The organism is Marinomonas lutimaris, from assembly GCF_019426345.1.
Lineage (GTDB): Bacteria > Pseudomonadota > Gammaproteobacteria > Pseudomonadales > Marinomonadaceae > Marinomonas > Marinomonas lutimaris.
The window spans coordinates 1-57,671 of the sequence record NZ_JAHLLW010000012.1; the positions used below are offsets into that span (position 1 = coordinate 1).

Consider the following 57,671-nt stretch of genomic DNA (forward strand, 5'->3'; position numbering starts at 1 on the left):
TCAGCTGCAAAATTGAGTAAATTATTAGACCTTCCTCGAGGTGCTGTCATTCCGGTAGTAATTGCCCTTGGATACCGCGCTGATGAAGCAAGAATTGAAGAGCAATCCCGTCGACCTTTAGAAAGTGTCATTAAGGAACACTAAATAATTTCCTAAGTAAGTGTTGAGTAATATTTAAGAAATTAATGTAGGTAATCGTAATTTGAGAATCAGGTAATACTCCTGAAATTCATGAATCAATCGCATATTCAACGCTACCCACACACATAGGAAAAATAATGACCATCAATAAACTACGGGGGCTCAAGAAAGTATTATCGAAGAAATCAATACTACTCACTGCCATAACAACAAGCAGTATACTGATTGTTGCACAATATTTTTCGTCCTCAGCCTATGCCATTGAGAATGAGATAAAACCAGCAGCGGCATTAACCGTCACGACTGCAACGGTGAGTTCTTTAGAATGGAGTGACAGCATTGAAGCGTCTGGGGGTATTGTTGCGTGGCAAGAAGCGATTATCGGAGCACAATTAACTGGCTTACGATTGATTGACGTACTGGTTGATACAGGCGACCAGGTGAAAAAAGGGCAAATAATTGCTCGCTTTGAAAGTGCAAGCCTACTAAATGAAAGGGCTTTATTAAAAGCGAATCTTGATGAAGCATCAGCTCTAGTTTTACAAGCTTCTGTTGATTATAAAAGAGCGCTAGCACTCAGCCAAACTGGTGGTATAAGCAGACAAAACCTACTACAAGCCGAAACACAAAAACAAACCACAGCAGCTGCAGCATTAGCCGTCAAAGCTCAACTCGCGTCGAATACGTTGCAATTAAGTTACATCAATGTAGTCGCGCCTGATAACGGAGTAATTAGCTCTAGATCAGCAACTCTAGGTGCTATCGGCTCAGTTGGAGAAGAACTGTTTCGTCTCATTCGAGACAATCGAATTGAATGGCATGGTCAACTTACTGCAATGCAAGCAACTCAGCTAGCTGTAGGTCAAAAAGTGACACTTGATCTTGCCAATAATAGTACGGCAACTGCGTATGTACGCCAGATCTCACCCACGATGAACCCAGAGACCCGAATGATCACTGCATACGCGGCGATTGAGCCAAACAGCAAAGCACGTGCTGGTATGTTTGCCACTGGTAATATCCAACTCAATAAAACACCTGCGCTTGTTGTACCTGCAGCCAGCGTGGTTATCCGTGATGGCCGCAGCTATGTCTTTGAGCTAGTTGCAGCAACCCAACAAGTGATACAACGCCCTGTCGAAGTAGCACGCCGCCAAGGAGATTATGTCGAGGTCATAGGAAAAATACAGGCTAATACTACCGTCATAAATCAAGGAGCTGGCTTTCTTAGCGAAGGCGATATTGTAAAAGTAGTAAGTGAAAACACATCAAGCATTGACTCAGCAATATCGCAAAAGCAGGAGATACTATGAGCAAGTTGACTGAAAATTTCGCCACTTGGTCTATTCGAAACCCTATCCCTACGATTTTATTGTTTATCTTACTATCTGTTGCGGGTATTAAAAGCTTTAGAGAGTTGTCTATCGCAGAATTCCCAGACATCCAATTACCCACTGTCGTAGTTGCATTATCCCTACCAGGAGCAGCGCCTGCTCAGCTTGAAACAGAAGTTGCGAGAAAAGCTGAAGATGCTTTAGCGACCTTGTCTGGACTTCGCCATATACAAACCGCGATCACCGACGGTGTTGTTAACATACGCGTAGAGTTTATCTTAGAGAAATCCCTTTCTGATGCATTAATAGAATCTCGAAATGCATTGGATGGTATTCGTTCTGACTTACCAGATGACTTACTTGAACCGTCTGTAAGTGCTGAAACGGTAGGTGCAGACACACTGCTGACCTACGCAATAAATGCACCGCGTATGAGTGAGGAAGAACTCTCTTGGTATATCGACAATACAATAAGCAAACATGTTCTAACTGTTCCTGGCCTTGGCCGTTTTGAGCGAGTTGGTGGTGTACAGCGTGAAATACGTATTGCGCTAGATCCAACTAGGCTTACTGGACTTGGTGTAACAGCAAGCGATGTATCTCAAGCGCTTCGCAATGCTCAAATGGAGTCTTCTGGCGGTAGAATGCAGCTGGGAAACACTGAGCAATCTGTTCGAACTATCACAACAGTCAAAACAGCTGCAGAATTAAAAGCCTTCCCTATTGTGTTGTCAGATGGCCGCTACCTTCGACTAGACCAAGTGGCCAACGTTCAGGACACCACCGCAGAAAGAACTCAAATAGCCTTGTTAGATGGTCAGGCTGTTGTAGGTTTCCAAGTCTATCGTGCAAACGGATTCGATGAAACTCAGATCGCAGCAGGCATAAAAAAGGAGCTTAAAGATCTTAAAAGCAAAGATAATATTAATTTTACGCTAGTCTACGACAAAGTGTCTCAGACTGAAGAGCAGTACAAAGGCTCAATAAATATGCTCTTTGAAGGGGCTTTTTTAGCCATATTAATTGTCTGGTGGTTCTTACGTGATTGGCGCGCAACACTGATTGCGGCAACGGCTTTACCGCTGTCAATTTTGCCTACTTTTGCAGCCATGCATTTTCTAGATTATTCATTAAACACTTTAACCCTACTCGCTCTTGCCGTCATTGTCGGCATTCTTGTGGACGATGCCATTGTCGAAATAGAAAATATCGAACGCCATGCAAGCATGGGGAAAAATATTAAAAGAGCCGCAGGTGATGCAGTAACAGAAATAGCCCTAGCCGTTATGGCAACAACAATGACACTCGTTATGGTATTTGCTCCAACGGCCATGATGAGTGGCGTAACAGGATTATTTTTCAAGCAATTTGGCTGGACCGCTGTTGTTGCAGTACTGTCATCATTATTAGTTGCCCGTCTACTAACACCCATGATGGCCGCTTATATGCTGAAACCCAAAATGCAAAAAGTAGAAGAAAAACAAGGAAAGTTACTTACATTCTACCTATCTCTAGTGAACTGGACATTAGCACATCGCTTCACAACACTAATCGCTACCTTTGCTATATTTGCAGCATCAGTATCCTTAGTGCCACTATTAAATACGGGGCTAATGCCAGCCTCTAATACTAATTATACGAGCGTATCAATTGAACTTCCTCCTGGTAGCGCTTTTAAAACTACCTTGGCGAAAGCGGAAGAGGCCCGCAAAGCACTCGCTAATGTAGCTGGGATCGACCATGTGTTTACAACGGTAGGCGTAGCTGGTGGAGAAGGTGCTAGTGCTGCAAGCGGTGATGTACGTAAAAGCAAATTAACTTTGATTTTAAAAGAAAGAGATCAAAGAGCAACACAAGGCGATATAGAAAAAGCCTTACGCAGTGCCTTGATTAATGTACCTGGTGCAAGGTTTTCAGTTGGTGGCGGTCTAGGGCAAGAACTGTCTTTTATTCTTGCCAGTGACGATAGCGCAGCTCTAAAAGCAAGTGCAAATAACGTCTTAAAAGAGTTTCGTGCCATCAGTGGTATCTCAAACATTCAATCTACCGCTAGCTTAGAGCGCCCTGAGGTTATTGTTCGTCCTAATTTACAACGTGCTGCGGAGCTTGGCATATCAACATCTGCAATTGGTGACACTATCCGAATTGCCACCAGCGGAGACTATAACTCACAACTTGCGAAGTTGAATTTAGACTCTAGACAAATCTATATCCGTGTTCAGTTAGCTGATAACCATCGACTTGATATGGAAACACTTAACAATTTGCATGTACCGGGACGCAACGGACAACTAATACCTCTATCTAGCGTGGCTTCTCTTTCCTTAAAAAGCGGCCCCTCACAAATAGATCGCTATGATCGTGAACGCTTTATCACTATTAATGCAAAACTAAATGGGAGCGCACTGGGGGATATTGTCAATACTGTCTATGAGCTCCCATCAATCAAAGGACTCCCAGACAACGTACATTTAACCGAAGCTGGTGATGCTGAGTTAATGAACGAACTAGGATCCGGTTTCAGCACGGCCATCATCACGGGATTACTATGTGTTTTGTGCGTATTGATTTTGTTATTTAAAGATTTTCTACAGCCGATTACGATATTGTCAGCAATTCCTTTGTCTTTAGGAGGCGCCTTTGTTGCCTTATTGTTAGCAGACAGTGAATTGGATATTCCATCGATGATTGGCTTAATTATGCTCATGGGGATTGTCACTAAAAACTCTATTCTTCTTGTGGAATACGCCGTGATGTCGATGAAAAAACAAGGGTTAAGTATGCATGACGCACTTGTAGATGCCTGCCATAAAAGAGCTCGTCCTATCATTATGACTACGGTAGCAATGATTGCTGGAATGCTCCCTATCGCAATTGGCTACGGCGCAGACGCGAGTTTTCGACAACCTATGGCAATTGCAGTCATTGGAGGACTCATTACTTCGACCTGCTTGAGCTTATTGGTAGTCCCTGTGGTGTTTACTTATATGCATAACATAGAGCTTCGGTTCACCGCATTATTTAAACACCGATCCAACACAAATAAAGAAATATCTAACAGTGGTGGCATTTAAAACATCAAACCATCGCAATTTACAAGTGGGGACACAAAAAATTTGCCTGTAAGTGTGCAGTAATATTTCGCGCCCTATAGTAAAAACACATTTTATAGAATTTGGAGAATATAGTGATAAAGACCCTTAAAAATACACAATCGAGCAAATTTGAGAACACTCGACTGAGTCAGATATCCCCCATAAAAAAACATACTATCGCATCAATAATTTTTGCTTTCGTTCCAATAAGTAATGCAATGGCCGATGGTACAACGTCATTTGCCTTGGGTATTGGAGCTGGCTTTAGTGACCCTGAATACATTGGCGTCGATAATGAATTCGAAGTATTACCTCTTGTGTTTTTTGATAACTCTTGGGTTTCACTCGTCGGCACCACGTTGGACGTTAAAGTAGCCAATATAAATAACACCACCTTTAGCATACGCGGAAAATATGCCTTAGGTGATGGTTATGATGACTCAGATTCTTATATTTTTGATGGCATGGACACCAGAGACTCAAGCCTCTGGATTGGCCCTGCAATGACGTGGAGTAACCCTATGTTTGATTTAAAACTTGACGCTCTAGTAGATGCAATGGACAACAGCGAAGGCCAGCAAGCGTCCATTTCAATATCGAAGGGCTTTAAAATTAGTGAACGCCTGCAAGTCGAGCCAAGTATTGGCACGACATGGTATAGTGATAAGTATGTAAATTATTATTATGGCGTAAAATCCTCTGAAGTAAATGCAAATAGATCACAATATAATGGTAAATCTACAACCGTATTAGATGCTGGCGTTCGTTTCAATTACGCTATAGATAATCAACAGTCATTAGCATTAGATGTTAGTGTTAAACAATTCGGTGATGAAATTAAAGATAGTCCCTTGGTCGATAAAAAGACAACTGCGGCGGCTTATCTAGGCTACATATATCGTTTTAAATAACACCTTCCTTGTCACAAATAAATCCCTAGAAATTACCTTATGAAGCTATTTTCCTAAGGTAATTTTTCTATTCCAATTTACTTATATATCTTATATGAATCGAATTATTTTAGTTGAAGATAATGATCGCCTAGCCAATATGGTGTCTATTGCCTTACAAAAATCTGGTATTGAGCTAGATGCATTTACTAATTTAGCCACTGCTAAACTCGCACTGGATATACAAGAATATAGCTTACTCATACTAGATCGAGGATTACCAGACGGTGATGGATTAAAGCTGCTAAAGATATTACGTAAAAATAATATCACTATCCCCTGTTTAGTGCTCACCGCCAGAAATGCTGTGCACGATCGTATAGAGGGCTTGGAAACGGGAGCAGATGACTATCTAGTGAAACCCTTTGCTATGGACGAATTAGTAGCCAGAGTTAGAGCGCTTCTTCGTAGACCAACCACTATTAAATCTTTAACTCCTGCTTTCGGAGATCTAACACTGGACATCAATAATGCTCAACTTAAATGCGGTAATCAGATCGCTCCCCTTGCTCCAGCAGAAGTTCAAATTCTATACATATTGATACAAGCTGAAGGTGAAACGGTCACTAGAAGTAAACTAGAACAAGGCGCATGGGGGTTAACTCAAGCGGTTACACCGAATGCTCTAGATGTCGCATTACATAGAATCCGTCGAAAATTATTTACTGTAGGATCGCAAATAGTTATCTCAAATATTCGAGGCCGAGGTTATGTCATATCTAAAAAAAATCATCAAAAATAGCCTTAAAGCTCGGCTAATTATCGCCTTTTTCACCGCGCTAATATTACTAATAAGTGGCATTTACACTTATTTATTTTTACTAAACCCTAACATTTTAATTGATCACATTTTAAATAAACAAGTGAGTTTTTTAATAGAAGATATCAAAACGGACCCTCAAGGAGTACCTTATGTTTTTCAAAGTAATAGTGAGGAAGGAAACTGGATATACAGTATCTTAAATAAAGATATTTTTTACCAAATCATTAATGAAAAAGGCGAAGTAGTATCATCTTCAAGTAAATCGTATGAAGCTTTTTCCCCAAACAATGAATCTTATAACAAAGATACAACCTATTTTAACTTCAATCATGAAAATTCATTATTTTATGCGCTAAATCATAAGCTCCCTCTTCCTTTTACCAACTACAATTTACAAGTCGCTACGAGTCTTAGACTATTAGATGTATTTCAAATAACGAACATATCCCCAATTTCAAAGACCGTTCTACTAGTCTCTTTATTATCGTTACTTATAGTTAGTATCGCTGTGATTATCACTATACATTTTATGTTACGTCCACTAAGAGATGCCTCTGCAGTCGCTTATAAAATCACACCTCAAAACCTTCAAGGCCGATTATCCATCGCCGGAATGCCAGACGAGCTAGTACCACTTATTAGCGCCTTTAATGAGGCACTTGAAAGGTTAGAGCAAGGCTTTAAGGTTCAACAGGAGTTTTTGGCGACAGCTGCACACGAACTAAAAACCCCTTTAACGCTTATTAGAGGGGAAGTTGAAATGCTAGAGAAAACAGACTCTAAAAATCTTATATTAGAAGATGTAGATCATATTTCACGCCAAATTAACCAACTACTTCACCTCGCCGAAGTACGTGAATCACATAATTATTCCTTCCAGGAAATAGCTCTCGTTAATGTGGTTAATGATGCAGCCAACTATTTATCTCGCATTGCTAAAGTACATGAGGTGTCGATTAAAATCATTAACAATACTAAAAGGGTTCATCTCAACGCAGATCCAAGTACACTTTTTATACTCCTCAAAAATCTAATTGAGAATGCTATTTATCACTCACCTATAGGTGCGACTATCGATGTCACTATCACAGACAATACGCTAATCGTCAGAGATCATGGTCAAGGTATCGATGAAGAACACATGACGTTACTATTCAATCGATTTTGGCGTGCCCCTAAGCAAAAAATCAATGGAGCGGGCTTAGGATTAGCCATCTGCATGGAAATTGCTTTGATTCACGGATGGGGAATTACTGCACATAACACATCACCAGGAGCTTCATTTGTATTAGATATTTCATCCAAAGAGCAACGGTAGACTCAACGAAACAATCCGGATATATTTTGAGCTAACTTTACGTAATGTTTAGTGATGCCCCCGTATACTGTATAATCGCGTTCCATCTTTTATTAATCTAGACACGCGAATGACTCTAAAGTCTTATCTTGCCTTAATTACGCTCTCTACCATCACTATTATTGTGTTAGCTGTCGGCGTGGTGTTGGGTTATTCCCTACAAAAAACCTATTTAGATAGCATTAGCCAACGAGGCCTAGAACTAGGCCGAGTAATCGCCAACAATGAAAAAGTGATTCAAGCCGTAGAATTAAGCAACCTAGGCAAGCCTAATGACATTCAAGCTTACATAGAAATGCTTCGCGCCCAAACAGACGCCTCTTACATTGTTGTTGTTAATAAAGATTCAATTCGTTTGAGTCATCCGGAACCAGAAAGAGTCGGTAAACGCTTTGTAGGTGATGATATTTACCAAGCACTAAACCAAGGCAAAGATTACACAAAAGTTGCCGTTGGTACACTAGGTCAAGCGATTCGAAACTCCGTCACCATACGAAAAGATGGTCAAATCATTGGGGCTATTAGCATTGGTTATTTATCCCAACCCACTAGCGAGTTAATTTTTAAACATTTACAAGAAGCAGGACTGCTGGTCGGTTTTGTTTATCTTCTTGGTATTATCATTGCTGGCTTTTTAATTCTAAAACTCAAACGAACTTTTTTAAGCTTAGAACCAGAAGAGATTGTTCAAAAATTCAAAGAGCATGAATTAATTTTGGACAGTATTCGCGATGGCATTGTGGCAATCGATCATGAACAAAACATCACGGCAATCAACAGCATGGCAATTGAGTGGCTAACCATGAATGTGCTGAATGCCCCTCAGGTTGTTAGTAAACCATTGAGCGAACAATCACAAAGTCTTTCTCACTTCGCACTAGAAGCAAAAGGAAAAATCACACAAAACCGTTTTAATTTAGGAAAATTAGAGTTCATTGCGACTTTATACCCAATAAAAATCCAAAAAGGCGATATTGGCTATGTCATTGTATTTTTTCCAGATCACGGTGAAAAATCCTTAGAACAAGAACTCACGTCTACCAAAAACTATGCAGACCTACTTCGTGCAAAAACCCATGAGTATGCCAATCACTTAAACGTGTTATCCGGCATGTTGCAGGCCGAACGCTATGATGATGCAATCGAATTTCTTCAGCAGGAAAGCGACGGCGATCAAGTCGCACTAAGACGCATCATAAAAACTATTGAGAACAGCGCTGTTGCAGGGCTAATTTTCGCCAAACACAATAAAGCTAAAGACCTAAAAGTCGACATGCTGATCGAAAGCGACTGCCAGCTTGGCCGATATCCATCCAAAACTAACGAAGCATTAGTCACATTAGTAGGAAATCTAATCGACAACGCTTTATTGGCCGCTTGGTCTAACAGACTACTTACACCACCTTTTGTTAAGCTGTATATTAGTGACCGAAATGCCCACATCATGATCCAAATTGAAGACAGTGGCGCTGGGGTTGATGAAAAGCTGGAAAGTCGAATATTAGACTTTGGCGTCAGCAGCAAACACAATACGGAACAACACGGCATCGGGCTTTATTTGGTCAAAAAAATTGTCGATCAATATCACGGCAGTCTTGATTGGGAACGCAGTGAGTTTAACACCACTGTTTTTAGTATTTATTTAGAAAAACGAGCGCTAACAAGATGAATCGCATTCCGGTCATGATAGTGGAAGATGATCTACGTGCTAGCTATGTATTAGAAAGTACCATCAACCAACACACAGATTTCTATGTTGTCGCAGCTTGCGAAAGCCTTATAGAAGCGGAGTTAAAAGCAGAAGCTTTCGATCCGGAGCTTATTATGGTGGATATTTCCCTACCCGATGGTAACGGAATTGATCTAGTAAAATTATTAAAAAGCAAAGGCATGAAAGCGGCCTTTATTATGACCACAGCTGAGCGAGAAACGGCGACTATTGAAAAAGCCATTCAGCTTGGTGTGATGGATTACCTTGTAAAGCCCATTCGAATGTCTCGTGTCTTACAAGCACTTGATGATTATTTGGACTTTAAAAAACGCCTTACTAAAAATGATAAAATTGATCAGCAAGATATAGATGCCCTATTTAGAAAAAGTGCAGCGTTAGACGGAAGCCGTAAAACACCAAAAGGTATTGATGAAAACACCCTAGACAAACTCACTCAGTATCTTGACACCATGGATGAGAGTCCGTTCACTGCAGAAGACATAGGCGAAGCTATCAACCTTAGCCGAATTACTGCCAGACGTTATCTTGAGTACTTAGAAGCCCAAGGCCAAGTCAGCATGACGCTAGACTACAAGACGGGTGGCAGACCAAAACAACGCTATAGCAAAACGGTTTAATGAGACATGATTCAACTAATGCATTTTGTTAGGCGACTTTTTCAGAGTAATGCGACACCCAAAAAAGTGATTGTTATTGGAATAGATTATCTATGCTTTTCTTTATCGAAATCTCTACTAGACAACAACAAACATGCACAGCAACCTATCGAAATTACGGCGTTCATTGATGATGAACCATGGAATAACCGAACTCAGGTTCTTGGGGCAACCGTATTTTCACCAAGTGAAATATCCGCCCTCGTTCGAAAGCACGATGTCGCATTAATAATACAAATTAAGGGAGAATCTATCAGCATCGCTGACAATATTTGGGAATATATTTTTAAGACAAAGGCTAAATTAGTAACACTAGACCAAGGCCAAGATATAACAGCCATGCAAAAAATCATTTATCAGGCGTGTACGGCTGAGTAGTTTTTAAATCTTTAAACTAAAAAATCCATTCTTTAGTTTAAATATTCAATTGGCTTATAAATCCAAACTTACTCTTTTACTTTAACGGCTTAGTAAGCTTGAGCAGAAGCAACTCGCTCATTAGACATATTCATTGCCGTTTTAAGAGACTGAGTAGACGACATGGCCATCACATTCAATTGATCTGTGTAAGCATCTTTTGGCAGTTTAATATCGCTACGCTGAGCCATCACAGTTTTAAACTTTTCAACGTCTATCGAATCAGGGCCATTTTTAATCGAGTTCAATTCATCTTCCGTTAAACTCGCCATACCGCCGCCTGGTAAATAAATTGCACCGGTAATAAAGTCCACACCAAACGCCACAACACCTGGAACAAAAAAGAACAACAAACCAATAGCATCTAATGCAGCAACACCCACGTCGATTTGGCCATTTGTTTGACCACGACGCTCAGGATAAAGCAAAGTACCACATGCCGTCACTTGAGTAATAAGCAACGCGGCTGCAATACCTCGCGCCAGATGAGTAAAGCCTAGATTTTTCTTCAAACCCGTCATACTTATTCCTTATCAGTGATTATTACGTACTCCACTCTATATCGAAACCCTTACATAGCACAAACCAAGCCACCTTTATTTCACAATGCTTTCGTACTAAACAGACGTAATTTGTTCATCGAGTTTGTCGATGATATAAGCACCAATAGGAAATGCACTGGTAGCTGCAGGTGAAGGCGCATTACAAACATGTAAGGTTCGAGCGCTTTGAGCAAACAGAAAATCATGCACCAAACTGCCGTCGCTCATTACGGCTTGAGCTCTTATTCCAGCAGGATAGGACTGTAAATCATCCAGAGAAATAAGATCACAATACTTTCGAACTTGGGCTAAATAGCCAGGCTTATACCAAGAGTTTTTTGTCTCTACCAACCCTGTTTGCCAATGATTCATTAGCAATTTCCAAAAACCTGGAAAACACACCATGTCGAAAATATCACGCAAATCAATATTGATTCGACCGTACCCTTCTCGCTTCCATCCTTGTACCGCATTAGGACCAACCGTCACTGAACCATCAATCATCCTAGTCAGATGTACTCCTAAAAAAGGCAAGCCTGGATCCGGAATAGGATAAATAAGATGATTCACAATCTGATTATGTTTCGCTGGCAATTGATAGTATTCGCCCCGAAAAGGAATAATCTGAAAATCAGTCGGAATATTGAGCATTCTAGTCAAACGGTCAGCCATAAGACCACCACAACTAACAAGGTAGGAAGTATGAACCACATCGTTATTTAACGTGATTGCAACCCGCTCATAGCTTTCTTCAAGATTCTGTACTTCGGCACTTAAACGTAACTCTCCACCTTTTTGCACAAAAAGCTCAGCCAGCTTTTGACAAATCTTACGATAGTTCACAATCCCAGTAGATGGGACAAACAGTGCCGCAACGCCTTTAACATTCGGTTCACGCTCTTTTAATTGAGCCTGATCTAACTTATGCACTTCCAAACCATTGTCCTGACAACGTAGGTACAAGGCTTCCATACGCTCTTCTTCAAGCGCATTCGTCGCAACCAACAACTTACCGCATTCGTCGAACTCAATATCATGCTGGAGACAAAAAGCCTTAGTCGCTTTTGCTCCACGCTGGCAAAAATCCGCCTTAAGACTACCTGGCGCGTAATACACACCAGCATGTATAACACCAGAATTGTGCCCTGTTTGATGCACCCCTACTTCGGATTCTTTTTCGACCAATAAAATGCGATATTTAGGATAACGCTGAAGCAACTGCCACGCAGTAGATAGACCAACAATACCTGCACCAATGACAGTAATGTCATAAATTGATTTTTTTAATTCATTACTCATCACCCAATCCTTTTTATTTTTTTAAAAAACACCTGTCTAAACTCAGGCCAGAAACAAGCTATAGAAACAACCTTAACTTAAATGAAATTTCTTTAAAAAGCCTGATTTATCTCTTTCATACCAATCAATACATTGCCGACAAACACACATCTTGTCTTTTTGCTCTGAAGAAAGCAGTGCTAACATTTCCTTAGGAATGATGATATTAAAACACCAACAAGGTTCAATATTGGCAACACCGCATGCATTATCACTCAAACAAAAGGGACACATCATAATTGACACCTATGTAGGCAAAAAAAAATCCCCGCCGAAGCAGGGATTTTATAATCAGCAACACTTTAGAATACTAGCTTACCAGCCAGTGATTTCTTTAAGTGCAGTACCGATGTCCGCTAGAGAGCGAACAGTTTTAACACCAGCATCTTGTAGAGCTGCGAATTTCTCGTCAGCTGTACCTTTACCGCCAGAAATGATTGCGCCAGCGTGACCCATACGCTTACCAGCAGGTGCAGTTACACCAGCAATGTAAGAAACAACAGGTTTAGTTACGTTTGCTTTGATGTAAGCAGCCGCTTCTTCTTCAGCAGTACCACCAATTTCACCGATCATAACAATCGCTTCAGTTTGTGGATCGTTTTGGAACATTTCCAATACGTCGATGAAGTTAGTACCAGGAATTGGGTCACCACCAATACCTACACAAGTAGATTGACCGAAACCAGCATCAGTAGTTTGCTTAACAGCTTCATAAGTCAAAGTACCAGAACGAGATACGATACCTACTTTACCAGGCATGTGGATGTGACCAGGCATGATACCAATCTTACACTCACCTGGTGTGATAACACCTGGGCAGTTAGGTCCGATTAGACGTACGCCTAGCTCGTCACATTTAACTTTACAGTCAAGCATGTCAAGAGTCGGAACACCTTCAGTGATACAAACGATTAGTTTGATACCAGCATTCGCCGCTTCAAGGATAGAGTCTTTGCAGAAAGGAGCTGGAACGTAGATAACAGAAGCTTCTGCACCTGTTTGTTCAACGGCTTCTTTAACAGTGTTGAAAACTGGTAGACCTAGGTGAGTTTGACCACCCTTACCAGGAGTAACACCACCAACCATTTTCGTTCCGTATGCAATCGCTTGCTCAGAGTGGAACGTACCTTGTCCGCCAGTGAAACCCTGACAGATTACTTTAGTATCTTTATTAATTAAAACAGACATTATTATTTGCCCTCCGCAGCTTTAACAACTTGTTCAGCCGCGTCTTTTAGACTTGTTGCAGCGATGATGTCTAGACCTGAATTTGCAAGAACTTCACGGCCTTTCTCTGCGTTAGTACCTTCAAGACGAACAACAACAGGCACGTTAACACCTACTTGCTCTACCGCACCGATAATACCTTCAGCGATCATATCGCAACGTACGATACCACCAAAGATGTTAACCAATACCGCTTTAACATTGCTGTCAGAAAGGATGATTTTGAATGCTTCAGCAACACGTTCTTTAGTTGCACCGCCACCAACGTCTAGGAAGTTAGCAGGTTTGCCGCCGTGTAGGTTAACGATATCCATAGTACCCATTGCTAGGCCGGCACCGTTTACCATGCAGCCAACGTTTCCGTCTAGAGCTACATAGTTAAGTTCCCATTTAGCTGCATGCGCTTCACGCTCATCTTCTTGAGATGGATCGTGGAACTCTTGCATTTTCTTCTGACGGTAAACAGCGTTGCTGTCGATGCCGATTTTGCCATCTAGACAATGAAGGTTACCTTCATCAGTGATTACTAGAGGGTTGATTTCAAGAAGTGCGAAATCGTAATCGTGGAACATTTGAGACAAACCAAGGAATACTTTAGTGAATTGCTTGATTTGAGTTGGGTTAAGACCCAATTTAAATGCCAATTCACGAGCTTGGTAAGGTTGTGCACCTACTAGAGGGTCGATAATCGCTTTGTGGATAAGTTCTGGAGTTTCTTCAGCAACTTTCTCAATTTCAACACCGCCTTCAGTTGACGCCATGAAAACAACGCGACGAGTAGAACGGTCAACAACTGCACCTAGGTACAATTCGTTAGCAATGTCAGTGCAAGATTCAACTAGAATTTTAGCAACAGGCTGACCATTTGCATCTGTTTGGTAAGTAACTAGGTTTTTACCCAACCAGTTTTGTGTAAACGCTGCAACTTCTTCATAAGAATCAACAAGCTTTACACCGCCTGCTTTACCGCGACCACCAGCGTGAACCTGAGCTTTAACAACCCACTTGTCACCACCAATTTTCTTCGCTGCTTCAACTGCCGCTTCTGGCGTGTCTACTGCGTACCCTGTAGATACTGGCAGGCCGTATTCAGCAAAAAGCTGTTTAGCCTGATATTCATGTAAGTTCATTTGATTCTTCCGCTCATCTGAATGATTGACATAAGCTCTGCCCGCTAAGACAGAAATTGCCGGCTCGAAGCCGGCAAATCTAATTTATTAACGCTTTTTACGGTTTGCGATATGGATCGCGTGGTTATCTACCGCTAGCGCTGCTTCATGAACTGCTTCACTTACTGTTGGGTGAGCAAAGACAGTCAAAGCAATATCTTCTGCTGTAGAACCGAATTCCATTGCAATAACCGCTTGTGCAATCAAATCAGCCGCATGGCCACCAATGATATGGCAACCTAAAATACGATCAGTTTCTTCACAAGCAATCATCTTAACGAAACCATCAGTGTCATTAGCCGCCATAGCACGACCAGACGCTGCAAATGGGAATTTGCCCACTTTAAACTTAACACCTTCTGCTTTTAGCTCTTGCTCATTTTTACCAACCCAAGCTAGCTCTGGGTGAGTATAAATAACAGATGGAATGCAGTCGTAATTCATTTGTGCTTTATGGCCAGCGATAATATCCGCAACCATTACACCTTCTTCTGACGCCTTATGAGCCAACATTGGACCACGAACGATATCACCAATAGCGAAAACGCCTGGTACAGAAGTGCGACACTGCTCGTCAACAAAGACAAAACCACGCTCATCTAGTTTCACACCAGAGTCTTCAGAGAAACAACCTTGAGTGAATGGCTTACGACCAACAGCTACGATTAGCTTATCAAACGTTTGCTTCTGCTCTTCACCTTTCGCATCAAGGTAAGTCACTTCAACTTCTTCGCCATTGATTTGGCTGCCAGTAACGCGGGCTCCAAGACGAATATCAAGATGTTGTTTCTTAAAGATTTTCGCTGCTTCTTTAGCAAGGTCTTGGTCACAAAGGCTAAGGAAAGAGTCTTGTGCTTCAAGCACTACTACTTCAGAACCTAGACGAGCCCATACAGAACCAAGCTCTAGACCGATAACACCAGCACCGATAACGCCAAGACGTTTTGGTACAGCGCGGAAATCAAGAGCACCTTCGTTATCAACGATAATATCGCCTGTACGAGGAGCCGGTGGAATGTTAACTGGTACAGAACCCGTTGCTAAAATAACGTTTTCAGTTTCAATAACAGTCACAGTGCCGTCATGAGCAGTAAATTCTACTTTCTTGTTCGCTAAAACTTTACCGAAACCTTCAAAGCTAGTAACGCCATTTGCTTTGAACAGACCTGTGATACCACCAGTCAATTGATCTACGATTTTATCTTTACGATCAACCATAGTATCAACGTTCATAGCGACATCTTTCATACTAATACCGTGTACGCCGAAAGCGTCTTTTGCGTCATGGTATTTTTGTGAAGAGTCTAGTAAGGCTTTAGAAGGAATACAGCCAACGTTCAAACAAGTTCCGCCAAGACGAGGCTTGTTGTCTTTGTCTAACCATTTTTCGATACAAGCCGTTTTCAGACCTAACTGAGCAGCTCGGATTGCGGCTACATAGCCACCAGGGCCGCCGCCAATTACAACAACATCAAATTTATCAGACATAAGAGGTCCCATTTTTCAGTCAAACTGGACGGCATATAACACATGCAGTCCAGTATTCAATTCATACAAATAATTGGTACGAATACTTAGATTTCAAGTAAAAGACGAGCTGGGTCTTCAAGCAGGTCTTTGATCGTTACCAAGAATTGTACGGCTTCTTTGCCGTCAATCATACGGTGATCATAAGACAAGGCCAAATACATCATTGGCTGAATCACAACTTGACCATTAACAGCCATTGGGCGCTCTTGGATTTTATGCATACCCAAGATACCCGTTTGAGGTGGGTTAATGATTGGAGTAGATAGCAAAGAACCGAAAGTACCACCATTAGTAATAGTGAAAGTACCGCCTTGCATGTCATCCATACCAAGCTTGCCATCACGACCACGAAGTGCGAAATCCATGATTGCTGACTCGATATCCGCAAGCCCCATCGCTTCAGTGTTACGAAGAACAGGAACCATCAAACCACGGTCAGTAGAAACAGCAACACCGATATCTTGGTAACCATGGTAAACCATGTCGTTGCCATCGATAGATGCGTTTACAGCTGGGAAGCGTTTAAGCGCTTCAGTTGCAGCTTTCACGAAGAAAGACATGAAACCAAGTTTAGTACCGTTATGAGCTTTCATGAACTCATCTTTGTACTTTTTACGAAGTTCCATGATTGGGCCCATGTTCACTTCATTGTAAGTCGTCAATAGAGCTGCTGTTTGCTGAGCCTCAACCAAACGCTTAGCAATAGTTGCACGAAGACGAGTCATAGGAACTCGTTTTTCAATGCGACCTTCAGCACCTAGCGCTGTAGATGTAGGCGCAGTAGCCGCTTTAGCAGCAGGTGCAGACGCTGCTTTAGCTGGGGTAGCAGGAGCGGTTGATTTTGCTTTAACAGCAGCATCAACATCTTCTTTAGTAATACGACCGCCTTTACCTGTGCCCTTAACTTGAGCAACAGTTAGACCAGCTTCAGAAAGAGCCTTACGAGCAGCAGGACCGGCAACACCGTCTTCCTCTGCGTCAGAAGCAGAAGTAGACGCTGCTGGAGCAGATGCCGCTTCAGAGCCAGATGCTCCTACCAAGAAGTTAGCAAGAACTTCATCGCTAAGAACAGTATCGCCTTCGTTTTTCAAGATTTCGCCGATCACGCCATCAGCAGGCGCCACAACTTCTAGAACAACTTTATCGGTTTCGATATCAACAATATGATCATCACGTGTACAAGCTTCGCCTGGTTGTTTGTACCAAGTAGCAACCGTACCATCAGCAACAGATTCAGGGAAAGTTGGCGCTTTAATTTGAACGGTTTCTTTTGAAGAAGAAGCAGCTGCAGGGGCTGCTGCTTTTTCAGCTGGAGCTGGAGCAGCAGAAGCGGCTGCACCAGATTCAAAAATAGCCAAAACCTCATCGCTCAATACGATGTCGCCTTCCGCTTTTAAAATTTCTTTTAGCACACCATCTGCAGGTGCAACGACTTCTAAGACAACTTTATCTGTCTCGATATCTACAATGTGCTCATCACGTGCACAGGCTTCGCCTGGCTGTTTGTACCAAGTAGCAACGGTGCCGTCTGCTACAGATTCTGGAAAAGTAGGTGCTTTAATTTCAATGCTCATTTTATACCCTTATCTCTCTGACAGGCTATGGTACTAACCAACTAATGCGTCGTTGACCAGCGCTTCTTGTTCTTCAACATGGATAGACATGTAACCAGCCGCTGGTGCAGCAGACGAAATTCGACCTGCAAAGCGGATTTTTAACTCTGGATACAATTTTTCCAATACTCGATTCATACGGTGACGATTGGCATGCCAAGCACCTTGGTTTTTCGGCTCTTCTTGACACCAAACCAAACTCTCAACATTTTTGTACTGTTCTAACTCAGACTCAAGGTCAGCGTATGGGAACGGATACAATTGCTCCAAACGAATCACAGCAACATCATCTTTTTGTAGCTCTTCACGACGATTAATCAAGTCGAAATAAACCTTACCGCTACATAGGACAATACGTTTCACTTTATCCGCAGTAACTGTTTCAGATGATTCTGGTAGGACCGTTTTAAAGCTTCCTTCCGCCAAGTCTTCTAGTGTCGAAATCGCTTGTTTATGACGCAACAAACTCTTAGGAGACATGATGATAAGCGGACGACGCATTGGACGAATCGCTTGACGACGAATGATATGGAAAATTTGTGACGGTGTAGTCGGCACACAAACCTGAATATTATATTCAGCACAAAGCTGCAAGAAGCGCTCTAGTCGTGCTGATGAATGCTCAGGACCTTGACCTTCATAACCGTGTGGCAACAACATAGTCAAACCACATAAGCGACCCCATTTGTGCTCGCCACTGGTGATAAATTGGTCAATAACAACCTGTGCACCGTTGGCAAAGTCACCAAACTGCGCTTCCCAAATAACCAAACCTTTTGGTGAAGTACTTGCGTAACCATATTCAAAGGCCAATACCGCTTCTTCTGAAAGGTAAGAGTCATAAAGATCTAGTGTAGGCTGATCTTCAGACAAATGTTTCAGTGGAATATAAGTACTACCATCTTTTTGACTATGAATGACCGCATGACGATGCGAGAAAGTACCGCGACCAGAATCCTGACCCGTAATACGAATCGGATAACCCTGCTCAAGCAAAGTTGCAAACGCCAATGTTTCTGCGTAACCCCAGTTTAGAGGCAAAGCACCTGCTGTCATTTTGTCACGATCTTGATAAATCTTTTGAACTTGACGCTGAACAACCACACCATCAGGAATACTCGTTAATTTCTTAGCGACTTCCTGTAATTTAGCCAATGGATATGTCGTATCACCTGCATCAGTCCATTCAACACCAAGATAAGGCTTCCAATCGACAAATGAGCCAGTTTGAGATTCAAGAACAAGGCTTTTCGCAACATGGCGAGCATTGTCTAAATCTTCACGATTCTCACTGACCATTTGGTCTGATTTTTCTTGTGTAACAACAGACTCTGCAACTAGACGCTCAGAGTAAAGAGTACGTGTTGTTTTCAGATTATTAATTACGCTGTACATCAGTGGCTGAGTACCAGAAGGCTCATCCGTTTCATTATGACCACGACGACGGTAACAAACCATGTCAATCACAACATCACGACCAAATTCGTAACGGTAATCCAATGCTAGCTGAGTGACAAACAACACCGCCTCTGGATCATCACCATTAACGTGGAAGATAGGCGCTTGAATGATTTTAGCAACATCTGTTGCGTATTCAGTAGAGCGAGAATCCTCTTGGCGGTTAGTAGTAAAGCCAACTTGGTTGTTGATAACGATATGAACCGTACCACCAGTGCGGTAAGCGCGAGTTTGAGACATTTGGAACGTCTCCATAACAACACCTTGACCAGCAAAAGCAGCATCACCATGAATTGAGATAGGAACAACAGTTTTACCCGTCGTGTCTTTACGACGATCCTGACGAGCTCGCACCGAACCTTCAACAACAGGAGAAACGATTTCCAAATGCGATGGGTTAAAAGACAGGGCGATATGGACTTCCCCACCCGCTGTCATCACATTAGATGAGAAACCTTGGTGATATTTAACGTCACCAGATGTATTAACTAGTTTTTTACCTTCAAACTCATCAAACAAGTCTTTCGGGTTTTTACCTAGTGTATTAACCAAGACGTTTAGACGGCCACGGTGAGCCATACCGATTACAACTTCTTTAGCGCCAAGTGCGCCAGATCGTTGAATCAACTCATTCACCATAGGGATCAGACTCTCGCCACCCTCAAGACCAAAACGTTTTGCACCTGGGTAACGGCTAGCAAGATATTTTTCTAGACCTTCCGCTGCAGTTAAACGCTCTAGTAAATTTTCACGGGTTTCTTGTGAGTATTCTGGATGCGAGCGAACCGATTCAACACGCTGTTGAAGCCACGCTTTTTCTTGCGTATCAACAATGTGCATGAATTCATAACCTATGCTTCCGCAATAGGTTTTTTCAAGTTCGGATACAATTTCACTTAATTTGAGAGAGTCTTTATTAAAAAACAAAGAACCTACATTGAATGTTGTATCTAAGTCAGCGCCAGTTAATTGGTGATAACCAATATCTAGGTCGGCAACTTTTTCTCGCTTTTGCAATCCAAGTGGATCAAGTGTCGCATGTTGATGCCCGCGTACGCGATAAGCATTAATCAGTTGCAACACGTTAATTTGCTTCTGTTCATGTGCAGAACTAGCTACCACACCCGTAGAAACAGGCATTGAACGGAACTTATTCTTACCAATCTGCAGAAACTGCTCTTGAATCACTGAATGAGGAAGATCAGTTGATTGCGCTTCACTTACGCGAGGCAATTGATCAAAACATTTACGCCATTCTTCCGACACTGAGTTCGGATCGACGAGGTAGCTTTCAAACAACCCTTCAACATATTCCAAGTTTCCACCTGAAAAATGAGAGGTGCTCCACAGCAACTCCATTAAACTTTCGTGCATTCTCGATCACCCTTATGTTCGAGCCAGCTACCGGGGTCCCGGTATCAACCTATGATTAAGGTCGATCATTTTATCAGGCCCGTAAGGCTATTAAAGCCTCGATTTTTTGTTTATTTCCAGCTACTTTCGCCCTTTTACGTTTCAATACTAAGCCACTAAAAGTATTTTATTTAGTTAAATAAAATACCCTGAATCCATAATCACTGAGTCAGTAGCTTTTCTTAGTACATCCTTGCTCGTAAAGATCGAATTTTAAATTCTTTTTGTTACATTCTCTACATAAGAATATGCAAAAATGGCGGCATTGAAATTAATATTCAAGCCGCCTACTTTCGGTGGTCACATCAAAACGCAATTATGAACCACACGGAGCACTATTAGGTCGCTCTCTGCAAAAGCATAGTACGAATATTACCAATTGCCTTAGTAGGATTTAATCCTTTAGGACAAACGTTGACACAGTTCATGATACCGTGACAACGGAAAACGCTGAATGGATCATCTAAATCACTAAGACGCTCTTGAGTTGCCGTATCACGACTATCCGCCAAGAAACGATATGCTTGCAACAAGCCAGACGGACCAACAAATTTATCTGGGTTCCACCAGAAAGATGGGCAAGCCGTTGAACAACAAGCACATAAGATACATTCATAAAGGCCATCAAGCTTTTCACGCTCTTCAGGGCTTTGCAAGCGCTCAATCGCTGGTGCTGGCGCATCATTGATCAAGAACGGGCGAATTTTCTCATATTGCTTATAGAATTGCCCCATATCTACGACAAGATCACGAACCACAGGCAAACCAGGAAGTGGACGCAATACCAACTTACCTTTTTTAACCGCTTCAGAAACTGGCGTAATACAAGCTAGACCATTTTTGCCTGACATATTCATACCATCTGAACCACATACACCTTCACGGCATGAACGACGGTAAGAAATACTAGGATCTTGAGCCTTCAACAAGTTTAAAACATCAAGCACCATTAGGTCTTTACCTGCTGGCAACTCAATTTCATAATCCTGCATATAAGGAGCGTCGTCCTTCTCAGGATTGTAGCGATAAATACTAACTAACATTGACACAACTCCTTAGTATGAACGAATTTTAGGTGGGAAAGCTTCCATAGTTTTTGGCGCAAAGTTTACATCACGCTTAGTCACTTTCTTATCAGCCGGGTGGAACAAAGAATGTTTCAACCAGTTTTCATCGTCACGTTCAGTAAAGTCATTACGCGCGTGAGCCCCACGGCTTTCCTTACGGAATTCAGCAGGAATAGCAGTAGCTTCAGCAACTTCCAATAAGTTCTCAAGTTCAAGAGCTTCAATACGAGCAGTGTTAAAGGCTTGACTCTTATCTTCAAGGTGCAAATTCTCAACACGAGTACGAATATCTTTAAGTTGAGACAAACCTTTCTGCATTGCCTCGCCATCACGGAATACACCGAAGTAGAGCTGCATTACACGCTGAAGGTCCGCACGAACAGCGGCAACACTTTCACCACCTGTTGTGTTATTTAAGCGATTTAGACGAACCAACGCTTTTTCGATATTGGTATCGTCAGCATCAAGCGATTCAAAACCTTCATCCAAAGATTTTTTAACTTGAATACCAACTGCACGCCCAAACACAACCAAATCAAGTAATGAGTTACCACCAAGACGATTTGCACCATGTACAGACACACAAGCAGCCTCACCACACGCGTAAAGACCATCAATGATAACGTCTTCACCCGCTTCGTTAATCTTAATTGCTTGACCACCGATATTCGTTGGAATACCACCCATCATATAGTGACAAGTAGGGATAACTGGAATTGGCTCTTTAACTGGGTCAACGTGAGCAAAAGTACGAGAAAGCTCAAGAATACCAGGAAGACGCTTATTCAACGTCTCTTCACCCAAGTGATCCAATTTAAGCAATACGTGATCACCATCAGGACCACAGCCACGGCCTTCTAAAATTTCAAGAACCATTGAGCGAGCAACAACATCACGACCAGCAAGGTCTTTTGCGTTTGGAGCATAACGCTCCATAAAGCGTTCACCGTCTTTATTAATTAGGTATCCACCTTCACCACGACAACCTTCTGTTACAAGCGTACCTGCACCATAAATACCTGTTGGGTGAAACTGCCACATTTCCATATCTTGCATTGGGAAGCCAGCACGCAACGCCATACCTACACCATCACCTGTATTGATGTGAGCATTGGTTGTAGATTGATAAATACGGCCAGCACCACCAGTCGCGATAACCGTTGCCTTAGCTTTTAGATAGACGGTTTCACCATTTTCAATACAGATTGCAATAACACCAACAACCGCATCTTCGCTATTTTTCACAAGATCAGTCGCATACCATTCATTTAAGAATGTCGTGCCGCCTTTAAGGTTACCCTGATAAAGCGTATGAAGAAGAGCGTGGCCTGTACGGTCAGCAGCAGCACAAGTACGAGCAGCCTGACCACCTTTACCAAAATCTTTAGACTGTCCACCAAATGGACGCTGGTAAATACGACCTTGCTCTGTACGAGAAAATGGTAGACCCATGTGTTCAAGCTCAAAAACAGCCTGAGGACCTACAGAACACATGTATTCAATAGCATCTTGGTCACCGATGTAATCCGACCCTTTTACGGTGTCATACATGTGCCAGCGCCAATCATCATTTGGATCATCACTTGCAATCGCACAAGTAATACCACCTTGAGCGGACACAGTGTGTGAACGCGTTGGGAATACTTTAGTAACACATGCGGTATTCAAACCGGATTCAGTTAACTGAAGTGCTGCACGCATACCTGCGCCACCACCACCGATAACAATGGCATCAAAAGAAATAGTACGAATATTTGCCATTACTTATAGCCCCCAAAGAACCTGAACACCCCATACGATGTAAACAAACATTACAAGGCCGCATAGAGATTGAAAAAAGAAACGAGCACCAGTTGCTTTAATATAGTCTGTAGAAATAGACCACAAGCCAATCCAAGAATGCATACCAATAGATAAAAGCACCATCAAGCTAAATATGCGCATCCATGTTGCTTCAAATAAAGCGCTCCACTGATCGTATGTAAGATCAGGATTAAGCAGCAAGTAACCGATAATGAAAACCGTGTATAGAGACAATACAACGGCAGAAACTCGTTGCATCATCCAGTCGTAAAGGCCTGAACGACCAAAACTTGTGATTTGAGTTACCATATCCAAACTCCTGCTAATACAATAAGAACTGCAGCAATCACAATGTTTGCGATAGCAGCACTACGTCCGCTTTCTAATTCTTCAAAATACCCCATATCCATAAACAAGTGTTTCACACCCGCTACGAAGTGGTACATCAGCGCAGAAACAACACCCCAAATAACAAACTTAACTAAAAAGTTAGTTTGCAGTGCATTAACCACCTGATCAAAACCTTCTTGAGATTCTAAAGAAAGATCGAACGCATAAAACAAGAAAGCTAACCCCACAAAAAGGATGATTCCTGTTACACGGTGAAGGATAGACACGATTGCTGTGACGGGCATCGATATTGTTAAAATATCAAGGTTGACTGGTCTTTTTTTATTCACGACTTTTTACACCATCTTATCGATTGAATGGTCAATCACGACCCAATGTCTATACGCAATTACACAATCTTTAAAAAGAGTAACGCAATCACGTCATAGGCCTGCTTTGAAAATCTCATCGATTTGCAAACAAATGTTTAAAAGCGACTCTCTTTTATCCATTAGCATCAGCAAATCAATGAAATCGTCTGAGGCGCAATTATAGACCAGCCAAAAATACTAAGACAAATAGACTGAACAAGAGGTTTTCAATGGTCACCATTCAGCAAATGAATGTAGCCATAAGCCGAAACAATAATGGTATAAAATTACATAATTATTTACACAAAAAACAGGATTAAAAACCTTATTTTTCAATAGGATATTGAAAAAACACTAACACCTTGACTTTATGCTACTTTATATTTTTGTCAGATAATTACAAAATTAGACACCCTAATGTAAATAGAGTGCAAATGAACAAGATTGACATTTATAGTCTAGAGACAGTATTTTTTCCGCACCTTCTGGGCCAGGTAGAGTCAACCTACGACTTCTTAGCCCCGAACCAGAATACGAAGGAGACCATAAATGGCTGATAAAAAAGCGACACTCAAAGTGGACGGAATCGATAAAACTATCGAGCTTCCTGTTCTTTCAGGCACTTTAGGCACAGACGTTATAGACGTTCGTAGCTTAGGCGCTAACGGTGTATTCACCTACGATCCAGGCTTTATGTCTACCGGCTCTTGTGAATCCTCTATTACATTCATAGATGGAGACGCTGGAATCCTTTTGCATCGAGGCTACCCAATTGCCCAACTTGCAGAGCATTCAGACTACCTAGAAACATGTTACTTGTTACTTTATGGGGAACTTCCCGATAAAGACCAAAAAGCAGAATTTGAAAAAACGGTTGGTAAACACACCATGGTGAACCAATCGATGCACAAATTCATTGAAGGCTTTAGAAATGATGCCCATCCGATGGCAATCATGTGCGGCCTAGTTGGTGCGCTATCTGCTTTTTATCAAGATCATATGGATATTAACAATCCTAAACATCGTGAAATTGCAGCATTTCGCCTAATTTCTAAAATGCCGACGCTGGCATCTATATGCTACAAATACTCTAAAGATCAGCCTGTTATGTACCCACGTAACGACCTATCTTATGCAGAGAACTTCTTGTACATGATGTTTGCAAACCCTTGCGAAGACTATGTAGTAAACCCAGTTTTCGCTAAAGCAATGGATAGAATCTTTATCCTGCATGCAGACCATGAGCAAAATGCTTCGACATCCACTGTACGCTTAGCAGGTTCCTCTGGCGCCAATCCATTTGCTTGTATTGCTGCTGGTATTGCAACACTTTGGGGGCCTGCTCACGGTGGCGCTAACGAAGCGGTACTAACAATGCTTGAAGAAATTGGTGACGTTGAAAATATCGATGAATACATTGCAAAAGCAAAAGATAAAAACGACCCGTTTAGATTGATGGGCTTTGGTCATCGTGTTTACAAAAACTTTGACCCCCGCGCTAAAGTGATGCGAGAGACCTGCGACCAAGTGTTGGCTGAACTAGGTCAATCGAATGATCCATTACTAAAAATCGCGAAGCGTCTTGAGCAAATCGCCCTAGAAGATCCTTATTTTGTAGAGCGTAAGCTTTACCCTAACGTGGACTTCTACTCTGGCATCATTATGAAAGCGATTGGTATTCCTACCAGCATGTTTACGGTGATTTTTGCCATGTCTCGTACCATTGGTTGGATTTCCCATTGGAACGAAATGATCAGTGGACCTTACAAAATTGGCCGTCCTCGTCAATTATATGTTGGTAAACCTGAGCGTAATTATCCAACTAAAAAGTAATTCATTGGACTAATGGATTATAAAAAAACGCGCCGTAAGGCGCGTTTTTTATATGCTAAAATCAGTAACAATGCTAAGCACTACTCTTCATCATCTTCGACTATTTCAGTTACAGTCGAATGACCGCACTTCACACAATCACCCTCTATCCATACTCTCTCTTTGCTTTCAAACTCCTTGGGATTGCTCATTCCCAAGTCCACTTCCATACAGTGATTACACCAAGTTTGCGCCAAAAAATCGTTTTGCTCCTCCACTGGACGAGCAAAAAAATCTCGCTCTACAACCTTTTCATCCAATAGATCTGTCATTTAATTCACTCCACTATATTGATAAGACACAACTCGATTTGCATCAGGATCTAAGGCATTCAATGGTGCACTAATTAACAAGCTGCTTAGTGATATACTGTTAAATAGCTTTTGCTTATCACCATCAATCTCAATCGAAAATTCAACTTTTTCACCATCAACCTGAACCAAAGTTACATCTCGGACCACCCCTATATTTTCTAAGTAGGACTGCACTTTACTCATAACACTGTAGCTCTTAACACCCACTATCTGAACATTCAACTTACTAGCAGAGCCGCCATTACGTACTGAAGCATAACGAGACGAAAATGCTTTAGCCAAGTCAGCACTCGCTTGATCAATTAAGTCATTAAGGTTTTCACCTCGCAAAACAAATCGCTCTGTCTCGCCACTTTTTAATAACACCAATAAATTTCCGCTCACTTGCCCTGCATAATTACTTATTCTAAGAGCCGCTACAGAATCCGTCTGATAACGTTTACTCGCATTTGTTATGCTGTCCTCAAAAAAGCCCCAGACATCAGACGCAGCAAGACTTCGTTTATCGACATCATCAAGCAAAGGTGCATAAATAGGCACACCGACTTTGCCAGCAGACTGTGCTAATTTATTCAGCGCCTCTGATGGCTCTTTTGATCCAGATAATGTCCTAACACCATTATTTTCACTCACCAACCAGACCAAGACAGACGGTCTATTCCCACCCCAAACTGGCAAATTATTCTGCGACAAAAAGCCATCAATGGATTCTTGATAAAAAGTTACCTTAACTTGCTTACCGGGAACCAAGCCGTCATCAGAAGGCAACAACTCGTTAAGCGACGCTACAGAATGTTGCACAACCCAAGTTGGTGCTTTCTTTTTAGCCTGCTCTAATAAATCACCAGAAATGGCATTTTTATTACCCGAGACTTTTATCAACACATCCTCAGCGGCCAAACCAAATGCTTCATTTAGCATTTGCGCCTCTGATTGTGTCACTGGCAGATTAATTTCAGCACTATAAAGCCCCTCAACAGGGACTGCATTGACTGGCGAAATACAAAAAACACTAATAAGTAGTAAAAATATACGAGAATTCATAACCCTTCCTTCGTTTATTTGCCTATTCTACTGTCTTAATTGCAAAGAACCATAGCCCTAATGCGCCACTATGCTAAAATGCATTTTTTTCCTCGTACCATGATAAGGCATAGGCAATGACCAAGTCGGATAAACCATCCATTAGTTATAAAGACGCAGGCGTTGATATCAACGCTGGCAATCAACTTGTTGAACGTATTAAAGGCGTAAGCAAAAAAACTCGTCGCCCTGAAGTAATGGGTGGTCTGGGTGGATTTGGTGCTTTGACACGTCTTCCAACAAAATACAAAAACCCTGTTCTTGTTTCTGGCACCGATGGTGTTGGTACTAAGCTTCGTCTAGCGATGGACCTTAACCAACACGACACCATTGGTATCGACTTAGTTGCAATGTGCGTTAACGATCTAGTCGTAGCCGGTGCTGAGCCTCTATTATTCCTAGATTACTACGCAACTGGCAAGCTAGATGTTGATGTGGCTGCAAACGTTGTTACCGGTATCGGTGAAGGCTGTCTACAAGCAGGCTGCGCACTTGTTGGCGGTGAAACCGCCGAAATGCCTGGCATGTACCATGACGGTGATTACGATCTAGCTGGCTTTTGTGTTGGCGTGGTTGAAGAAGAAAACATTATTGACGGCAGCAAAGTCAAAGCTGGCGACAAATTGATTGCTTTAGGCTCATCTGGCCCGCATTCAAACGGCTACTCACTTATTCGCAAAATCCTTGAAGTAAGCAAAGCGGATCTTAATCAAGATATCGACGGTGTTGCTTTAAAAGACGCGCTAATGGAGCCAACTCGCATTTACGTCAAATCCATTCTTAAATTAATGGAATCCATTTCTGTGAATGCCCTAGCCCACATTACTGGCGGCGGCTTACTTGAAAACATTCCTCGTGTTCTTCCTGAAGACGCAGCGGCTCGTATCAATGCAACAAGCTGGAAACGTCCTGCTGTGTTCGATTGGTTGCAAGAACAAGGAAATGTTGAGCAAGAAGAAATGTACCGTGTTTTAAATTGCGGTGTCGGCATGGTACTTTCTATTGATGCAGAAAAAGCAGACGAAGCACTCGCTATTCTAAAAGCAGAAGGCGAAAACGCTTGGATCATTGGTGATATTTGCCCTCGTAACGGCGGAAAAGAGGTTTTAATCTCTGACCTAGAGACGCAGGCATGAGTTTTCCGATCGTTGTCTTAATTTCTGGCAGCGGCAGCAACTTGCAAGCTTTGATTGATCAAAGCTTGCAAGGACTACTCAATATCAAGATCTGTGCTGTAATAAGCAACAAAGCAGAAGCTTATGGTTTAGAGCGTGCCAAGGTAGCAGGTATACCAACGCACACACTTAACCATAAATCGTTTGATAGTCGAGAGGAGTTTGATGCTGAACTGCAAACACTTATCGATCAATATCAACCAAAATTGGTTGTTCTCGCTGGTTTTATGCGCATTCTAACTGAAACCTTTGCGAAACATTTTGAAGGTAGAATGCTAAATATTCACCCTTCTTTGCTTCCAAAGTACAAAGGTTTGAATACACATCAGCGTGCTATTGATGCAAACGAAAAAGAACATGGCGTTTCAGTACACTTTGTCAGCCCAGAACTGGATGCTGGCGCCGTTATACTCCAAGCGAGTACGGAAATAGCGCAAGAAGAAACCGCAGAAAGTTTAGCTAGTAAGGTTCACTCTTTAGAACATATTATCTATCCGCTGGCGGTTAAATGGCTCAGTGAAGAAAGATTAACATTCCATGACGGAACAGCTTTTTTTGATAACAATGCCCTGCCTGAAAGCGGCATTCTTTATAACGAAGCTCTAACATGATGTAGGAGAAAGTATGAGAACTCGTAAAATCCCAATGTTTTTAATGGCTATTTTTATGAGTATTCCCATGCTTTCTTTTTCTTCCACTAAAGTAAGCGCCGCAGAACAACCCCAAGAAACCTTCCTAAAGCCATATTCAGCTGTCTATAGTACTATCTGGAAAAAAGGCATTAGCCTGAAGGTGGAAGGCAAACAAACCCTATCGAAAAAAGCTGGCAATCTTTGGCACTTTGCTTTTACTGCAGACAGCATGATCGCCTCCCTTGACGAGTCATCCACTTTCTATGTTAAAGATCATCAAATCATTCCAACCAAATACGAATACAAAAGTTCGGCTTTAGGGAAAAAAAGAAGTGCGACACTCACTTTTGATTGGGAAAACAACCTTGTCCATAATGATGTAAAAGACAAGCCTTGGAATCTGGCAATTAACCCAAAAACATTAGATAAACTGTCTATCCAGCTGCAAGTTAGACAAGATCTAAAAATGGGAAAAAATGAATTCGACTATCAAATTGCCGATGGTGGTTATATTAAAAACTGGCGCTTTGAACGTGACAAAATGGAAACCATCGATACCAAGTTAGGTCGTGTTTCTGCTATTAAAATCATCCGCACCGACAACCAAGAAAAAGGTAAAAAGACTTCTTTTTGGTTTGTACCGAAATTTGATTACCTATTGGTCAAATTGGAACATAAAGAAGATGGTGAGTCTTATCATCTAGACATTGAATCCATGAGCCAATCATAAAAAATGCCAACGTAATACGAGTTTAAGCTAGCTCGTTAGGCGTGTTGACATTTAGTAACTCAGCACCATTTCCCCAAGTAACGGGTTGGCAGCCAAATGCGTCATAAAAACCTAAGACGCTATAACGCTGCCCTCCATCTAAAAAATGCTTAAGCGCAACCAACGCAGAGTCTACCGGCAAAATGGCATGCAATGGATGTGTACCCGATGCATCACTCAAAAAATGTATTTGTTCTGAAGACAACAGACTGGCCTCTTTAAGCTTTGCAAAAGCCGCACTACTAATACGGGGCGTATCGCAAGGTGAGATCAATAAATGCGATGTTTTCGCAAAGGCTAAACAAGTCAATAAGCCAGACAATGGTCCTTTCCCTTGATGATATTGATCATCGGCAACCACTTCATAACCAAGCTTTGCATAAGCTTCAAAATTTCGGTTGGCATTGATAAACACTCTTTCAGCAACTTGCTGCAAAGCTCGCCCGACTAACAAGGCCATAGGCTCTTTCTGAAACAACAGCAAACCTTTGTCCTGACGCGACATTCGCTCTGCTTTTCCACCAGCCAATACCGCCGCCGATAAGGAAATAAACGCCATACAACTTTCTCTTTCTACAAAACCGAATCAAAATACATTTTATCTCGTCTGGTCCAAATATCATCAGCCAAAACAAGACAATCCCCATGAGACGTCACACCATAAAGAAGTCCAGCAACTGACGCAATGGTTTGTCGAACCGCTTGCTCGCCAAATTGATCAAGTTGATCTCCACGCCAATGATCCGTCAATCGCGACAAATCCAAATTGTCTTTTAAGCGCCTATGCTCTTTTTCGGCTTTCGGCCAATCTGACCAACTGGCTACGCCATTTTGCCATTTCCCCAAAGTAACATCGCGCTCTGGATTTACTTCTGCTTCACCATTGCCGCCACGGAACACCAACACCGACGCATCACCTAATTGCTCACAAGCAGAAAGATGAAGCTGATCATAACCACGATGAAACACCCCATGCACACTATGATCAGCTGAAAATGGATTCATCATGCGTACAACCGTGTTTACAGGCGAGCGCAAACCCAATACGTACTTAAGATCCATCATGCCGCCTAACTGTTTATCTACTTCAGCCAACGGCATATAAGCAAAACACCTAACTTCAAGCTCTTGTGTTAACTGAGTCCTAGAATGACAAACAGCTAATCCCAATTGATTAATAGCATGCTCTACATACATTCGATTTTCCCCTTCAAACGTATGTCCATGCATCACAATTTTGATCCCTGTATTAGCAAGTGCAAGCGCCGCCAGCAAAAACCAAGGCAACTCATTGCGCTTACCAGCATAAGCAGGCCAATCCAAATCAACTTTAATTCCCAATGCTTCTTTTTTCGATAAATAGTCTCTAGTCGCCTTGGTAAAGCCAACGGTTTCTTCTACTGTCTCTTCTCGTATCCGAATCAACATCCAAAAAGCTCCCGATTGTTCTGGTGCTACGTTGCCAGACAACATCAAACTCATGGCGTGTTCAGCTTCTTCCACTGTTAAACTGCGTGTGCCTTTTTTACCTCGGCCTAAAATTTTTACATATTGAGTGAAATCATTCGTCATTCGGATTTGTGTACTACTCATCATGCAGATAACTCCACCACTGAAGAAACAAAGCGTTTTAATTCAGGAAGACAAGAGCCGCAATTGGTGCCACATTTTAACTTGGCCCCCAATCCATCGACGGAACAAATACCAGTCGAAACCGCCTTTTCAATTTGCTTACTGCCTACTTGATAGCAAGAACAAACAATTTCTCCTTTCTCTTCAGCGTTGGCGGGACTGCCTACCAAAATAGCTAAACGGTCTACTAATGATAACGGCGTGTTGACTTCTAATTTAGAAATAAGCCAATCCGCCAAGATGGATTTAGGCTGCGAATGCATATAAATAAGCATGGTAATTTTTTGATCAACTAACTTGGCCAATCGAATTTGTTGCGTCGCGGGATTTGAATATTCTAGCCATTCAACATTTTCAGCTAAGTCTTTGTCCTGCTCTCTATCTATGGCTTTCAACGACGCTTGCGTTTGTCCGTTAGGCCAAACTACTTCGTAGTGATAACCTTGCTCAGAAGGTACTTGGCACCAATACAGACACTCTGATAAAACAAGCGGTACAGCTGAAATAATCAGGCCATAGCAAATATCTCTAACAGCCTCGAGCTGAACTTGAGCATGTTTCGACTCTGGTTGCCCTGACAAAGGATCAACGACTTGGGGGATTAGGTTAGATACAACGGACGCGTTAGCAAATTGTCGAGTCCAGTGAATAGGTGCAAATACATTGTCTGGCGCAACCGCTCGACTCACTTTAGCTTTTAGTAAAGCCTCTCCGTACGATGAAGTAAGACGTACTAAGTCTTTATCTTTAATACCAAGACGTTTCGCATCCTTGGGATGAATTTCCACATAAGGTTGTGCGGTATGCTTAGCCAAAGACGCTGCATCTCCGGTTCTTGTCATCGTGTGCCATTGATCGCGCACTCGTCCGGTATTTAAGGTAAAAGGCCATTCTTGTGAAGCTTGGTACTTCGGCAAACTTGGTGAGATCGCCACAAATTTTGCTCGACCGTCTAGTGTGAAAAAATAACCGTCCTCAAACATCCGCTTGGTACCTTCTGGACGACCTTTCGGCACCGGCCACTGCACTGGCGTAAGAGCGTCATACTCTGACTGGGTTATTTGACTAAAATGACCAATATCGAAATCACGCTTGCCATTGTTTTCAAACGCCGACAAAGCCGCATGTTCAGCAAAAATCTCATGCACATTTTGATAAGAAAACGCCGATTGAAAGCCAAGGCGTTTTGCCACTTCGCAGATTGCCCACCAATCATGCTTGGCTTCACCTGGCGCAGGTAATAAACCTCGTTGGCGAGAAATACGTCGCTCTGAATTAGTCACCGTACCGTCTTTTTCACTCCAGCCCGTCGCAGGAAATAGAACATCAGCCATAGCGGTTGTATCAGTATGCGCTTTGCAATCACTGACAATCACCAGCTCGCATTTTTCCAGCGCGCGTCGAACCTGAGCAGTATCTGGTAAGCTCACCATAGGATTAGTCGACATAATCCACACCACTTTGACCTTACCTTTTTCCATGGCCTGAAATAAGTCGACGGCTTTTAAACCGTCCTTTGTTGCCATATTCGGCGCTTGCCAAAAACGCTGTACCAAATCTTGTGCGCCCGGTGTGGCAAAATCCATATGAGCGGCTAATTGATTGGCCAAACCACCCACTTCTCGCCCGCCCATAGCGTTTGGTTGACCCGTAATAGAAAAAGGTCCAGCACCTTCTTTGCCAATACGACCCGTCGCCAAATGACAATTAATGATCGCGTTGCATTTATCAACGCCAGAGGAAGACTGATTCACCCCCTGAGAATAAAAGGTAATTGTCTTTGCCGTGTCGCGCCACCAGCTGGCTAAACTTGCTAGATCTTGCTCACCGATTCCGCAAAAATCCGCCGTCAAAGATAAACTCGGTGTCGACTCTTTCGCTTGCGATAAAGCAGCCTCAAATCCATTGGTGTGGTTCGCAATAAAGTCATCATTTAAAATGCCAGCTTGAACTGAATCAGTTAATAAAAAGGAAAAAATCGCGGCGTCGGATCCGGGCTTAATAGCCAGGTGTAGATCCGCAATATCGCAAGTCGCTGTTTCTCTTGGGTCAATCACCACCACTTTCATGTTAGGACGTTGTTTTTTCGCTGCGGCAATGCGTTGATATAAAATGGGGTGTGTCCAGGCCGCGTTTGACCCAACCATAATCAATAAATCACAGAGCTCTAGATCTTCATAATTACAAGGCACAGAGTCTGAGCCAAAAGCACGCTTATAACCGACAACAGCAGACGCCATGCACAGACGAGAATTGGTATCCACGTTGGCTGTGCCGATAAAACCTTTGGCCAGTTTATTTGCCACGTAATAATCTTCAGTGAGAATCTGACCAGATAGATAAAAAGCAAAAGCATCAGGGCCATGATCTTTTACGACTTGAGCAATTTTCGCGCTCACTGTTTTAATAGCCGATTCCCAAGCAACAGGATGACCATCAACTATAGGTGTTATTAAGCGATCATCCGATTGAATGGTTTGCGCAAGACTGCTACCTTTCACACATAAACGACCAAAATTAGCCGGATGCTCCAAGTCACCAGACACAGGTGGAACGGCTTCACTTGCCGAATGTGGAAGAGTCAAATTTACGCCACACCCAACACCGCAATATGGACAGGTCGTTTTTACGCTGGTTGCTGTCTTCATTGTTGTCGTCATGGACCTTCCTCGCGCTTTTAACTTTTTTAAAAACAAAAAAGGCCCAATCACTTTTCTAAAAAAGTGATTGGGCCTCGTTGCCTTTTGTAATATCTGTATGCTTTATGTGTAAGCCATCGTCGGTTTACGGTGCATCAGTAATATTAATTTAGCAATAAGCAAGCCAACTTTTAATAAAGCAGATAAAGCCAGTTATAACTGAGTTTTACAGGCCTTGCGGCTGGCGTACTTCTGAAGTGCTATAAAAAGCGATCTTTTAGAGCCCTCAAACAGTGCAGCTAAGCAATAAAATGCACCATTTCTAATTGACGGCGATAAGCACCTCATTACCTTCTAACTTCGCTTGCCAGTGAGGTACTTTAATATCCTCTTCCAGACATTCGCCCGATGCCAAGACAAAGTGTTGTTTATACAAAGGGCTGGCAACGACCCATTGATTTTGTAAATGAGCAACCAAGCCTCGTGATAAAACATTCGCCTTGCCAACCGGATCCCAGTTACCGATCACAAAGACTTTATTATCTGACTCAGGGACGTAGAAAATCGCTACTTGCTCGCCATTTACCATGGCCGCCACACCAGCGCCTTCTATCAGATCTTCTTGTTTACAAATTAATTTCCATGGCGTCGTCATCGTATTAGCCTACCTTCGCAATTAATTGTTGTTTCTCCGCTTCTGTTGCCGGACGCATTTGACTGCGCTCTTCAACAAAGACCACATTGCTATCACTTCCCTCATAATTCACAAATTGGCGGAAAGTCTTTAATGCTTCAGGATCTTGCAACGTGGTTTTCCATTCGCACTGGAAGGTATTTACTACGTGTTGCATACTGGCTTCAAGCTCTGAACATAAGCCCAGTTTGTCGTTAATCACTACGTCTTTAAGATAGTCCAAACCGCCTTCTAGGCCGTCCATCCAAACGGAGGTACGCTGCAATCGATCCGCGGTTTTGGTGTAAAACATCAATACGCGGTCGATGTATTTCACCAAGGTTTCATCGTCCAGATCTTTGGCAAACAAGTCACCGTGGCGTGGTTTCATACCGCCATTACCGCAAACATATAGATTCCAGCCGCCTTCAGTGGCGATCACACCAATATCTTTACTCTGAGCTTCAGCGCATTCCCTCGTACAACCAGATACCGCAAATTTGATTTTATGGGGTGAGCGCAAGCCCTTATAACGATTCTCTAGATCAATCGCCATCTTCATGCTGTCATTCACGCCGTAGCGGCACCAAGTGCTACCAACGCAAGATTTCACTGTACGTAAGGATTTGCCATAGGCTTGACCGGTTTCAAAACCCGCTGCAATTAACTTTTCCCAAATTTCGGGTAATTGCGGCAGAGTGGCACCAAACAAATCAATACGTTGGCCTCCAGTGACCTTGGTGTATAAGCCGTACTCTTTTGCTACCTCGCCTAATACAATCAATTTATCAGGGGTTATTTCACCTCCGGGAATTCGTGGCACAATGGAGTAAGTCCCGTCTTTTTGCATATTGGCCAAAAAGCGATCATTAGTGTCTTGCAAGCTGATGTGTTCTTTTTTCAACACGTAGTCGTTCCAAACACTGGCTAAAATAGAACCAACAGCGGGTTTACAAATTTCACAACCGTGCCCTTTGCCATGTTGGTTTAACAATTCAGCAAAAGTTTTGATTCCACCGACTTTCACTAGGTTGTACAAATCTTGGCGGGTATAAGCAAAATGTTCACAAATGTCTGTGCTGACCTCAACACCCAAGGCTAACAATTCGTTGTCGACGACTTTTTTCAATAAAGCCGCGCAACCACCACAACCCGTTCCTGCTTTCGTAATACCTTTCACATCACCGACGGACAAAGCACCACTACAAACAGCATCGTTAATATCTTGCTTGGACACGTTATGGCAACTACAAATTGATGCGGTCGCTGGTAAAGCATCTACACCTAGGCCAACGGGAGCATCGCCCATCGTAGGTAAAATAAGTGCTTGTGCTTGCTCAGGTAAATCAATGGCATTGAGGTAATATTGCAACAAGGTATCGTAATAGCTGTTGTCGCCCACTAAGACCGCGCCTAATAGCTTTTTACCGTCTTCAGAAACCACCATTTTTCGATAGCTCTGACTTATTTCATCTTGGTAAACAAAGACTTTGCAGCCTTGCGACTGAGCATGCGCATCACCAACTGAACCCACATCGCAGCCCAGTAATTTCAGTTTCGTACTCATGTCTGCGCCAGTGAAAGTCACACCCGCATCACCCATAAGATGCCCAGCAGCTGACTTTGCCATGGCATAACCAGGTGCAACTAAGCCAAAAATACGATTATTCCAAAGCGCACACTCGCCAATGGCATAAATGTCTTCATCACTGGTTTGGCAGTGATTATTAACACTGATGCCGCCACGCTCTCCGACCGTTAAGCCAGATTGATGTGCCAAAGCATCCTGCGGTCGAATCCCCGCAGAGAATAAAATAAGATCCGTTTCAAGATGAGAGCCATCAGCAAAGTTCATGCGATGAAAAGCACTCTCTCCATCAATTATTTCTTTGGTCGCGGTGTCGGTATGTACCTTTACACCTAACCCCTCGATCATTTCCTTAAGAACCGCACCGCCCTTTTCATCTAATTGAACCGGCATTAAACGTGGCGCAAACTCTACTACACTGGTTTCCAAGCCAAGATTTTTGAGCGCATTAGCCGCTTCCAACCCCAGTAAACCACCACCGACAACCGTGCCTCGTGTTACTTGTTTTGCACAAGCTCGGATTGCATCTAAATCGTCAAGAGTACGATAAACAAAGGTGTTATCACGTTTATGACCTGGAATAGGCGGAACAAAGGGATAAGAGCCTGTCGCCAGAACAAGCTTGTCATAAGACAATGACTCGCCATTTTGTAATATGAGCGTCTTCGCCTCACGGTCGATCTCGGTCACCAGGCTATTGGTAAAATAACGCACACCATGTTCACTATATAAAGTGCCATCTGTCATGGCCAAATCAGCCGCACCTTTGCCAGTGAAATATTCGCTGAGATGTACACGGTCATAAGCTAAATACGGCTCTTCACCAAACACCGTAATTTGAAACTCTTCATGGCCAGCTTGGGCAATCATTTGCTCGACAAAGTGATGGCCAACCATACCATTACCGATTACCACTAGATGAGGTTTAGTATTAAGAAAAGACTCTGTTGACGTCATTTTATTCCCCTTGCAATAACTCTTATTGAAGTAACATGCCTAACGGCTAGCAACGTCTAAAACGGCTTAATTCAGGCGACTTGAGGACAGCAATACGCTTCGCCAAATACCAGTAAATCAAGCATGTCAGAGACATTGGTCTTATTTTGAATTAGCTGGAAATACCAGCTTCCATCGGCGACGTTGCCATAAAGAATTGCGCCAACCAGTAAGCCATCGTTGACCACCAGTTTGCGGTAATGATTTGCGCTAACATCTTTAAAAAAGATGCAGCTGTCTTCTTCTGAAGGTTGAATCTTACCAACTGAAAAAAGATTCACGCCTGACACTTTCAACTTAGTAGGAGTGGGTTCTATCACAAACGCAGCCTCTTCCCCGACCAATACCTTCATCAAGACGTTAATTTGTGTCCAAATAGGCGCCACTAAGCCAAAGGTTTGTCGATCAAATTCACAACATTCTCCCAATGCAAATACATCTTGGTGAGATGTCTTCATTTGGTCATCGACTAAAATAGCTCGACCGGTCTCTAAACCAGCCGCCCTGGCTAAAGTAATTTCAGGGTAAATTCCAGCCGCCATCACGACTAAACTCACCGTTAGCTGTTCACCATTTTGACAAACCACATGGGACACTCGACCGTCATCCGCTTGCTTAAAGGACTCTGGTGACTCGCCAAGGCGAAATTCAATGCCCATTTGCGTAAGTCTATTAAGCAAAAGCTCAGCTGATTCTTCGTCTAGCTGACGATTTAGCAACCACTTTGAGCGATGAAACACCACCACTTTGTGACCACGTTTCACCAAGCCCACTGCGGCTTCTAGACCCAACAAGCCACCGCCAATCACACAAACTGATTGGCTACCTTTCAGCTGAGTCATGACATCTACATCATTCCAAGTACGAAAGCCCATTACATTAGGGGCCGACCCCCCTTTGATTGGTAACACACTTGCCCGAGAACCAGTCGCTAGCACTAATTGATCGTATTTAATGGTTTTTCCACTGGCTAATAAGAGCGTTTTATTTTTCGGGTCCAACTTAATAGCGGGATCATTGGACACAATATCAACGCCATCTTCTTGCATCTTCTGCGCATCAACAAATGACATATCGGCGTCAGAAATATCCTTTGCCAATAAAGAGGACAACATGATGCGGTTATAGCCAACTCTGGATTCCTCTCCAACCAAAACTATTTGGTAATCATCGCCATGCGCTTTTTCGAAGTCGTGCGCAAGCTTGCTGCCAGCCATGCCAGCACCAACAATGACGAGACGGCGTTTCACCGGCTGAGAGATAAGACTAGGCATTCGCAACCTTGGCACTGGCCGCCACCGTTTTACTCTTAGCCGTTGCTTGAATCGGCTCTACTTTACGTTGTTTTTCATATAAGAAGGTCAACACTTGGGTCCGATAATCCACGTACCTTGGGTCATTCGCTAAGGCCAGACGTTCACGAGGACGCTCAAGATCAACATGCAGAATTTCCCCTACGGTTGCTGCTGGGCCATTCGTCATCATCACAATACGATCCGACAACAACACAGCTTCGTCCACATCATGGGTGATCATAATCACTGTGTTGTTAAGGTCTTTTTGAATTTCCATCAACGAGTCTTGAAGATGCGCTCGAGTCAAAGCATCCAAGGCGCCGAAAGGTTCATCCATCAGTAACACACTAGGCTCCATCGCCAAGGCTCTGGCGATACCAACACGCTGTTTCATACCGCCAGAAATTTCATCTGGGCGCTTGTCCGCTGCATGGGTCATATGCACCAACTCTAGGTTGTGCATAATCCAATCATGCATTTCTTTCTTTGATTTGGTTTTACGAAAAACCTGCTTTACCGCCAATTCAACATTTTGGTAAGAGGTTAACCAAGGCAGTAAAGAATGATTTTGGAAAACCACCGCACGTTCTGGCCCAGGCCCTTTAACTTCACGGCCGTCCAATAAAATTCCGCCTTCAGTCGCATCGTATAAACCGGCCACTATGTTGAGAACTGTCGATTTACCGCAGCCGGAATGGCCGATCAGAGAGACAAATTCGCCCTTCTCTATTTTTAAACTGACATTGTCCAGCGCTTTAAACGGCCCTTTTGGCGTTGGGAACTCAATCGATATGTGACTGATATCTAAATGTGTTGCCATGTTTTTCTCCAATCCAATCTGTTTCTAATAAAAGTCTACTTAGCGCAATATCTGAGTTTTATCCCAAGAAACAAAACGCTGAATCGTCAACATGACTCTATCTAGCAAATAGCCGATGAAACCTATCATCAACACCGCCACCATGATTCGGCCTAATGAATTCGAACTGCCGTTCTGGAATTCGTCCCAAACAAACTTCCCTAATCCTGGATTTTGCGCCAACATTTCCGCTGCGATCAGCACCATCCAAGCAATACCAAGAGACAAGCGTAGACCAGTAAACATAAGAGGAATTGCCGACGGAATGACAATTTTCATCACATGTGTCATCCAACCAAGACGCAATACTTTTGACACGTTAAGTAGGTCTTTTTCCACCGCAGCCACGCCAACTGCGGTGTTAATTAGCGTTGGCCACATGCAACACAAGGTAACGGTGAACATGGAGGTTAAAAAGGATTTAGAAAACATCGGATCATCAGACACGTAACTGGCACTCACCACCATGGTCACCAAGGGCAACCATGCCAACGGTGACACGGGTTTGAATACCTGAATGACAGGATTTAAAGCACTGTAAACGGAGCGATTCAAGCCAATCAAAATCCCCAATGGAATAGCAATTAAACTCGCCAAGCCAAAGCCGGCCAACACGGTATAAAGACTGGTAAATATCTGATCAAAAAAAGTAGGCTTTCCTGTGTAATCTCTTAACGTACCAACATAACTTGGATCTTTAGCTTGTCGCTCGGCAATACGCTCTTCTTGACGCACATAAAATTTATCTTCTTTTACACGCTCTCTCTGATGCTCAGCAACAAGACTATTCCATTGCTCATAAACCACAACTGGCCCAGGAAACTCACCCAAAGAAGTGTGAACACGACTCGCTCCAACCTGCCACAGCAAGATAAACACTAGAATGCCAAAGACAGGCAGCAAGATTCCCTTAACAGAAAAGGCACTGATTTTGTCTTTTAATGCAGTCATGGTTACGCTTGATATCATCATCTTTTTCTCACTTAATCTTGTTTGGTTTAGATCTGGTCGTCGCCTTTTAAACCGATTTTGAAGCTTTTCAAATAATCATTTGGGTGTTTGCCGTCATAAGTCACACCATCGATAAAGTCACTTTGTGGTGGCTTAAAACCATCTTCTTTAGCGAAATCAGGGAATTCAGACGCCGTCATCACACCATCTTCTATCAAGGATTTTGCGGCTTGCGCATAAATATCAGGACGATAGACATCTTTGGCGGTCTTCATGAACCATTCGTCAGACTTAGGTTCGGCGATTTGCCCCCAACGACGCATTTGCGTTAGGTACCAAATCGCATCGCTGTAATAGGGATAAGTTGCGTGGTGACGAAAGAAAACATTGAAATCGGGTATTTCACGCTTATCACCTTTTTCATACTCAAACGTCCCAGTCATGCTATTAGCGATCACATCGTAATCAGCACCGACATATTGACTACGTGCGAGTATTTTTACCGCTTCCGGACGATTGGCGTTGTTGTTTTCATCTAACCATTTCGCAGCGCGAATCATGGCTTTTACAACACGAATATGAGTATTTGGGTATTTTTCCGCCCATTCACTGCTCACACCGAAAACTTTCTCTGGGTTGTTTTTCCAGATTTCATAATCTGTAATGACTGGTACACCAATACCTTTAAAGACGGCTTGTTGGTTCCAAGGTTCGCCAACGCAATAACCAGAAATCGTGCCTGCTTCCATAGTGGCTGGCATTTGTGGTGGTGGCGTCACAGACAACAAAGCATCGGCGTTAATTTGACCACTGGTATCGCCTCGTGCTGGCGCGTAATAACCCGGATGGATGCCACCTGCAGCAAGCCAATAACGCAGCTCGTAGTTATGTGTTGAAACAGGAAACACCATGCCCATTTTGAATGGCTTGCCTTGTGCTTTATAGCCATCGATCACAGGTTTTAAAGCGCTGGCGCTAATAGGATGTACAGGCTTTCCATCTGGACCGTTAGGAATGTTTTTCTTCATTTCATCCCAAACATCATTTGAAACGGTAATCCCGTTACCATTCAAATCCATACTAAAAGCCGTCACTATGTGTGCTTTTGTACCGTATCCGATGGTTGCACCAAGTGGCTGACCCGCTAACATGTGAGCGCCGTCCAACTGACCGTCAATGACTCGATCTAGTAAAACTTTCCAGTTTGCTTGCGCTTCTAAAGTGACGTACAAACCTTCGTCTTCGAAATAGCCTTTCTCATAAGCAATAGCTAATGGCGCCATATCGGTCAATTTGATAAAGCCAAATTTAAGCTCTTCTTTTTCTGCATAACCTAGTTCTGCATGCGCCGCCCCAGATAAGAGTGCAGAGCCCAACAATATAGAAAGACTAGCTTTTTGAGTGGCATTGACGAATATCGGAAAAGGAATTACCGCTTTCAAAAATCTTAGGTTCATAGTCTCGCTCCGCGTAAGGGATTAAAAAGTACAAAAACAAAAAAGGCGCATGCGAATCACAAAATTTGTGTTCGCAGGCGCCTTTGCCATTCATAGAAAGCCCTACATTGGACTTTCAATAATGTGGGTGACAATTAACGATCGTTGCTAATTTCACCAAAATTTTTTTAAAACTCTATGTCTCTATAAATAATTCTATGATTTTTATAAAGCACGCAGCGTGCCAATATAACTAACTCAATGATTTATAAGTTTTTTAGGGTAGTGTGCTTATCTAGATAACACTATTCAACACGTAATATGAACCTATTCGCCCAACAATCAAGCAGAGCGCACTAAAAGAAGACACGCAAACACATTATTTAGCCGATGTATCAAAACCGGCTAAAATCCCATCTGGATGCAAACGTATCTTTCCTGCCGCAACGGCATCCAACCAAGTTTCCTCCTGCTCGACAGACAAATACCAATCCCTACTTTCACCTTCTTCAGGAAAACCTAAAGCTTTGTTATAAAGATCCTGACGATAAACTTGCTCTGCCACTTTACTCAGTGACTGAATCTCCCCCAGCTGCTGCCAACGATGCATTTGCGCCATAATCCATAATGCGTAACTAGGTAAAGGTTTATTAATATCGCTACCAGAAAAACGCTGATACGCCTTCATTGGCCAATCAAATTGACCTTTTGGTTTAATGGCACTGAAACCATAAACTAGCTGCTCTAGTGTGCAATTCAGATAATCTGGATGACTTAATATACTCAGCAACTCAGTTTGGTTGCTGGGCTCATCTACCCACAAACAGGCTTTTTCTAAGGCGCGAATAATTGACAAATACACGGCTTGGTTCCGTTCGGCCCAAACAGAGTTCACGCCAAATACTTTTTCTGGTGTACTCCCCCAAATTTCATAACCAGTCACCAACATATGCCCAATACCTTGCTCAACAGCAAGACTGTTCCATGGCTCACCGACGCAATAACCATCGATATCACCCTGCCTTAAGCTATCGAGCATCTTCACAGGTGGAACCACGACTATTTGCATATCTTTATCGGAATCAATTCCGGCGCGGCTTAGCCAATCTCTTAGCTGATAGTTATGGGATGAATAAGGATAAACCATTGCAAAACGTAATGGTGCCGCGTCAGCTCCTCGGGCATCGAGCAATTTTTTCAACGCCACACCTGTGCGAATATCAACCGAAGACTCAGCATAATGCTGCAACTCTTCATACAGGGCATTACCAATCGTGATGCCGTTGCCGTTATGGCTTACGGTAAAACTCGTTTGCATGGCGGTCTTAATGGTACCAACCCCCAAACTGGCCGCAATCGGCATAGACGCCAACATATGAGCGCCATCAAGCAGATTAAAGGCCACTTTATCGCGGATACTTGCCCAAGATGCTTCTTTAGATAGCACCACATCCACGCCTTCTTGAATGAAAAAGCCTTTTTCTTGGGCAATTACAAAGGGGGCACAATCGATCAATGGAATAAAACCAATACGAACAGGTTCACTATTTTGAATAATATTATTTGGCTGCATCAGGTTCATTTTGAACCTCCCATCAGTTCCATCACAGAGATGATATTACGAGCTACGTCTGTCATTCGCTGACTACGATCCATCGCGAGTTTCCTCAGCGCTTTATAAGCAGCAGGCTCATCACATTGTTGATGTTTCATTATCAGCCCTTTTGCTTTATCTATCAGCTTACGGTCTTCAAGCTGACTTTTTACGGATTCTAATTCCGACCTTAGCGCCTGAAACTCTCGAAATCTTGCAATGGCAACTTGCAGCAACGCTTTAACGCTACCACTGTTAACACCATCAACCACATAGGCGCTGACACCCGCTCGAATAGCCGCTTCCACGTGTCTGGAATCATCTTCTTCGGCAAACATCACAATAGGACGAGGATTATCTTTGGTAAGTCGAGACATGTTTTCCAACATATCTCGATCTGGGGATTCGATATCAATAATGACCATATCTGGTTGAAATTCGTTAACTGCTTCCGTTAGATTCTTGGCATTTTCCAGTCGTCTAATTACGCGATAACCACTATCAATCATGGCTTGCTCTACAATGGCTGCTCGTGCGGGCTCATTGTCAACAAGCATCACGGTTAATTCTTTTTCTGGGCGAGCAGGCATGGTGCATTCTCTTAAAAACGTGAAGTCATTCTCAGATAAAATGCAAGATATGCGCCATTTCGATACACTATTTTTCTAGAGGATTAAACGCAAAAAAGGCTCAAAATAGAGCCTTTAGAGAGAAGCAACTAGATAAAACATTAAAAGCGAGCTTTATAAGTGCACACTAGCACTCATAAAGAACCAAACTAATGCACAGCATATCTAGTCTGTGCAAGCAGCGCTAAAGACAAACGGTCTTTAGTATTGGTTTTTTTGAAAATCGAAGTTAAATGGGCTTTTACAGTACGCTCTGTAATACCCATCTCAAGAGCGATTTGCTTATTTGATAAGCCTCTTGAAACACTGTGAGCAACATTCACCTCTCGTTCAGACAAGTCATCCAAATCATCATTATGAATCATCTTCGCAGGTAAGGTAGACTGCATAATAAGCTGCTGAATAAAGGATTTACCGCCCCAAATTTCACCAGAATCAACAACAGATAACACTAAAGAAAGCTGCTCTTTACCAATATAAGGGGCACATTGACCACTCACACCTACAGAAAAAAGTCTTAAAGCCGCTGCTTGATTCAATTGATTCGGAAATACGATAATTTTTTGCTTAGGAAAAGCAGAGCAAAGCGCAACGACGTCCTCTACCTGTTTAGAAAAAGATATCTCGTCTAAATAAATAAAACAGTAGGTGAAACTAGACATTGCGGTTTCCAACGCTTGGTACACCTCATCAAACGTCTCAACTCGAACCAATGAAGCACTTACATTGACAATTTGATTCCAATGTTTCCATACGGCATCATCTGTATTCCAACACAAAGTTTTCAAAATAAGTCTCGTCCTATCAAGTGCGATGTGACCATTCTAACCAGCTAACAAGAGCGTATTGTTAACATTTGTAACTATGCATTACGCTTGAAAACTTTTTTGTAATTACCGCTCACGAAGCGCATTTTGTTTTGCTTTCAAAATAGGCTTTAGCAAATAATCCAATAAGGTTTTCTTACCAGTAATAATATCTACTGTAGCCTGCATACCCGGAATAACTGGTAATGGAGCTTTCTCCGTCCCTAAATAGTTTTTATCAGTCCTAACCCTTACCAAATAAAAACTGTTCCCTTCTTCATCAAGGATAGTATCTGCGCTGATATTTTCTACAATGCCATGTAAACCGCCAAATATGGCGAAATCATAGGCAGATAGTTTCACCACAGCACTCAAATTTGGCTGAATAAAACCAATGTTTTCAGGTCGAACTTTTGCCTCGATCAATAACGAGTCTTCAAACGGTACAATTTCAAGCAAGTTCATGCCTGGCTTTATAACGCCGCCAACCGTATTAATCTGAATCTGTTTTACAATGCCTTTTACTGGAGAACGAACTTGTGTTCTTGATACTTTATCTTCAAGAGAGACATTACTTTCACGCAGCTGATCCAGTTTGCTTCTTACTCCGGTCAGATCTTCTTGAGCATCTGCCCGGAACTTCGCATCACCTTCGTCTAATTTGCTTTGCGCTTCTTTTAACGCTGAGCGCGCACGGGGAATAGCTAACTGAGTCGCCTCCAAATCCCCTTGTAGCTGATTCACTTGACGCTCAAGTTGTAAAAGCTCAACTCTAGACACAGCGCCTTGTTCAAACGCTGGACGAGTTAATGACAACTCCTCTTTCGAAAAAGCATAACTCTGTTTTAGGTTATCTAGCTTTGCCTGTAATTCAACTATCTCTTGCTTCTTTTGCTCTATTTGCTGCTGGAAACTAACTTGATTAGTCCGCAAGGACTCTAATCGATTGTTATACAAATCCAGCTCACGCTTTACAACTAACGGATACTCTTTCATGATTTCTGCATCAAACTGCGGCTTTACACCGTAAGATTCTGCCTGCAGACGCGTTGCGCGCACTTTTAAATTAACAGATTCTGCCTGCTGTTCCCGTAATGACGATAGCGCTTCGGTATTTTCGATTGTCATTAACACCTGACCACTATCAACCACTTGACCTACTTTGGCGTTAATTTCTTTTAAAATGCCACCTTCAAGGTTTTGTATCTGCTGAACTTGGCTAGAGGGAATGACCTTCCCTTCTCCAACGGTAACTTCATCTAAAGCAGTATAATTCGCCCAGACTAATGCCGCTGCCACGAAAATAAAAATTACCCAAAGGATAATTCTACCGCCACGGGGCGTTCTCAACATCAAAGCCGCATTTCGATCCGTCAGATACTCTAAGTCATGTTGTGAAATCGGATTTTTATTACTCATTTTTAACTGACCTTCAACTTGCCTTGGCGAAGCGCTTCATGCACTTGCGCTTTTGGACCATCAGCAATCAAGCGACCATTATCCATAACGATAATACGATCAACCATATCTAGCATAGAGGCCTTATGTGTAATCAAAATAAGGGTTTTATCTTTCACCCCTTCTATTAAACGGCGTTTCATTCGAGACTCTGTCGTATTATCCATCGACGCTGTCGGTTCATCCAATATCAAAATTGGTGGATCAAATAATAAGGCCCTCGCAATCGCAATACTTTGACGCTGCCCACCAGATAACAGGGCGCCACGCTCACCAACAATACTATCAAGCCCGCTCGGCTTACGATTGGCAAATTCCGACACACCAGACAAATCTGCCGCGCGAATGATGGCATCGTCTTCCATATAAGGAACGCCCATTACGATGTTATCCTTGATAGAGCCATAGAATAAATTCACATCTTGCGAAACCGCACCAATATTTCGACGCAGATCCGTTGGATTAACTTGACGTAAATCCACACCGTCTATTCTTATTGCGCCACTATCTGGTGTATAAAGCCCAGTCATTAATTTACCAAGGGTCGATTTACCTGAGCCAATCCGGCCAATAATAGCCACTTTTTCCCCTTGCTTAATATTAATATTAATAGCACTGACTGCAGCCTGCTCTTGATCAGGATAAGCGAAGTTAACCGCTTCAAATTGAAATTCACCTTTAAACACTGGACGATGAACAAATTTGACGTCATCAGGATTTTCAACCGGTGACGACATGATTTCGTTTAACGAAGTAAAAGCAGATTTTGCTTGGTTATAACGGGTCGCTAAGCCAGCTACTTGCGCCATAGGGCCAAGCGCCCTTCCAGTCAACATAACAGAGGCAACCAAAGCGCCCATACTCATATTACCTTCAGATATTTGGTACACCCCAACAATAACAATAATAACGGTGGTTAGCTGCTGAGCGACCATCGCAAAAGAGGAAGAAGATTGTGACAACTGACGCGTTTTTACCCCCCAGTCGGCGATGTTACCAACAGCATTTTCCCACTGTTTCTGCATCACGCCTTCGGCATTATTGAGCTTAACGCTTTCTGCGTTATACAAACTCTCAATCAATACGGCATTTTTTTGTGATGCGGTTTTCTGGCCTTCTTCGATAGAGCGGCGCAGTGGAATTTGAATAATGATGCTATAAAGGACGATCAGAGCAATGGTTACAATCGGAATATAACCAACTGGGCCGCCAATTAACCAAATCACGCCAATGATCAAAAACATAAAAGGAATATCAACCAATGTGGTGATAGACGCAGAGGTGATAAAGTCTCGAATGCTTTCAAATTCTTGTAGGTTTTTGGCAAAAGCCCCAACAGATTTGGGTCTCGATGCCATGGTGATGTTATTTACTCTGGAGAAGATAGCCGCTGATATCAAAATATCAGATTTCTTACCCGCTATGTCGATAAAATAAGCCCGTAAGGTTCGCAATAGAAAATCGAATAAATACACAACAGCAGCACCGATAGCCAACACCCAAAGCGTATCAAACGCATTATTCGGCACAACGCGGTCATAAACGTTCATAACAAAAAGAGGACTAGCAACGGCAAAAATATTAATCAGCAAGGACGCAATAAAAACGTCTCGATAGATTCGCCAAGAACCTGCAATGGTTCCCCAAAACCAATGACCCTTTTTATTTTCTTTTTCATCACTTTTTTCAGAGCGTTTATCAAATTGATACAGAGGGCGAACAAAGAAGCAATAGCCAGTAAAAGACTCGGCAAGCTGATCGATAGGAAGAGTAATCTCGCCTTCTCCAGCTTCTGGGCGAAGGATTTTCGCGACACCTTGAGTTTGGTCTAATTCTAGTAAAATGCAGGCTTGCTGATCTCTTAATAACAATACAGCGGGTAACACCATATCAGGGATTTTTACGAGAGATCGTTTAACAAAACGTGTACTAATACCAATACGTTTAGCTGCCCGCTGAAAAAGCTCAGGCGTCATAGCATTGTCGGTAATAGGTAAACCGGCTGCAATACCATCAGCTGTATAAGGATTATGGAAATATTTGCTTAGCAATACTAAACAATCTAACAGAGGATTAGGGTATTCTAAAGCTGCGCCTTGTGTATTCCACTGATCCACATTCTCTTTAGAACTCTCTTCTTTTGTTGTTTCCATCTGCCCTTCTTCTGATTCATTACTAACTTCATTTTCTTCATACGAATCATTTTCTAAAGGTGACGAAGAGTTCTGTTCTGAGCGACCAGAGTCAGACATACTCTATATTCTCCTAAAACTACCGAAAATCTGTTGTTTATAAACCAATAACACACTAATTATGGTCTAGAATAGTGGTTATTCAGTAATATGTGAAGCGAACAAATCGCCTTGCTACAAAATGAGACAATACAAGGAAATCAATATGCTATACGCAAAAGTCAATGAGAATGGTGTAATTATTGATGTTGCCACATCCCAATCGGATGAGTACAAATTATTAGTCGCGCCAAATGAACCGGCGGTTGCTAGCATATTAGAAAAAAAATTCACCGCAGCTAGTACAAGCACCCAAGAAATACTCGCAAGTTCAGACGGCGAAATGATGCGTATATTGGAAGATTTGATCGATCTTCTTACCGAAAAACGCCTGATACAATTTACCGAACTGCCTCTAGCTGCACAGAAGAAATTACTTGGCAGAAAATGGGTACGTGGCGTACACAGTAGCCACGACGAAGGTTTAATGACTGAAAATGACCTTGTCGAAGGAGACGACGAAGACTCGTTGATTTAAAAAGACGCGTTGATTTACTCCCCATATTTTGCATAAGCAAGATAAGTAGAAATGACACCTACATATCTTGCGCACGCCCAATTAGGAACCCTTGCCCACCAGAAACATCAAATCGTTTTAATGCGATTAATTGCTTTTCACTTTCCACACCCGTAGCAATCACTTCTATATTCAAGCTATTAAACATCTTACAAAGCGTATGCATAAAGAAAGATTCCGACTCTTTACCTGCGGCCATGCGGGTATAAGAAGAATCTACCTTGACATAATCTGGCATCAAGGTTTGTAGGTATTGGAAAGCTGAAAATTGCTTACCAACATTATCTATTCCAAATAAAACACGCTGATTTTTCAACATCTGGGCCAGCTCATTGGCCTGTTCTTCTTCAATCAAAACACTCTGCTCTGAAATTTCAAACATCAGCTTACTTTTCACATCCGCACTAAGATGACTTAAAGTCTTATTCAGCCACTCAATAAAAGCAGGCTTGGCGTATGAAGAAGCAGACAAATTTACAGTTAACGGAATCGTTAACTGTCTCAACTTAATATGTTCTATTACTCGACCAATGATGACTTGGTCTATTTGACTACCTAAATCAAACTGCTCAGCCAGACCAATAAAGTAACCAGCATGATACTCTTTACCTGCATGCTCCAAGCCCATAAACACTTCTTCGTGAAGAACAACAGGCGACTCATCCAGAGTCGTAATTTTTTGTTTCTTGAGTTTAAAAGATTTATGTAGGATCGCCGATTCTAATATGTCTTTCCAAGCCGTTCTGCTAATAGCCATGTTTTGACCCATGTTAAGGTCAAACACCTTACTTGTATTACTGCCTTCTCGCTTCGCTTCACGTAGAGCAGCATCCGCTTGAGACATGGCGCTGGAACGCTCTACCGCCCCATCGATGGTCACCGCACCAATATTAGCCACAGCGACGGAGTAACTAATACTTGCTGTATTCAACTCCATCAATTCAGTCAAAATTTCATCGACTACTTTAGTGAGCTGACTGTGATCGAAATTAGGAATAAGTAAAACAAAGTCCGCGCCAGACAAACGCGCTAAAGTAGCAAAAGAAGAAAGCGTTGACACTTTTTGAGTCAAAATATCCGCTGCAGACTGAATAAACATATCGGCTGACTCATAACCACGTTCATTATTTAACTTGCCCAAATCCGCCAAACTAACCAAAATCAGACCATCTACGCCACGCTCTCTTTCACCAAAATGTGACTTCATCTGACTTTCAAAAAAATGTCGGTTACCCAACCCACTGACTGGGTCTTTGAAGGCTTTGGCTTGTAGCCATTTCGCTGTTTCAACTTCAGAAGCGAACTCTTTCTCCAATTTCGCGGCCATTCGATTCATCGACAAAACAACAGACTTTAGCTCTCGTGTTTTAGGTACCGCTATCGTTTTAATAAATCGACGTTGCTGAATCGCTTCTGCTTGTTTTTCAAGCTCAGCCAAGGGTCGGAATAAATAGCGTAATGCAAAACTACCGACAATAAGAGTGATCGCACCAATCACAAAAAACGACACTAGCAAATCTCGTGAAGCCAGCCAAAGTTGGTTATAACCGTAGCCCGCACTACCCGTTATGTAGACTTGTCCAAGCTCATTCCAGCCATTAGAAATAATAGCTCTAGCCACTGGCACTTTGAAATCGATCAAGTTAATGAACCAATTAGGGACGCCGTCTATTTTAGTTTCATTAGAGCGGGTGATATTTTTATCCGTATCATAAACATGAATTCTTACTTCCGAAAAATAGCCACTATCGAATACTGCATTGATACTACTTTCAACCGATGCGTAATCTTCTGACGCCATAAAATCTGACACTGACATACTCAAGGATGTCGCTGAGTCTTGGGTGGTCGATTCCAATTGTCCGATCAAATAGCCTTTCGTAGTATTGAAGTTAATAACCATCACTACAGCCAGCATCAGTGAGAATATGGCAATAATCGTCATCATTAATTGGCGGAACAGTGTCATCCAAGCTCTCCTAATTTGTCATCGTATTGAAACGATTATTTAAATCTGTCCACAAGCTCAATCTTGATGAGCCACCTACCAATACACCACGCCCTTTTTCTTTTGAAAGCCACAAGTTCTCTGCATTGAACGAATAAATAGGCAAAAGATCATTGCGCTTTGACGCGGGTTTTAATTCTTTATCAAGATTATCAAGCAAGACAGGAACGGAAGTTGGCTTATGATAATAGGCCAATACCATATGATGTTGATTAAGCTTCAACGCCTTTACATACACAAGTCGTAGTTTTTCATCTGGGACACCAAGCTCTCTAAGCGTGAAATATTTGGCAATAGTAAAGTCTTCACAATCTCCAGCTTGCATCCCTAAAAATTCAATGGGCGTTGCCCAATAGTCTTCTTTCCCCCACAAGGACATGTCGTCGACAAATTCCATCTGGTTAAAGAAATTATTTACTTGAGTAAGTTGATCAACAATAGCTAAAGATCGGGAATCATCGATCAACTTTCGCCAAGCTAGAATACGCTTTTCAGCCCCGACGCCATATACTGAACCCGCTTGTTTTGCTAACTTTCGATATTTATCTGACACATCAGCGTACAGCCACCAATGTGGAACAAAGCACATAATAAGAAGCACACAAACAAGACGCTTGGTGCTTCTTAAGCATGAAAAAAACGAGTTGAATCGTTTTTTCAAGGCAATATTACTTGTCAGACTTAGGCTTTGCATTAAAAGCGGCCAACTGCTCTGCAGTGGCTTCTGGTTGATACTTGGCCTTCCAAGTGTCGTAAGGTTCGCCATAAACGAACTCACGCGCTTCATCGTAGTCTACTTTAACGCCGTGCTGGTCTGCCTCGGCCATATACCATTTGCTCAAACAGTTACGACAAAAACCAGCTAGGTTCATCAGATCAATATTTTGCACAGACTTATTGTCATCGAGATGTTTCAAAAGGCGACGCAATACAGCGGCTTCAATTTCAGTTTGTTTGCTCATAATAATTTCAAATCTCTCTGTCTTCTTCTAACTCGTTAACGATTAATCAAGGTGTCGATGACTCAAGGGCTGCTTGCGCCACTGCCATTCTTGCGCCACTGCCATAAACTCTCTTAATGGCTGCATGTCCTCACCAGTTACTTGCTCTATTGCGTAGGCACATGCTTCTAAGGTTGATAACGACTGCACACTGGGTGACTTACGAATACTATATTGCCCTACTGGCGGCCGCGAAAAACACACAGCGTTAAAAGCATGCAGTAAGGGTTCAGTTAAATACAGTTTCTTCGCCTTTCTCCAAGTTGCATCAAGTAAAATCAAACCTTCAATTTCAGCTATTGAGCCTTTATCTATCGACTCTATAAACACAGCATCGTCCGATGGAAAAACCAAACACCATTTAGCAGGATCTTTTTGCCTCAAAGTATTAATTAATGCTTCTTGATTGACTGTCGAAACACATTCCATCGACGGCAATCCTAAAGACAACAATGACACTGTATTTTTAGCATGTTGTGCCTCTTTAGGATCTTGCAAAATCAAAATCTTTAATCGCGTAGAAAGCACAGGTATCCACTTACAAACGCACTGATCAGTTAAAAAGTGACAATCATCACAGCGTGCTCTTTTTGCGCTTTGCATACTCAAGTCTCAGGTTTAGGTTCCTATCTCTCAAGCCAATTTTTCAAGGTAAGCTTTTACTACGTTATTCCAGCCTAGATCCAAAGCTTCAATGGTTAATGCATGACCAATCGATACCTCCATGATTCGACCTTGCTCACACAAAGTCCGAACATTATTTAAATCTAAGTCATGCCCAGCGTTTACTTCCAATCCTGCATCCAAGGCAGCTTGAGCCGCTTGCTGGTAGGTTTCAAGAACCTCATCAAAACCATCTTTACCAAATGCATTAGCATAGGCTTCTGTATATAGCTCCACACGGTCAGCACCAACTTCTTTGGCTAACACCATGTTTTCAGGCTCAGGATCCATAAATAAAACAACGCGGATACCTTTTGCTTTGAGTTTAGCAATAACTGGACGCAATGCGTCTTGATCACGAGCGATATTCCAACCGTGGTCGGATGTAAGCTGATTTGGGTCATCAGGTACTAGCGTACATTGATCCGGCTCTACTTCTAAAACAACGTCCAGAAACTGTGCATCAGGAAAACCTTCAACATTTAATTCAGCACCTGGGAAACGTTTTAATAGCGTCTTCAAATCGTGCGCATCTTGATAAGTCGCATGACGCTGATCAGGCCTTGGGTGAATGGTAATACCAAACGCGCCAAGCTCCAGCGTACGTTCCGCCATATCAATCAAATTTGGATAATCTCTTCCACGAGAATTACGAAGTAAGCCAATTTTATTCAGATTAACGCTTAAGTGTGTCATTCAACTTCTCTCGACAGGGTCATTTATTGGCATTATAGGACAAACACATAGCGTCCATCACTAAAATACCAAACAAGTTATCCGCTCAGCCATTATCTAGGGAAGGTGCGAACAAGCCCTCTTGTCTCAGCATGTGGATAAAAGCCTGTTATTCGTGGCGAGTAGCGAATGTGAATAGTGGTTCTATTTTCGAGGTGCTCAACAAAGAATACAGGCTTTTAGGACATGCCCTGCGGGTCTTTCAGAGTTTACTATTAAAAGTAACAGGCCACATATCGTTGCGACTCTTTGAAAGGTACCTACATTCCTTCAGAGTCGTGCTTTATTTGACGATTTCTCTGAAAGACTGAGGCTTAGTAGACTTATTCGCACCTTCCCTAGAGCGAGGCTTATGATAAACTGAGCGCCACAAAATAGGAGTCCAGGATGAAATACGAACTCTTTCAATCAATTTACGATCGAGCCGCCCTTCGACATGGTGGAGCGAAGCACCTTGAAGCCATGCTCTCTGTACCACTAAGCCCTGCGCAACTGAGTCAACACAGCGACGATAGATGGCTAGCGGCGTTCTCTCAGAAAGTCTTTCAATCAGGCATTAACTGGCAAGTGGTTCGCAACAAATGGCCCGGTTTTGAAACTGTTTTTTTCGGTTTTGATATCGAAAAAATGCTGCTTATCCATGACGAAATGTGGGAAGAAAAAGCCAAAGACGTACGCATCATTCGTAACTTTGGCAAGGTAATGACAATCCGCGAAAACGCCCTGATGATTAGCGAATGTCAGGCTAGTCATGGATCATTCTCTAACTTTGTTGCTAACTGGCCAAATGACGACATTATTGGTCTGTGGGCCTATTTAAAAAAACACGGCGCTCGTCTTGGTGGCAATACTGGCCCCTATACATTAAGAGCAATGGGCAAAGACACGTTTATGCTAACCAGAGATGTTGAAGGCTATTTGCGTCAACATGAGATCATTACCACAGGAAGAGACACTCAGTCCGCTTGGAAAGCAGCACAAGTAGCGTTTAATTATTGGCACAAAGAAAGCGGTCGCTCTTATACAGAAATTAGCCAGTGCATTGCATTGAGCGTCAATTAAACACTTTAAACTTTACTATTCTTTAGGAGAACACATGGCCGATCTTCGTATCGACATTATTTCAGATGTAGTTTGCCCTTGGTGCTACCTAGGCTATTCACGTCTTAAGCAAGCCATTGAACAATTAGGCGATGACTATAAAATCGACATTCGTTGGCAGCCCTTTGAACTGCATCCCGATATGCCGTTAGAAGGCGCTGACCGAGAAACTTACCTCGGCGAGCGATTCGGCAGTCCAGAAAAACTCAATGAAGCCACACACGCGATTCAACAAGTGGGAATTGAAGCAGGTATCCAATTTAATTTCTCAGAAAAAGACCGCATCCCTAATACCAAACTTGCCCACCAATTTGTGCTTGCAGCCACTAAATCTGGATTAGCGACACCATTTGTCTTGGCTGCATTCCATGCTTATTTTACGGACGGAAAAGACATAGGATCAAAAAGTATCCTTGAAGAAGTAGCAGTGAGTATCGGTATGCAAAAAGCCGATATTGAATACGCACTAAGCGCAGAAGCTAAAACACTAACTGAGAAAAAACTACAGCATTTACGTGGTTTGCAAATTAACTCAGTGCCGACTTATGTCATCAACGACAAATATATGGTTCAAGGCGCTCATGACCCAGAATCCTTCCTAAAAGTGCTTAACGATATCGCTGAAAAAGAGTTGTAACCCCTATCACTCAATCCTGATAACGATAAGACTAAAGCGGTCATTTGGTCTTATCGTTAACGCTTTGAAAAAGCTCTAAAAAAAACTATCAAACCATGAAAATAGATAAATTATTATCTATTGATAATCATTAACATTAAAAATACAATCGCATGATTAGAATATTAGTGAGAGTGATTTTCATTTATGTACGTTTGTATTTGTAATCGAGTATCAGACAGAGAAATCAAAGCGTCCATCCAAGAAGGGGCGACAACTATGCGTGAACTATATAAAGAACACAGTATTGGTAGTCAGTGTGGAAAGTGCTGTCAGTGCGCAAAAAAGCTACTAAACAGTGAGTTAATCAAAATTGCTGAAACCCAAGTTCAAGTAGCTTAATTGCAGCATTGAGTTACATTTGAGATTGCAGGTAATTTTCAATGCCAGAACTGGCAATCAGGTGTTGCTGAGTTTCAAGCCAATCAATTTGTTCTTCTTGCTCTTCTAATATTTTTTCTAATGTATCACGACTCATAAAGTCTTTTTTCTGCTCACATAAATCGATCGCCGCTTTAAGTGCTGGCAACGTATCCAATTCAAACTCTAAGTTAGCAGAAATCATTTCTTCACTATTTTCACCTATACGCAGACGACCAAGGTCTTGCAGATTAGGCAAACCTTCCAAAAACAAAACTCGCTCAATCAAACGATCCGCATTTTTCATTTTTTGAATAGAGGTTTTATAGTCTGCTTTATCAAGCGCACTAAAGCCAAAATCTTTAAACATACGAGCATGAAGAAAATATTGGTTGATACCTACTAATTCATTCGCTAACACTTTATTCAGGTTAGCAACTACGTCACGGTCCCCTTTCATAAAACCTCTCCTTAGTTACCCATCTGCGATTGGTAATAGTTCTGCATGCCAATTTTTTCCATTAGACCAAGCTGTTTTTCCAACCAATAAACATGGTCTTCTTCTGTGTCAAACAACAACTTTTCAAGGGTCTCACGTGTTTGATAATCACCTTCAGCTTCGCACACAGCAATCACTTCACGAACACTCGCCACCACTTCTAATTCGAGTGTCAAATCGTTGCTCATCATAGAACGAACATCAGAGCCAATTAGCAAATCGCGACGTTTTGTCATACATGGAACACCTTCCAAGAACAAAATGCGCTTGATAAGCCAGTCAGAATGCTGAGTTTCTTCTTCCATTTCATGATTAAGGCGGTCATATAACTTGCTCAAGCCCCAGTCTTCGTACATGCGCGAGTGAATGAAATACTGATCAATTGCCGCTAATTCATTCGCTAACAACGCATTCAAACCATCGATTACTTTTTTACTGCCTTTCATATTCATTTCCTCTTATTGCAAGCAAGTCCATTTCGCAGAACGAGTACAGAACTCAAAACTTAATTCATAAAATTCTAAAGTCTAGAACATAATTCCGGACTTTAGCGTTAATTGGCTATTTTTAAAACAATTCTTGGCTTGGTGGATCATCCGTTTTAACAACCTTACCTTCGCCCACCTTCACTTCGAGACTATCAATTCGCTGAAAACCTCTAGGTAGTTTCAAGCCTCTCCGGCCACGCTCACCTAGATATTCTTCGAGATCTTTCTCAGTAAAAGAGATAAAACGCTTGCCAGCGTAAGCAGTCAAAAGATCATTTGGCTGAACACAAGCCAGCGCAATAACTAACTCTTCTCTGTCGGCAGCACGAGCACTTGGGATGCTTAGCATCTTGTTGCCCTTGCCTTTCGCCATTTGCGGTAGAGAAGCCACATCAAATGCCAACATACGACCCTCATTAGAAATAGCAACAACACGGCCCGACGCTGGATCTTGCACTGGAACCGGCGGCATGACTTGCGCGCCTTTCGGTAATGACAATGTCGCTTTGCCTGCTTTATTTTTAGCATACAGCTCTTTGAGTTGCGCAACGAAACCATAACCCGCATCACTCGCAATCAAATAATGCGCTTCTTCGTTATCCAGTACCGCAGAAACAATAGTGGC

Annotated in this window: 52 protein-coding genes (1 of these 52 running past the window's edge); 16 read left to right on the plus strand and 36 right to left on the minus strand. The window is 42.4% G+C overall.

Features of this window, described 5'->3' with window-relative positions; all coding sequences use genetic code 11:
- The first annotated feature begins 278 nt into the window (after positions 1 to 278).
- From KPL72_RS13860 to KPL72_RS13895, 8 genes are all read left to right on the plus strand, one after another.
- Positions 279 to 1,454, plus strand: a complete 1,176-nt coding sequence (locus KPL72_RS13860; protein ID WP_219703322.1) for an efflux RND transporter periplasmic adaptor subunit — start codon at positions 279 to 281, stop codon at positions 1,452 to 1,454.
- A complete protein-coding gene (locus KPL72_RS13865) occupies positions 1,451 to 4,549 on the plus strand; it encodes an efflux RND transporter permease subunit (RefSeq protein ID WP_219703323.1) in 3,099 nt (1,032 codons plus the stop codon). The genes KPL72_RS13860 and KPL72_RS13865 overlap by 4 nt, the downstream gene beginning before the upstream one ends.
- A 239-nt stretch (positions 4,550 to 4,788) precedes the next feature.
- Complete coding sequence (locus KPL72_RS13870) at positions 4,789 to 5,481, plus strand: MipA/OmpV family protein (RefSeq protein WP_219703324.1); 693 nt, start codon at positions 4,789 to 4,791, stop codon at positions 5,479 to 5,481.
- 94 nt (positions 5,482 to 5,575) lie between these two features.
- Entirely contained in the window at positions 5,576 to 6,262 is a 687-nt protein-coding gene (locus KPL72_RS13875; RefSeq protein ID WP_219703325.1) for a response regulator transcription factor, read from the plus strand.
- Entirely contained in the window at positions 6,231 to 7,601 is a 1,371-nt protein-coding gene (locus KPL72_RS13880) for a HAMP domain-containing sensor histidine kinase (RefSeq protein ID WP_219703326.1), read from the plus strand. Before KPL72_RS13875 ends, KPL72_RS13880 begins: the two co-directional genes overlap by 32 nt.
- 109 nt (positions 7,602 to 7,710) lie before the next feature.
- A complete protein-coding gene (locus KPL72_RS13885) occupies positions 7,711 to 9,309 on the plus strand; it encodes an ATP-binding protein (protein ID WP_249422260.1) in 1,599 nt (532 codons plus the stop codon).
- Positions 9,306 to 9,989: a response regulator gene (locus KPL72_RS13890; protein ID WP_212915723.1), complete on the plus strand. Its 684-nt coding sequence runs from the start codon at positions 9,306 to 9,308 to the stop codon at positions 9,987 to 9,989. The genes KPL72_RS13885 and KPL72_RS13890 overlap by 4 nt, the downstream gene beginning before the upstream one ends.
- 6 nt (positions 9,990 to 9,995) lie before the next feature.
- Positions 9,996 to 10,406 carry a nucleoside-diphosphate sugar epimerase/dehydratase gene (locus KPL72_RS13895; protein WP_249411583.1) on the plus strand — a complete coding sequence of 137 codons (411 nt, stop codon included), beginning with the start codon at positions 9,996 to 9,998 and terminating at the stop codon, positions 10,404 to 10,406.
- Positions 10,407 to 10,495: 89 nt separating this feature from the next.
- On the opposite strand, the gene KPL72_RS13900 is transcribed toward KPL72_RS13895, so the two are convergent.
- The 12 genes from KPL72_RS13900 to sdhC form a co-directional block, all read right to left on the minus strand.
- Positions 10,496 to 10,966 carry a hypothetical protein gene (locus tag KPL72_RS13900; RefSeq protein WP_212915724.1) on the minus strand — a complete coding sequence of 157 codons (471 nt, stop codon included), beginning with the start codon at positions 10,964 to 10,966 and terminating at the stop codon, positions 10,496 to 10,498.
- A gap of 96 nt (positions 10,967 to 11,062) precedes the next feature.
- Positions 11,063 to 12,286, minus strand: a complete 1,224-nt coding sequence (gene lhgO / locus KPL72_RS13905) for an L-2-hydroxyglutarate oxidase (RefSeq protein ID WP_212915725.1) — start codon at positions 12,284 to 12,286, stop codon at positions 11,063 to 11,065.
- A 72-nt stretch (positions 12,287 to 12,358) separates the two neighbouring features.
- Positions 12,359 to 12,562: a cysteine-rich CWC family protein gene (locus KPL72_RS21490; RefSeq protein ID WP_212915726.1), complete on the minus strand. Its 204-nt coding sequence runs from the start codon at positions 12,560 to 12,562 to the stop codon at positions 12,359 to 12,361.
- Positions 12,563 to 12,640: 78 nt separating this feature from the next.
- The gene (gene sucD, locus KPL72_RS13915; protein WP_212915727.1) at positions 12,641 to 13,513 is read right to left on the minus strand and encodes a succinate--CoA ligase subunit alpha; all 873 of its coding nucleotides are present in this window, start codon (positions 13,511 to 13,513) and stop codon (positions 12,641 to 12,643) included.
- Between the two features lie 2 nt (positions 13,514 to 13,515).
- Entirely contained in the window at positions 13,516 to 14,682 is a 1,167-nt protein-coding gene (sucC, locus tag KPL72_RS13920) for an ADP-forming succinate--CoA ligase subunit beta (protein ID WP_212915728.1), read from the minus strand.
- A gap of 87 nt (positions 14,683 to 14,769) precedes the next feature.
- Complete coding sequence (gene lpdA, locus KPL72_RS13925; protein ID WP_212915729.1) at positions 14,770 to 16,209, minus strand: dihydrolipoyl dehydrogenase; 1,440 nt, start codon at positions 16,207 to 16,209, stop codon at positions 14,770 to 14,772.
- 86 nt (positions 16,210 to 16,295) lie between these two features.
- Entirely contained in the window at positions 16,296 to 17,825 is a 1,530-nt protein-coding gene (odhB, locus tag KPL72_RS13930; RefSeq protein WP_219703327.1) for a 2-oxoglutarate dehydrogenase complex dihydrolipoyllysine-residue succinyltransferase, read from the minus strand.
- 33 nt (positions 17,826 to 17,858) lie between these two features.
- Positions 17,859 to 20,696 (minus strand): 2-oxoglutarate dehydrogenase E1 component, encoded by a 2,838-nt coding sequence (locus KPL72_RS13935; RefSeq protein WP_212915731.1) that lies wholly within the window; start codon positions 20,694 to 20,696, stop codon positions 17,859 to 17,861.
- A gap of 377 nt (positions 20,697 to 21,073) precedes the next feature.
- Complete coding sequence (locus KPL72_RS13940; RefSeq protein WP_212915732.1) at positions 21,074 to 21,778, minus strand: succinate dehydrogenase iron-sulfur subunit; 705 nt, start codon at positions 21,776 to 21,778, stop codon at positions 21,074 to 21,076.
- Positions 21,779 to 21,790: 12 nt separating this feature from the next.
- Positions 21,791 to 23,563 (minus strand): succinate dehydrogenase flavoprotein subunit, encoded by a 1,773-nt coding sequence (gene sdhA / locus KPL72_RS13945; protein ID WP_212915733.1) that lies wholly within the window; start codon positions 23,561 to 23,563, stop codon positions 21,791 to 21,793.
- A 3-nt stretch (positions 23,564 to 23,566) separates the two neighbouring features.
- The gene (gene sdhD / locus KPL72_RS13950; protein ID WP_072839974.1) at positions 23,567 to 23,914 is read right to left on the minus strand and encodes a succinate dehydrogenase, hydrophobic membrane anchor protein; all 348 of its coding nucleotides are present in this window, start codon (positions 23,912 to 23,914) and stop codon (positions 23,567 to 23,569) included.
- Complete coding sequence (gene sdhC / locus KPL72_RS13955; RefSeq protein ID WP_212915734.1) at positions 23,908 to 24,285, minus strand: succinate dehydrogenase, cytochrome b556 subunit; 378 nt, start codon at positions 24,283 to 24,285, stop codon at positions 23,908 to 23,910. Before sdhC ends, sdhD begins: the two co-directional genes overlap by 7 nt.
- A 570-nt stretch (positions 24,286 to 24,855) precedes the next feature.
- Here sdhC and gltA point away from each other — a divergent pair.
- On the plus strand, positions 24,856 to 26,139 hold the full coding sequence (gene gltA / locus KPL72_RS13960; protein ID WP_212915735.1) for a citrate synthase: 1,284 nt from the start codon (positions 24,856 to 24,858) through the stop codon (positions 26,137 to 26,139).
- 80 nt (positions 26,140 to 26,219) lie between these two features.
- Here gltA and KPL72_RS13965 read toward each other — a convergent pair whose 3' ends face one another.
- Both KPL72_RS13965 and KPL72_RS13970 read right to left on the minus strand, forming a co-directional pair.
- The gene (locus tag KPL72_RS13965; RefSeq protein ID WP_212915736.1) at positions 26,220 to 26,450 is read right to left on the minus strand and encodes a hypothetical protein; all 231 of its coding nucleotides are present in this window, start codon (positions 26,448 to 26,450) and stop codon (positions 26,220 to 26,222) included.
- Positions 26,451 to 27,536: a DUF2066 domain-containing protein gene (locus KPL72_RS13970; protein WP_219703328.1), complete on the minus strand. Its 1,086-nt coding sequence runs from the start codon at positions 27,534 to 27,536 to the stop codon at positions 26,451 to 26,453.
- Between the two features lie 116 nt (positions 27,537 to 27,652).
- Here KPL72_RS13970 and purM point away from each other — a divergent pair, with 116 nt between their 5' ends.
- Genes purM through KPL72_RS13985 form a run of 3 tightly spaced genes read left to right on the plus strand, consistent with a single transcriptional unit; the run spans position 27,653 to position 30,112 of the window.
- Positions 27,653 to 28,711, plus strand: coding sequence for a phosphoribosylformylglycinamidine cyclo-ligase (gene purM, locus KPL72_RS13975; protein WP_212915738.1), 1,059 nt, complete (start codon positions 27,653 to 27,655; stop codon positions 28,709 to 28,711).
- The gene (gene purN / locus KPL72_RS13980; protein WP_219703329.1) at positions 28,708 to 29,361 is read left to right on the plus strand and encodes a phosphoribosylglycinamide formyltransferase; all 654 of its coding nucleotides are present in this window, start codon (positions 28,708 to 28,710) and stop codon (positions 29,359 to 29,361) included. Before purM ends, purN begins: the two co-directional genes overlap by 4 nt.
- 13 nt (positions 29,362 to 29,374) lie before the next feature.
- Positions 29,375 to 30,112: a DUF3108 domain-containing protein gene (locus KPL72_RS13985; protein ID WP_219703330.1), complete on the plus strand. Its 738-nt coding sequence runs from the start codon at positions 29,375 to 29,377 to the stop codon at positions 30,110 to 30,112.
- A 22-nt stretch (positions 30,113 to 30,134) separates the two neighbouring features.
- Here the strand turns inward: KPL72_RS13985 and mobA are convergent, their stop codons facing one another.
- The 14 genes from mobA to KPL72_RS14055 all read right to left on the minus strand — a co-directional run bounded on the left by mobA (position 30,135) and on the right by KPL72_RS14055 (position 48,959).
- Positions 30,135 to 30,710, minus strand: a complete 576-nt coding sequence (gene mobA / locus KPL72_RS13990; RefSeq protein WP_212915741.1) for a molybdenum cofactor guanylyltransferase — start codon at positions 30,708 to 30,710, stop codon at positions 30,135 to 30,137.
- 14 nt (positions 30,711 to 30,724) lie between these two features.
- Positions 30,725 to 31,747, minus strand: a complete 1,023-nt coding sequence (locus KPL72_RS13995) for a glycosyl transferase family protein (RefSeq protein WP_249422261.1) — start codon at positions 31,745 to 31,747, stop codon at positions 30,725 to 30,727.
- On the minus strand, positions 31,744 to 34,443 hold the full coding sequence (locus KPL72_RS14000; RefSeq protein ID WP_219703331.1) for a nitrate reductase: 2,700 nt from the start codon (positions 34,441 to 34,443) through the stop codon (positions 31,744 to 31,746). The genes KPL72_RS13995 and KPL72_RS14000 overlap by 4 nt, the downstream gene beginning before the upstream one ends.
- Before the next feature lie 301 nt (positions 34,444 to 34,744).
- Positions 34,745 to 35,077: a nitrite reductase small subunit NirD gene (gene nirD, locus KPL72_RS14005; protein WP_219703332.1), complete on the minus strand. Its 333-nt coding sequence runs from the start codon at positions 35,075 to 35,077 to the stop codon at positions 34,745 to 34,747.
- 4 nt (positions 35,078 to 35,081) lie between these two features.
- On the minus strand, positions 35,082 to 37,640 hold the full coding sequence (gene nirB / locus KPL72_RS14010) for a nitrite reductase large subunit NirB (protein WP_219703333.1): 2,559 nt from the start codon (positions 37,638 to 37,640) through the stop codon (positions 35,082 to 35,084).
- 71 nt (positions 37,641 to 37,711) lie between these two features.
- A complete protein-coding gene (locus tag KPL72_RS14015) occupies positions 37,712 to 38,953 on the minus strand; it encodes an NAD(P)/FAD-dependent oxidoreductase (protein ID WP_219703334.1) in 1,242 nt (413 codons plus the stop codon).
- A complete protein-coding gene (locus tag KPL72_RS14020) occupies positions 38,946 to 39,794 on the minus strand; it encodes an ABC transporter ATP-binding protein (RefSeq protein WP_219703335.1) in 849 nt (282 codons plus the stop codon). Before KPL72_RS14020 ends, KPL72_RS14015 begins: the two co-directional genes overlap by 8 nt.
- 39 nt (positions 39,795 to 39,833) lie before the next feature.
- Positions 39,834 to 40,805 (minus strand): ABC transporter permease, encoded by a 972-nt coding sequence (locus tag KPL72_RS14025; RefSeq protein ID WP_212915747.1) that lies wholly within the window; start codon positions 40,803 to 40,805, stop codon positions 39,834 to 39,836.
- A 26-nt stretch (positions 40,806 to 40,831) separates the two neighbouring features.
- Positions 40,832 to 42,241, minus strand: coding sequence for a CmpA/NrtA family ABC transporter substrate-binding protein (locus tag KPL72_RS14030; RefSeq protein WP_219703336.1), 1,410 nt, complete (start codon positions 42,239 to 42,241; stop codon positions 40,832 to 40,834).
- A gap of 358 nt (positions 42,242 to 42,599) precedes the next feature.
- Positions 42,600 to 43,802 carry a CmpA/NrtA family ABC transporter substrate-binding protein gene (locus KPL72_RS14035; RefSeq protein WP_219703337.1) on the minus strand — a complete coding sequence of 401 codons (1,203 nt, stop codon included), beginning with the start codon at positions 43,800 to 43,802 and terminating at the stop codon, positions 42,600 to 42,602.
- Positions 43,799 to 44,404 carry an ANTAR domain-containing response regulator gene (locus KPL72_RS14040; protein WP_212915750.1) on the minus strand — a complete coding sequence of 202 codons (606 nt, stop codon included), beginning with the start codon at positions 44,402 to 44,404 and terminating at the stop codon, positions 43,799 to 43,801. Before KPL72_RS14040 ends, KPL72_RS14035 begins: the two co-directional genes overlap by 4 nt.
- Positions 44,405 to 44,592: 188 nt before the next feature.
- The gene (locus tag KPL72_RS14045) at positions 44,593 to 45,231 is read right to left on the minus strand and encodes a helix-turn-helix domain-containing protein (RefSeq protein WP_212915751.1); all 639 of its coding nucleotides are present in this window, start codon (positions 45,229 to 45,231) and stop codon (positions 44,593 to 44,595) included.
- A gap of 105 nt (positions 45,232 to 45,336) precedes the next feature.
- The gene (locus KPL72_RS14050) at positions 45,337 to 46,668 is read right to left on the minus strand and encodes an HlyD family type I secretion periplasmic adaptor subunit (RefSeq protein WP_212915752.1); all 1,332 of its coding nucleotides are present in this window, start codon (positions 46,666 to 46,668) and stop codon (positions 45,337 to 45,339) included.
- 2 nt (positions 46,669 to 46,670) lie between these two features.
- Complete coding sequence (locus KPL72_RS14055) at positions 46,671 to 48,959, minus strand: type I secretion system permease/ATPase (RefSeq protein ID WP_219703338.1); 2,289 nt, start codon at positions 48,957 to 48,959, stop codon at positions 46,671 to 46,673.
- Positions 48,960 to 49,104: 145 nt separating this feature from the next.
- Between KPL72_RS14055 and KPL72_RS14060 the strand changes: the two genes are divergently transcribed.
- A complete protein-coding gene (locus tag KPL72_RS14060; RefSeq protein ID WP_212915754.1) occupies positions 49,105 to 49,476 on the plus strand; it encodes a hypothetical protein in 372 nt (123 codons plus the stop codon).
- Between the two features lie 58 nt (positions 49,477 to 49,534).
- Here the strand turns inward: KPL72_RS14060 and KPL72_RS14065 are convergent, their stop codons facing one another.
- From KPL72_RS14065 to KPL72_RS14085, 5 genes are all read right to left on the minus strand, one after another.
- On the minus strand, positions 49,535 to 51,484 hold the full coding sequence (locus KPL72_RS14065; protein ID WP_219703339.1) for a bifunctional diguanylate cyclase/phosphodiesterase: 1,950 nt from the start codon (positions 51,482 to 51,484) through the stop codon (positions 49,535 to 49,537).
- A 10-nt stretch (positions 51,485 to 51,494) separates the two neighbouring features.
- Positions 51,495 to 52,124: a transglutaminase-like cysteine peptidase gene (locus KPL72_RS14070; RefSeq protein ID WP_249411586.1), complete on the minus strand. Its 630-nt coding sequence runs from the start codon at positions 52,122 to 52,124 to the stop codon at positions 51,495 to 51,497.
- A 67-nt stretch (positions 52,125 to 52,191) separates the two neighbouring features.
- Complete coding sequence (locus tag KPL72_RS14075; RefSeq protein ID WP_212915757.1) at positions 52,192 to 52,485, minus strand: DUF1244 domain-containing protein; 294 nt, start codon at positions 52,483 to 52,485, stop codon at positions 52,192 to 52,194.
- A 42-nt stretch (positions 52,486 to 52,527) separates the two neighbouring features.
- Complete coding sequence (locus KPL72_RS14080) at positions 52,528 to 53,127, minus strand: tRNA-uridine aminocarboxypropyltransferase (RefSeq protein ID WP_219703340.1); 600 nt, start codon at positions 53,125 to 53,127, stop codon at positions 52,528 to 52,530.
- A gap of 30 nt (positions 53,128 to 53,157) precedes the next feature.
- The gene (locus KPL72_RS14085) at positions 53,158 to 53,883 is read right to left on the minus strand and encodes a pyridoxine 5'-phosphate synthase (RefSeq protein WP_219703341.1); all 726 of its coding nucleotides are present in this window, start codon (positions 53,881 to 53,883) and stop codon (positions 53,158 to 53,160) included.
- Between the two features lie 426 nt (positions 53,884 to 54,309).
- Here KPL72_RS14085 and KPL72_RS14090 point away from each other — a divergent pair, with 426 nt between their 5' ends.
- From KPL72_RS14090 to KPL72_RS14100, 3 genes are all read left to right on the plus strand, one after another.
- A complete protein-coding gene (locus tag KPL72_RS14090; RefSeq protein WP_212915760.1) occupies positions 54,310 to 54,984 on the plus strand; it encodes a DNA-3-methyladenine glycosylase I in 675 nt (224 codons plus the stop codon).
- A gap of 34 nt (positions 54,985 to 55,018) precedes the next feature.
- Complete coding sequence (locus KPL72_RS14095) at positions 55,019 to 55,660, plus strand: DsbA family oxidoreductase (RefSeq protein ID WP_212915761.1); 642 nt, start codon at positions 55,019 to 55,021, stop codon at positions 55,658 to 55,660.
- A gap of 186 nt (positions 55,661 to 55,846) precedes the next feature.
- Complete coding sequence (locus KPL72_RS14100; protein ID WP_012070521.1) at positions 55,847 to 56,041, plus strand: (2Fe-2S)-binding protein; 195 nt, start codon at positions 55,847 to 55,849, stop codon at positions 56,039 to 56,041.
- A gap of 13 nt (positions 56,042 to 56,054) precedes the next feature.
- Here KPL72_RS14100 and bfr (KPL72_RS14105) read toward each other — a convergent pair whose 3' ends face one another.
- The 3 genes from bfr (KPL72_RS14105) to parC all read right to left on the minus strand — a co-directional run.
- A complete protein-coding gene (bfr, locus tag KPL72_RS14105) occupies positions 56,055 to 56,519 on the minus strand; it encodes a bacterioferritin (protein WP_219703342.1) in 465 nt (154 codons plus the stop codon).
- A gap of 11 nt (positions 56,520 to 56,530) precedes the next feature.
- Complete coding sequence (gene bfr, locus KPL72_RS14110; RefSeq protein ID WP_219703343.1) at positions 56,531 to 57,004, minus strand: bacterioferritin; 474 nt, start codon at positions 57,002 to 57,004, stop codon at positions 56,531 to 56,533.
- Positions 57,005 to 57,125: 121 nt separating this feature from the next.
- Positions 57,126 to 57,671, minus strand: the end of a protein-coding gene (gene parC, locus KPL72_RS14115) for a DNA topoisomerase IV subunit A (RefSeq protein ID WP_219703344.1). It continues 1,752 nt past the right edge of the window; only the last 546 of its 2,298 coding nucleotides appear in the window; its start codon lies off the right edge, out of view; the stop codon is at positions 57,126 to 57,128.

Coding starts and splice junctions, on each gene's coding strand:
- KPL72_RS13860 (WP_219703322.1), top strand. CDS start 279: ATGACCATCAATAAACTACGGGGGCTCAAGAAAGTATTATCGAAGAAA.
- KPL72_RS13865 (WP_219703323.1), top strand. CDS start 1,451: ATGAGCAAGTTGACTGAAAATTTCGCCACTTGGTCTATTCGAAACCCT.
- KPL72_RS13870 (WP_219703324.1), top strand. CDS start 4,789: ATGGCCGATGGTACAACGTCATTTGCCTTGGGTATTGGAGCTGGCTTT.
- KPL72_RS13875 (WP_219703325.1), top strand. CDS start 5,576: ATGAATCGAATTATTTTAGTTGAAGATAATGATCGCCTAGCCAATATG.
- KPL72_RS13880 (WP_219703326.1), top strand. CDS start 6,231: ATGTCATATCTAAAAAAAATCATCAAAAATAGCCTTAAAGCTCGGCTA.
- KPL72_RS13885 (WP_249422260.1), top strand. CDS start 7,711: ATGACTCTAAAGTCTTATCTTGCCTTAATTACGCTCTCTACCATCACT.
- KPL72_RS13890 (WP_212915723.1), top strand. CDS start 9,306: ATGAATCGCATTCCGGTCATGATAGTGGAAGATGATCTACGTGCTAGC.
- KPL72_RS13895 (WP_249411583.1), top strand. CDS start 9,996: ATGATTCAACTAATGCATTTTGTTAGGCGACTTTTTCAGAGTAATGCG.
- KPL72_RS13900 (WP_212915724.1), bottom strand. CDS start 10,966: ATGACGGGTTTGAAGAAAAATCTAGGCTTTACTCATCTGGCGCGAGGT.
- lhgO (WP_212915725.1), bottom strand. CDS start 12,286: ATGAGTAATGAATTAAAAAAATCAATTTATGACATTACTGTCATTGGT.
- KPL72_RS21490 (WP_212915726.1), bottom strand. CDS start 12,562: ATGATGTGTCCCTTTTGTTTGAGTGATAATGCATGCGGTGTTGCCAAT.
- sucD (WP_212915727.1), bottom strand. CDS start 13,513: ATGTCTGTTTTAATTAATAAAGATACTAAAGTAATCTGTCAGGGTTTC.
- sucC (WP_212915728.1), bottom strand. CDS start 14,682: ATGAACTTACATGAATATCAGGCTAAACAGCTTTTTGCTGAATACGGC.
- lpdA (WP_212915729.1), bottom strand. CDS start 16,209: ATGTCTGATAAATTTGATGTTGTTGTAATTGGCGGCGGCCCTGGTGGC.
- odhB (WP_219703327.1), bottom strand. CDS start 17,825: ATGAGCATTGAAATTAAAGCACCTACTTTTCCAGAATCTGTAGCAGAC.
- KPL72_RS13935 (WP_212915731.1), bottom strand. CDS start 20,696: ATGCACGAAAGTTTAATGGAGTTGCTGTGGAGCACCTCTCATTTTTCA.
- KPL72_RS13940 (WP_212915732.1), bottom strand. CDS start 21,778: ATGTTAGTTAGTATTTATCGCTACAATCCTGAGAAGGACGACGCTCCT.
- sdhA (WP_212915733.1), bottom strand. CDS start 23,563: ATGGCAAATATTCGTACTATTTCTTTTGATGCCATTGTTATCGGTGGT.
- sdhD (WP_072839974.1), bottom strand. CDS start 23,914: ATGGTAACTCAAATCACAAGTTTTGGTCGTTCAGGCCTTTACGACTGG.
- gltA (WP_212915735.1), top strand. CDS start 24,856: ATGGCTGATAAAAAAGCGACACTCAAAGTGGACGGAATCGATAAAACT.
- KPL72_RS13965 (WP_212915736.1), bottom strand. CDS start 26,450: ATGACAGATCTATTGGATGAAAAGGTTGTAGAGCGAGATTTTTTTGCT.
- KPL72_RS13970 (WP_219703328.1), bottom strand. CDS start 27,536: ATGAATTCTCGTATATTTTTACTACTTATTAGTGTTTTTTGTATTTCG.
- purM (WP_212915738.1), top strand. CDS start 27,653: ATGACCAAGTCGGATAAACCATCCATTAGTTATAAAGACGCAGGCGTT.
- purN (WP_219703329.1), top strand. CDS start 28,708: ATGAGTTTTCCGATCGTTGTCTTAATTTCTGGCAGCGGCAGCAACTTG.
- KPL72_RS13985 (WP_219703330.1), top strand. CDS start 29,375: ATGAGAACTCGTAAAATCCCAATGTTTTTAATGGCTATTTTTATGAGT.
- mobA (WP_212915741.1), bottom strand. CDS start 30,710: ATGGCGTTTATTTCCTTATCGGCGGCGGTATTGGCTGGTGGAAAAGCA.
- KPL72_RS13995 (WP_249422261.1), bottom strand. CDS start 31,747: ATGATGAGTAGTACACAAATCCGAATGACGAATGATTTCACTCAATAT.
- KPL72_RS14000 (WP_219703331.1), bottom strand. CDS start 34,443: ATGACGACAACAATGAAGACAGCAACCAGCGTAAAAACGACCTGTCCA.
- nirD (WP_219703332.1), bottom strand. CDS start 35,077: ATGACGACGCCATGGAAATTAATTTGTAAACAAGAAGATCTGATAGAA.
- nirB (WP_219703333.1), bottom strand. CDS start 37,640: ATGACGTCAACAGAGTCTTTTCTTAATACTAAACCTCATCTAGTGGTA.
- KPL72_RS14015 (WP_219703334.1), bottom strand. CDS start 38,953: ATGCCTAGTCTTATCTCTCAGCCGGTGAAACGCCGTCTCGTCATTGTT.
- KPL72_RS14020 (WP_219703335.1), bottom strand. CDS start 39,794: ATGGCAACACATTTAGATATCAGTCACATATCGATTGAGTTCCCAACG.
- KPL72_RS14025 (WP_212915747.1), bottom strand. CDS start 40,805: ATGATGATATCAAGCGTAACCATGACTGCATTAAAAGACAAAATCAGT.
- KPL72_RS14030 (WP_219703336.1), bottom strand. CDS start 42,241: ATGAACCTAAGATTTTTGAAAGCGGTAATTCCTTTTCCGATATTCGTC.
- KPL72_RS14035 (WP_219703337.1), bottom strand. CDS start 43,802: ATGAACCTGATGCAGCCAAATAATATTATTCAAAATAGTGAACCTGTT.
- KPL72_RS14040 (WP_212915750.1), bottom strand. CDS start 44,404: ATGCCTGCTCGCCCAGAAAAAGAATTAACCGTGATGCTTGTTGACAAT.
- KPL72_RS14050 (WP_212915752.1), bottom strand. CDS start 46,668: ATGAGTAATAAAAATCCGATTTCACAACATGACTTAGAGTATCTGACG.
- KPL72_RS14055 (WP_219703338.1), bottom strand. CDS start 48,959: ATGTCTGACTCTGGTCGCTCAGAACAGAACTCTTCGTCACCTTTAGAA.
- KPL72_RS14060 (WP_212915754.1), top strand. CDS start 49,105: ATGCTATACGCAAAAGTCAATGAGAATGGTGTAATTATTGATGTTGCC.
- KPL72_RS14065 (WP_219703339.1), bottom strand. CDS start 51,484: ATGACACTGTTCCGCCAATTAATGATGACGATTATTGCCATATTCTCA.
- KPL72_RS14075 (WP_212915757.1), bottom strand. CDS start 52,485: ATGAGCAAACAAACTGAAATTGAAGCCGCTGTATTGCGTCGCCTTTTG.
- KPL72_RS14080 (WP_219703340.1), bottom strand. CDS start 53,127: ATGCAAAGCGCAAAAAGAGCACGCTGTGATGATTGTCACTTTTTAACT.
- KPL72_RS14085 (WP_219703341.1), bottom strand. CDS start 53,883: ATGACACACTTAAGCGTTAATCTGAATAAAATTGGCTTACTTCGTAAT.
- KPL72_RS14090 (WP_212915760.1), top strand. CDS start 54,310: ATGAAATACGAACTCTTTCAATCAATTTACGATCGAGCCGCCCTTCGA.
- KPL72_RS14095 (WP_212915761.1), top strand. CDS start 55,019: ATGGCCGATCTTCGTATCGACATTATTTCAGATGTAGTTTGCCCTTGG.
- KPL72_RS14100 (WP_012070521.1), top strand. CDS start 55,847: ATGTACGTTTGTATTTGTAATCGAGTATCAGACAGAGAAATCAAAGCG.
- bfr (WP_219703342.1), bottom strand. CDS start 56,519: ATGAAAGGGGACCGTGACGTAGTTGCTAACCTGAATAAAGTGTTAGCG.
- bfr (WP_219703343.1), bottom strand. CDS start 57,004: ATGAAAGGCAGTAAAAAAGTAATCGATGGTTTGAATGCGTTGTTAGCG.